The 57,671-nt window shown below is 42.7% G+C and carries 51 protein-coding genes and 5 tRNA genes (2 of these 56 cut by a window edge); 38 read left to right on the top strand and 18 right to left on the bottom strand.

Going from position 1 to position 57,671, the window contains the following annotated elements; genetic code table 11:
* The 3 genes from PY092_RS05150 to PY092_RS05140 form a co-directional block, all read right to left on the bottom strand.
* Nucleotides 1-477: the 5' portion of a PAS domain-containing protein gene (locus PY092_RS05150; RefSeq protein WP_275614782.1), read on the bottom strand. It extends 1,350 nt beyond the left edge of the window; the window shows 477 of its 1,827 coding nt (coding positions 1-477); the start codon lies at nt 475-477; its stop codon lies off the left edge, out of view.
* Between the two features lie 187 nt (nt 478-664).
* Nucleotides 665-1,120, bottom strand: coding sequence for a pantetheine-phosphate adenylyltransferase (gene coaD / locus PY092_RS05145; RefSeq protein WP_275614781.1), 456 nt, complete (start codon nt 1,118-1,120; stop codon nt 665-667).
* 33 nt (nt 1,121-1,153) lie between these two features.
* Nucleotides 1,154-2,128, bottom strand: coding sequence for a D-alanine--D-alanine ligase (locus tag PY092_RS05140; protein ID WP_275614780.1), 975 nt, complete (start codon nt 2,126-2,128; stop codon nt 1,154-1,156).
* Between the two features lie 79 nt (nt 2,129-2,207).
* On the opposite strand from PY092_RS05140, the gene PY092_RS05135 reads away from it, so the two are divergent.
* From PY092_RS05135 to PY092_RS05115, 5 genes are all read left to right on the top strand, one after another.
* Complete coding sequence (locus PY092_RS05135; protein ID WP_275614779.1) at nt 2,208-2,795, top strand: PASTA domain-containing protein; 588 nt, start codon at nt 2,208-2,210, stop codon at nt 2,793-2,795.
* Nucleotides 2,796-2,797: 2 nt separating this feature from the next.
* Nucleotides 2,798-3,829, top strand: a complete 1,032-nt coding sequence (locus tag PY092_RS05130) for an RluA family pseudouridine synthase (protein ID WP_275614778.1) — start codon at nt 2,798-2,800, stop codon at nt 3,827-3,829.
* A gap of 88 nt (nt 3,830-3,917) precedes the next feature.
* Nucleotides 3,918-4,679: a peroxide stress protein YaaA gene (gene yaaA / locus PY092_RS05125; protein WP_275614777.1), complete on the top strand. Its 762-nt coding sequence runs from the start codon at nt 3,918-3,920 to the stop codon at nt 4,677-4,679.
* 174 nt (nt 4,680-4,853) lie between these two features.
* Nucleotides 4,854-7,400 (top strand): phosphoenolpyruvate carboxylase, encoded by a 2,547-nt coding sequence (locus PY092_RS05120; RefSeq protein WP_275614776.1) that lies wholly within the window; start codon nt 4,854-4,856, stop codon nt 7,398-7,400.
* Nucleotides 7,401-7,514: 114 nt separating this feature from the next.
* Nucleotides 7,515-8,210, top strand: coding sequence for a uracil-DNA glycosylase family protein (locus PY092_RS05115; RefSeq protein WP_275614775.1), 696 nt, complete (start codon nt 7,515-7,517; stop codon nt 8,208-8,210).
* Here PY092_RS05115 and PY092_RS05110 read toward each other — a convergent pair.
* From PY092_RS05110 to PY092_RS05065, 10 genes are all read right to left on the bottom strand, one after another.
* Nucleotides 8,207-9,703 carry a M20/M25/M40 family metallo-hydrolase gene (locus PY092_RS05110; protein WP_275614774.1) on the bottom strand — a complete coding sequence of 499 codons (1,497 nt, stop codon included), beginning with the start codon at nt 9,701-9,703 and terminating at the stop codon, nt 8,207-8,209. The two genes, PY092_RS05115 and PY092_RS05110, sit on opposite strands and share 4 nt — an antisense overlap.
* A gap of 33 nt (nt 9,704-9,736) precedes the next feature.
* Complete coding sequence (gene trpA, locus PY092_RS05105; protein WP_275614773.1) at nt 9,737-10,498, bottom strand: tryptophan synthase subunit alpha; 762 nt, start codon at nt 10,496-10,498, stop codon at nt 9,737-9,739.
* Nucleotides 10,495-11,679, bottom strand: a complete 1,185-nt coding sequence (trpB, locus tag PY092_RS05100) for a tryptophan synthase subunit beta (RefSeq protein WP_275614772.1) — start codon at nt 11,677-11,679, stop codon at nt 10,495-10,497. Before trpB ends, trpA begins: the two co-directional genes overlap by 4 nt.
* 14 nt (nt 11,680-11,693) lie before the next feature.
* On the bottom strand, nt 11,694-12,344 hold the full coding sequence (locus tag PY092_RS05095; protein ID WP_275614771.1) for a phosphoribosylanthranilate isomerase: 651 nt from the start codon (nt 12,342-12,344) through the stop codon (nt 11,694-11,696).
* A 106-nt stretch (nt 12,345-12,450) separates the two neighbouring features.
* Nucleotides 12,451-13,236 carry an indole-3-glycerol phosphate synthase TrpC gene (trpC, locus tag PY092_RS05090; RefSeq protein WP_275614770.1) on the bottom strand — a complete coding sequence of 262 codons (786 nt, stop codon included), beginning with the start codon at nt 13,234-13,236 and terminating at the stop codon, nt 12,451-12,453.
* A gap of 53 nt (nt 13,237-13,289) precedes the next feature.
* The gene (locus tag PY092_RS05085) at nt 13,290-13,652 is read right to left on the bottom strand and encodes a four helix bundle protein (protein WP_275614769.1); all 363 of its coding nucleotides are present in this window, start codon (nt 13,650-13,652) and stop codon (nt 13,290-13,292) included.
* 60 nt (nt 13,653-13,712) lie between these two features.
* The gene (gene trpD, locus PY092_RS05080) at nt 13,713-14,705 is read right to left on the bottom strand and encodes an anthranilate phosphoribosyltransferase (RefSeq protein WP_275614768.1); all 993 of its coding nucleotides are present in this window, start codon (nt 14,703-14,705) and stop codon (nt 13,713-13,715) included.
* Nucleotides 14,706-14,788: 83 nt separating this feature from the next.
* Entirely contained in the window at nt 14,789-15,355 is a 567-nt protein-coding gene (locus PY092_RS05075; protein WP_275614767.1) for an anthranilate synthase component II, read from the bottom strand.
* 2 nt (nt 15,356-15,357) lie between these two features.
* Nucleotides 15,358-16,755: an anthranilate synthase component I family protein gene (locus tag PY092_RS05070; protein WP_275614766.1), complete on the bottom strand. Its 1,398-nt coding sequence runs from the start codon at nt 16,753-16,755 to the stop codon at nt 15,358-15,360.
* A gap of 40 nt (nt 16,756-16,795) precedes the next feature.
* Nucleotides 16,796-17,080: a GIY-YIG nuclease family protein gene (locus tag PY092_RS05065; protein WP_275614765.1), complete on the bottom strand. Its 285-nt coding sequence runs from the start codon at nt 17,078-17,080 to the stop codon at nt 16,796-16,798.
* Between the two features lie 313 nt (nt 17,081-17,393).
* On the opposite strand from PY092_RS05065, the gene PY092_RS05060 reads away from it, so the two are divergent.
* A complete protein-coding gene (locus tag PY092_RS05060) occupies nt 17,394-18,665 on the top strand; it encodes a DoxX family protein (protein ID WP_275614764.1) in 1,272 nt (423 codons plus the stop codon).
* Nucleotides 18,666-18,734: 69 nt separating this feature from the next.
* Here PY092_RS05060 and PY092_RS05055 read toward each other — a convergent pair whose 3' ends face one another.
* Genes PY092_RS05055 through PY092_RS05045 form a run of 3 tightly spaced genes read right to left on the bottom strand, consistent with a single transcriptional unit; the run spans nt 18,735 to nt 20,460 of the window.
* The gene (locus PY092_RS05055) at nt 18,735-19,307 is read right to left on the bottom strand and encodes a YceI family protein (RefSeq protein WP_275614763.1); all 573 of its coding nucleotides are present in this window, start codon (nt 19,305-19,307) and stop codon (nt 18,735-18,737) included.
* A gap of 42 nt (nt 19,308-19,349) precedes the next feature.
* On the bottom strand, nt 19,350-20,006 hold the full coding sequence (locus PY092_RS05050) for an NAD(P)H-dependent oxidoreductase (RefSeq protein ID WP_275614762.1): 657 nt from the start codon (nt 20,004-20,006) through the stop codon (nt 19,350-19,352).
* Nucleotides 20,007-20,013: 7 nt separating this feature from the next.
* The gene (locus PY092_RS05045) at nt 20,014-20,460 is read right to left on the bottom strand and encodes a MarR family winged helix-turn-helix transcriptional regulator (protein ID WP_275614761.1); all 447 of its coding nucleotides are present in this window, start codon (nt 20,458-20,460) and stop codon (nt 20,014-20,016) included.
* Between the two features lie 134 nt (nt 20,461-20,594).
* Here PY092_RS05045 and PY092_RS05040 point away from each other — a divergent pair, with 134 nt between their 5' ends.
* The 27 genes from PY092_RS05040 (at nt 20,595) to PY092_RS04910 (ending at nt 43,709) form a co-directional block, all read left to right on the top strand.
* Nucleotides 20,595-21,149 carry a TlpA disulfide reductase family protein gene (locus PY092_RS05040; RefSeq protein ID WP_275614760.1) on the top strand — a complete coding sequence of 185 codons (555 nt, stop codon included), beginning with the start codon at nt 20,595-20,597 and terminating at the stop codon, nt 21,147-21,149.
* Nucleotides 21,150-21,155: 6 nt separating this feature from the next.
* Complete coding sequence (locus PY092_RS05035; RefSeq protein WP_275614759.1) at nt 21,156-21,788, top strand: thioredoxin family protein; 633 nt, start codon at nt 21,156-21,158, stop codon at nt 21,786-21,788.
* An 83-nt stretch (nt 21,789-21,871) separates the two neighbouring features.
* Nucleotides 21,872-22,183, top strand: coding sequence for a rhodanese-like domain-containing protein (locus PY092_RS05030; RefSeq protein WP_275614758.1), 312 nt, complete (start codon nt 21,872-21,874; stop codon nt 22,181-22,183).
* A gap of 21 nt (nt 22,184-22,204) precedes the next feature.
* Nucleotides 22,205-23,485, top strand: coding sequence for a DUF2851 family protein (locus tag PY092_RS05025; protein WP_275614757.1), 1,281 nt, complete (start codon nt 22,205-22,207; stop codon nt 23,483-23,485).
* A gap of 8 nt (nt 23,486-23,493) precedes the next feature.
* On the top strand, nt 23,494-23,721 hold the full coding sequence (locus tag PY092_RS05020) for a PspC domain-containing protein (protein ID WP_100817497.1): 228 nt from the start codon (nt 23,494-23,496) through the stop codon (nt 23,719-23,721).
* A gap of 2 nt (nt 23,722-23,723) precedes the next feature.
* Nucleotides 23,724-24,731, top strand: coding sequence for a potassium channel family protein (locus tag PY092_RS05015; protein ID WP_275614756.1), 1,008 nt, complete (start codon nt 23,724-23,726; stop codon nt 24,729-24,731).
* Between the two features lie 83 nt (nt 24,732-24,814).
* Entirely contained in the window at nt 24,815-26,431 is a 1,617-nt protein-coding gene (locus PY092_RS05010; RefSeq protein ID WP_275615001.1) for an alanine/glycine:cation symporter family protein, read from the top strand.
* Between the two features lie 14 nt (nt 26,432-26,445).
* Complete coding sequence (locus tag PY092_RS05005; protein ID WP_275614755.1) at nt 26,446-27,300, top strand: ComEA family DNA-binding protein; 855 nt, start codon at nt 26,446-26,448, stop codon at nt 27,298-27,300.
* Between the two features lie 10 nt (nt 27,301-27,310).
* Entirely contained in the window at nt 27,311-28,480 is a 1,170-nt protein-coding gene (locus PY092_RS05000) for an acyl-CoA dehydrogenase family protein (protein WP_275614754.1), read from the top strand.
* A 92-nt stretch (nt 28,481-28,572) separates the two neighbouring features.
* Nucleotides 28,573-28,767 carry a 30S ribosomal protein S21 gene (gene rpsU / locus PY092_RS04995; protein WP_090299076.1) on the top strand — a complete coding sequence of 65 codons (195 nt, stop codon included), beginning with the start codon at nt 28,573-28,575 and terminating at the stop codon, nt 28,765-28,767.
* 97 nt (nt 28,768-28,864) lie between these two features.
* Nucleotides 28,865-29,755 (top strand): tyrosine-type recombinase/integrase, encoded by an 891-nt coding sequence (locus PY092_RS04990; protein WP_275614753.1) that lies wholly within the window; start codon nt 28,865-28,867, stop codon nt 29,753-29,755.
* A 55-nt stretch (nt 29,756-29,810) separates the two neighbouring features.
* The gene (gene hpf / locus PY092_RS04985) at nt 29,811-30,113 is read left to right on the top strand and encodes a ribosome hibernation-promoting factor, HPF/YfiA family (protein ID WP_275614752.1); all 303 of its coding nucleotides are present in this window, start codon (nt 29,811-29,813) and stop codon (nt 30,111-30,113) included.
* A gap of 103 nt (nt 30,114-30,216) precedes the next feature.
* Nucleotides 30,217-30,290 (top strand) — tRNA-Thr (locus tag PY092_RS04980).
* Nucleotides 30,291-30,314: 24 nt separating this feature from the next.
* A tRNA-Tyr gene (locus PY092_RS04975) sits at nt 30,315-30,397 on the top strand.
* A gap of 81 nt (nt 30,398-30,478) precedes the next feature.
* Nucleotides 30,479-30,551: transfer RNA gene (locus PY092_RS04970), tRNA-Gly, on the top strand.
* Nucleotides 30,552-30,640: 89 nt separating this feature from the next.
* A tRNA-Thr gene (locus PY092_RS04965) sits at nt 30,641-30,712 on the top strand.
* Between the two features lie 47 nt (nt 30,713-30,759).
* Nucleotides 30,760-31,947 (top strand): elongation factor Tu, encoded by a 1,188-nt coding sequence (gene tuf / locus PY092_RS04960; RefSeq protein ID WP_275614751.1) that lies wholly within the window; start codon nt 30,760-30,762, stop codon nt 31,945-31,947.
* Nucleotides 31,948-32,019: 72 nt separating this feature from the next.
* A tRNA-Trp gene (locus tag PY092_RS04955) sits at nt 32,020-32,092 on the top strand.
* Nucleotides 32,093-32,111: 19 nt separating this feature from the next.
* Nucleotides 32,112-32,300, top strand: a complete 189-nt coding sequence (secE, locus tag PY092_RS04950; RefSeq protein WP_127138518.1) for a preprotein translocase subunit SecE — start codon at nt 32,112-32,114, stop codon at nt 32,298-32,300.
* Between the two features lie 12 nt (nt 32,301-32,312).
* Nucleotides 32,313-32,864: a transcription termination/antitermination protein NusG gene (gene nusG / locus PY092_RS04945; RefSeq protein ID WP_014033479.1), complete on the top strand. Its 552-nt coding sequence runs from the start codon at nt 32,313-32,315 to the stop codon at nt 32,862-32,864.
* 67 nt (nt 32,865-32,931) lie between these two features.
* Nucleotides 32,932-33,369 (top strand): 50S ribosomal protein L11, encoded by a 438-nt coding sequence (rplK, locus tag PY092_RS04940; RefSeq protein WP_275614750.1) that lies wholly within the window; start codon nt 32,932-32,934, stop codon nt 33,367-33,369.
* 20 nt (nt 33,370-33,389) lie between these two features.
* Nucleotides 33,390-34,082 carry a 50S ribosomal protein L1 gene (gene rplA, locus PY092_RS04935; RefSeq protein ID WP_275614749.1) on the top strand — a complete coding sequence of 231 codons (693 nt, stop codon included), beginning with the start codon at nt 33,390-33,392 and terminating at the stop codon, nt 34,080-34,082.
* A 24-nt stretch (nt 34,083-34,106) separates the two neighbouring features.
* Nucleotides 34,107-34,625, top strand: coding sequence for a 50S ribosomal protein L10 (gene rplJ, locus PY092_RS04930; protein ID WP_100817508.1), 519 nt, complete (start codon nt 34,107-34,109; stop codon nt 34,623-34,625).
* Between the two features lie 55 nt (nt 34,626-34,680).
* Nucleotides 34,681-35,064, top strand: a complete 384-nt coding sequence (rplL, locus tag PY092_RS04925; protein ID WP_275614748.1) for a 50S ribosomal protein L7/L12 — start codon at nt 34,681-34,683, stop codon at nt 35,062-35,064.
* Nucleotides 35,065-35,191: 127 nt separating this feature from the next.
* Complete coding sequence (rpoB, locus tag PY092_RS04920) at nt 35,192-39,001, top strand: DNA-directed RNA polymerase subunit beta (protein ID WP_275614747.1); 3,810 nt, start codon at nt 35,192-35,194, stop codon at nt 38,999-39,001.
* 39 nt (nt 39,002-39,040) lie between these two features.
* Nucleotides 39,041-43,339 carry a DNA-directed RNA polymerase subunit beta' gene (gene rpoC / locus PY092_RS04915; protein WP_275614746.1) on the top strand — a complete coding sequence of 1,433 codons (4,299 nt, stop codon included), beginning with the start codon at nt 39,041-39,043 and terminating at the stop codon, nt 43,337-43,339.
* Nucleotides 43,340-43,397: 58 nt separating this feature from the next.
* Nucleotides 43,398-43,709: a DUF3467 domain-containing protein gene (locus PY092_RS04910; protein WP_275614745.1), complete on the top strand. Its 312-nt coding sequence runs from the start codon at nt 43,398-43,400 to the stop codon at nt 43,707-43,709.
* 27 nt (nt 43,710-43,736) lie between these two features.
* Here the strand turns inward: PY092_RS04910 and PY092_RS04905 are convergent, their stop codons facing one another.
* Nucleotides 43,737-44,168, bottom strand: coding sequence for a hypothetical protein (locus tag PY092_RS04905; RefSeq protein WP_275614744.1), 432 nt, complete (start codon nt 44,166-44,168; stop codon nt 43,737-43,739).
* Between the two features lie 108 nt (nt 44,169-44,276).
* Nucleotides 44,277-45,866, bottom strand: a complete 1,590-nt coding sequence (locus tag PY092_RS04900; RefSeq protein ID WP_275614743.1) for a peptide chain release factor 3 — start codon at nt 45,864-45,866, stop codon at nt 44,277-44,279.
* A 402-nt stretch (nt 45,867-46,268) separates the two neighbouring features.
* Here PY092_RS04900 and PY092_RS04895 point away from each other — a divergent pair, with 402 nt between their 5' ends.
* From PY092_RS04895 to PY092_RS04875, 5 genes are all read left to right on the top strand, one after another.
* Entirely contained in the window at nt 46,269-50,054 is a 3,786-nt protein-coding gene (locus PY092_RS04895; RefSeq protein ID WP_275614742.1) for a T9SS type B sorting domain-containing protein, read from the top strand.
* A gap of 13 nt (nt 50,055-50,067) precedes the next feature.
* Nucleotides 50,068-51,015, top strand: coding sequence for a PorP/SprF family type IX secretion system membrane protein (locus PY092_RS04890; protein WP_275614741.1), 948 nt, complete (start codon nt 50,068-50,070; stop codon nt 51,013-51,015).
* Between the two features lie 12 nt (nt 51,016-51,027).
* Nucleotides 51,028-52,977, top strand: a complete 1,950-nt coding sequence (locus PY092_RS04885) for an OmpA family protein (protein WP_275614740.1) — start codon at nt 51,028-51,030, stop codon at nt 52,975-52,977.
* Nucleotides 52,978-53,347: 370 nt separating this feature from the next.
* Nucleotides 53,348-57,235 (top strand): hypothetical protein, encoded by a 3,888-nt coding sequence (locus tag PY092_RS04880; protein WP_275614739.1) that lies wholly within the window; start codon nt 53,348-53,350, stop codon nt 57,233-57,235.
* Nucleotides 57,236-57,312: 77 nt separating this feature from the next.
* Nucleotides 57,313-57,671 carry the 5' end (the start) of a T9SS type B sorting domain-containing protein gene (locus PY092_RS04875; protein WP_275615000.1) on the top strand. Its footprint extends 1,615 nt past the window's final position, so only the first 359 of its 1,974 coding nucleotides appear in the window; its start codon is at nt 57,313-57,315; its stop codon lies beyond the right edge, outside the window.

The raw sequence follows: 57,671 nt of genomic DNA, 5'->3' as shown, positions 1-57,671 counted from the left end.
GATTCTTTTGGTTTCCTTGCACCACGTAAGCTTCTCGGTGTCTATTTCATATTCCCACCAACCTGTTTTGGATACCTCCATTTTGGTTTCCATGATGTTTTTCAACCAGTTGAGTTCCTCTTCTTTTTCAACTTCGGAAGTAATGTCATCGGTTTGGACAATGGTTCCGATAACATTCTCTTTTTCGTCGAACCAGGGGGCGAAATAACTTTTTAAATGACGGGTCTCGTTGTTGAGGGAGATTTCATGCCGTAGGTTGAACGATTTGGCTTCCTGTAGTTTTTCTATTAGATCTTCTACCTCTGGGAGCAAACTGAAAATTTGGGTCTTTTGTTTTTTGTTGATGGGAGGTAGTCCGAAGATTTCCAGCCAAGAACAAGAAGCATCCAATAGATTGCCTTCCTTGCAAAGAAGTGCCGTTGCTTTTGGCAACTGCTTCAGTAAATAAAATTGGTCAACTCTTTCAACTGCTTTCAAACCTTGGGGGAATATTTAAAAAGTTCTACCTCTAAGAAATTTCTGACCAAAGTATGGTTATTAGGTAATTTGCCAACTTTAATGTTGTGAAAACACTTATTAGTGTTGCGTCTAATGGTTTATGCTATGTTTGACAAATATCAATTTCAGAGAAATTACTTACATTGTGTTTTTGGCCCAATGTATTTTATTTGACCACAACAGTCTCTGGTACCAAACCTGTATAGTCCCCACCATTTCTAATAACATCCCGAACAATGGAAGAACTGATATAGGATTTGCCAGAAGAGGTCAACAGAAATACAGTTTCAATTTCGGAGAGCTTTCTGTTGGTATGGGCAATGGCTTTTTCGAACTCAAAATCCGCAGGATTGCGCAATCCTCTCAAAATAAAATTGGCATCTATCTTTTTACAAAAATCAACCGTCATCCCTTTGTAGGTGGTCACTTTGATTTTGGGCTCGTCCTTGAAGGCTTCTTCAATGAACTTAACCCGGTCTTCCAAAGAGAACATGTATTTTTTGTCCGCATTGATTCCTATGGCAATGACCAATTCATCAAACAGGGTGACCCCTCTTTTTATAATATCGTAGTGTCCTAAAGTGAGTGGGTCAAAAGAACCGGGGAACAATGCGCGTCTCATGTTGTGGAATAAAGTTTCTTAAAAATACGGTTTCTATCGCAAAGCTTCAACAATGGCACTATCAAAAAGCGCTTCGAGGGAAATTCCCGCGATTTTGGCTTGTTGAGGCAAAAGACTTTCTTCGGTGAGTCCCGGGGTTGTGTTTATTTCGAGGAGATGGGGCACATCGCCGATAAAAATAAATTCACTACGGGTATAGCCTTTCAATCCCAGGGTTCTGTAAATGAACTCGGCCGATTGTCTCACATTGGATTCCTGCTTTTCGGAGATTCTTGCCGGGGTTATCTCCTGTGATTTGCCCATGTATTTCGCCTCAAAGTCAAAAAAATCGTTTTCCGAAATAATTTCAGTGGCGGGAAGTACCGTCACTTCGTTGTTGAACGTGATCACACCAACGGAAACTTCGGTTCCATCCAAAAAGGATTCTATGATGATTTGGTTGTCCTCGGAAAATGCGTTTTCAATGGCGTCGCCCAAATCCTCTTTTTTGTGCACTTTGGAAACTCCATAGCTACTGCCCGCTCTATTGGCCTTCACAAAACACGGAAGGCCCACTTTGTCCACAATGGCATCTTCATCCACCGATTGGCCCTTGTTCAAATAGTAGGAGGTGGCACAAGGCACGCCATAGGGTTTCAAGGTGCTCAGCAAGTCTCGTTTGTTAAAGGTCAATGCGGCTTCGTAATGGTTGCAGGAGGTTTGTGGAATGCCCAAAAGTTCAAAATAGGCCTGCATCAATCCATCTTCTCCGGGAGTGCCGTGTATGGCATTGAAAACACAATCAAAATGAATTTTTTCAGTATCGATGGTTATGCTGAAATCGGATTTGTCCACGGAATGTTCCTGATTGTCTTCATCCAAATAAAACCATCTGTCCTTTGTGATGACAATACGATAGGCATTGTACTTTTTTCTATCTAAATACTTGTGAACCACGTTCCCGCTTTTTATGGAAATATGGTGTTCGCTGGAGTAGCCGCCCATGATGATGGCAATGTTCTTTTTCATTGACTTGTAAAATATCGCAGAGCCAAAGTAAAGAAAAAAGGGTTGGCTTTCCTATATTTGTTCCGATAAGGTGAACTGCATGAAAAATTTTTTCAAGTTTTTAAAAAGTAAGACATTTTTGATCCAGCTTGGATTGGCTGCTGTTGCCGTGTTGGTTTTGGTTTTCGTTACACTGCAATGGCTAAAGAGTACGACCAACCATGGTGAATTTGTTGAGGTGCCCGATTTTTCAAAAATGTCGGTTTCGGAAATGCGGTCGGCAGTTGAGGAAGCTGGGTTGAGGTATCAGGTGTTGGATTCATCAGAATATAATCCCGACTACCCACGTTTCTCCATATTGGAACAAAATCCTCCTGCGGGCAATAAGGTCAAGTCCAATCGTAAAATTTATTTCACGGTAAACCCATCAGGTTATAAAAAGGTAAGTGTGCCGGATATCATTCAGGTTACTCGCCGCAATGCAGAATCTATGCTCAGAGCTGTGGGATTGGATGTGGAACGTGTTACTTACAAGGATGAGTTGGGCAAGGACATGGTCTATAATATGAAGCATAAAGGGAAATACATAAAACCCGGCGACCGATTGCCAAAAACCTCCAAGATCGAGCTTATCTGTGGCAACGGGACCATCCCCGGAAGTGCGCGGGTACAGGCAGATTCCAACTAAGTATGGATACTTCGGAAAATCAGGACGAGCTTTCTCAGGAAGATCTCTATGAGCATCATGGTTTTGTGGCCTCCAAAGGTCAGGAACCGTTGCGTGTGGATAAATTCTTGATGAACTTTATCGAGAACGCTACACGGAACAAAATCCAACAGGCAGCCAAGAAAGGACATATTTGGGTAAATGGCTCCATTGTAAAGCAAAATTACAAGGTAAAGGCCGGCGATGAGGTAAAGGTGATGTTCGAGCACCCACCCTACGAGTTCCTGCTGACCCCCGAAGATATTCCATTGGATATCGTCTATGAAGACGATGTACTTTTGGTAGTGAACAAACCTGCAGGCATGGTGGTCCACCCGGGACATGGGAATTACTCGGGAACCTTGATCAATGCATTGGTCTATCATTTTGAAAATTTGCCCAATAATAGTTCGGACAGACCGGGATTGGTACACCGTATCGATAAAGACACTTCGGGTTTATTGGTGGTTGCCAAAACGGAGACGGCCATGACACATTTGGCCCAGCAATTTTTTGATAAGACCAGTGAGCGGGAATATGTAGCCTTGGTTTGGGGCAATGTGGAAGATGATGAGGGGACCATAGAAGGGCATATTGCCCGGAACCCCAAGAACCGTTTGCAGATGATGGTGTTTCCAGAAGGAGATGAAGGGAAAGAAGCCGTTACCCATTACAAGGTATTGGAGCGTTTTGGATACGTTACTTTGATTTCATGCAAACTGGAAACAGGCAGGACCCATCAGATTCGGGTGCACATGAAATACATAGGGCATACCTTGTTCAACGATGAGCGCTACGGTGGCGATAAGATTTTAAAGGGGACCACTTTTACCAAATACAAGCAATTTGTGGAAAATACCTTTAAAGTATTGCCCAGACAAGCACTACATGCCAAAACCCTTGGTTTTGAACATCCTGTTACGGGCGAGTTTATGCGATTTGATTCCGAACTGCCCGAGGATATGGTAAACGGAATCGAAAAATGGCGAGGCTATGCCAAGCATCACGAATCATAGTTTTCTTCAATCCCAAGATTGAAAACACCATTGGAATCCCCTTCCAAAAAAGTAAAAACCTCGTTATTTTTACAAAAAATAGAACAAGATGAAAATTGTGATTTCTCCTGCAAAGTCGCTCGATTATGATACGGCTTTGCCTACATCAAAATATAGTCAGCCCCAATTTTTGGAACAAGCGGAAAAACTGAATTCCGTCCTAAAAAAGAAAAAGCCCAAGGCTTTGTCGGAGCTCATGTCCATTTCTGATAAACTGGCCGATTTAAATTGGGAACGCAATCAACAATTTGAGTTGCCATTTACTGCGGCCAATGCGAGACCCGCTATTTATGCATTCAATGGTGATGTGTACCAAGGTTTGGATGCCTACACCATTCCAGAGGATAAATTGGACCGCTTGCAGGATACCTTGCGAATTTTGTCGGGCCTGTACGGTATCTTGAAGCCTTTGGACCTGATGCAGCCCTACCGTTTGGAAATGGGAACGCAACTGAAAGTGGGCCGTAAAAAGAACCTGTACGAGTTTTGGAAAGACCAGATTACGGAATCTTTGAACAGTGAACTAAAGGATGACGAATTATTCGTGAACTTGGCGAGTAACGAATACTTTAGTGCCGTGGATGACAAGAACCTTAAAGTTCCAGTCATTGCCCCGGTCTTCAAGGATTGGAAAAACGATAAGTTAAAGGTCATTAGTTTTTTTGCTAAAAAAGCACGTGGTTCCATGGTCCGTTATATCTTGGATACGGGAGCGGAAACCTTGGACGATATCAAGAATTTTGACTACGACGGATATCTCTACAGCGAAGAGCACACGGTAAAGAAAAACGAACCTGTGTTCATTCGCTAAAAAACTTTGGTAAAATCCGAAGTAATCTTTAAGTTATAAACGACAAGGCATGTTGTTACGATTGAAGTGCACATGCCTTAAATTGTGATACGCTTAAATTTAACCCAGAGGTTACACATTATTCACGACCTTTGAGTGTTTGACTATTTTTTAACACCAACATAAAACAGATACATGCAGCAGACCAAACGGTTAGAAGAGTTTAAAAAATCGGTAACCAATAAGTTCAACATCTATAACAGCCTTTTCCTCAGCTTGCCCTACAAGAACGTGGAAAATGTGGGGATTCTCATTCCCCTCTTGCTCGATCAATGTGAGAAAGGGCTAAAGGCTGGCAAAGAACCCCAAGAGATTTTGGAGGTGTTCTTTTCCAATTTTGTGGATATTCAGGATGAACGGGAACGATTGGACTTTATGTTCCGTATCATTCAGTACGTAGAGCGCCAAGTGGTGCTGTACGATAGTGTAGAGGATTCCGCATTTCCAAAGCTGCAGGAATACAGTAGTTCGTTGACCATCAAGGATTATTTTGAGTTGGTGAACCGTACCAAAAATTGGGACAAGGTATCCAAAAAATTGTCCACCTTCAGTGCACGAATAGTTTTAACGGCACATCCAACGCAGTTCTATACCCCTGCGGTCTTGGATATCATTGCAGAGTTACGTTCGCTTATCGATGAAGATAGAATCCATGATATTGATGTGACCCTTCAACAGTTGGGTTTGACATCATTGATCAATGCGAAGAAGCCGACACCTTTGGATGAGGCTAAAAACATTATCTATATTCTTCGTAATACCTATTATGATGCTGTTGGGGAATTGTATCAGTATGTAAAAAGCAACATTCGAGATGATAAGTTTGAGAACTACAACCTGATGAAACTCGGATTTTGGCCAGGTGGTGACCGTGATGGAAATCCGTTTGTCACGGCCGATATTACCAAGCAAGTAGCCGATGAGTTAAGGCTTACCCTGATGAAGTGCTACTACAATGAATTAAAGAACCTTCGCAAAAAGCTGACTTTTAAGAGCATGCAGGGTGAACTTAACGAATTGAGTGGTAAATTGTATAAGGCCATGTTCGACCCCAACGCACTCATTTCCTATGAGGGAATCATAGGGCATTTGAATGTCGTAAGGGAACAATTGGTAGAGCATTATCATGAATTGTACTTGGATGAATTAGATCGGTTCATTGATAAGGTCCACATCTTCAAAACACATTTTGCCACTTTGGACATTCGCCAAGACCACAGCAAGCATTTGTTAGTTGTGGAGACCGTGCTGAAAAAGCAGGGCATCATCAAGGAAAGCATTGATGAGATTAAAGAAAAAGAATTGGTCAAGTTGTTGCTTGAGAAAGATTTCAACCTCGATCCAAAGGATTTTGATGATGATATTGTAAAGGATACCATTGTCAATATCCAAAACCTGAAAGCAATTCAAGAGAAGAACGGCGAAGATGGGTGTAACCGCTACATCATCAGTAACTCAGAAGATATTTTTGCCGTATTGTTCGTGTTCGGATTGTTCAGATGGTGCGGATGGGACGAGAAGGAAATCACATTCGATATTGTTCCATTGTTTGAGACCATGAAAGGCATGGAGGCTTCTGAAGAAGTGATGCAGACCTTGTTCGACATCCCAAAATACAGGCAGCACCTGGAGCGAAGAAGGGATATCCACACCATAATGCTCGGTTTCTCCGATGGTACCAAGGATGGAGGTTATTTAAAGGCCAACTGGTCCATCTTAAAGACCAAGGAAACGCTGAGCAAAGTCTGTAAGAAAAACGGAGTCAGCGCCATTTTCTTTGATGGTAGGGGGGGGCCACCAGCAAGGGGAGGAGGTAAGACCCACAAGTTCTACGCTGCCCAGACCAAGGATGTGGCCAATCACGAGATCCAACTTACCATCCAAGGGCAGACCATTACCAGTACCTATGGTACCAAAGAACAGTTCATACACAATTCCGAGCAGTTGCTCACTGCGGGGCTCAGCAACAACCTTTTTGGTAAGGAACACACTATTTCCGCTGCTCAGCGTAAGTTGATTGAGGAGCTCTCCGAACTGAGCTTTGAGAAATACGATGCCCTAAAGCAACACGGGAAATTTATTCCGTACTTGGAAAACAGGAGTACCCTAAAATATTACACCAAGGCCAATATTGGAAGTAGACCCGGAAAGCGTGGCAATAAAAAGCAGTTGACACTATCCGACCTACGTGCCATTTCCTTTGTGGGTTCATGGAGCCAGTTAAAACAAAACGTTCCAGGTTATTTCGGATTGGGGTCCGCCATTCAGCAATTGAAAGAGGAAGGACGATTGAACGAAGTGAAGAAACTCTACAAAGAAGTTCCCTTCTTCAAAGCTTTGATGCTGAACAGTATGATGTCCTTGGCCAAGTCCAATTTCGATTTGACCAGTTATATGAAAGAAGATGCCGAGTTTGGCGATTTCTGGAACATACTACATGATGAATTCCAGTTGTCCAAAAAGATGCTCTTGCAGATTTCAGGACTCAAAATTCTGATGGAGGACGAAGCCGTTTCAAGGGAATCCGTGAAAATCAGGGAAAAGATTGTGTTGCCATTGTTGGTAATACAGCAAAACGCCCTGTACCATATCACACAAAACTCGGAATACAAAGAACTGTACGAGAAGATTGTGACCCGTTCGCTTTATGGCAACATCAATGCGAGTAGGAACTCAGCATAGTGCTTGATTTCTTTTTAGGATATTACAAGTTTAATAGTAGCAATCAGTATGGTGCAGAATCCATAGCATCATACTGATTGTTTATTTTTACCCATATACAGTATACTTTTAGTTTTGAGCAAACAACCATTCAAGCACACCCACCCTTATGCGCCCTTTTTATTACCCGAGGCCACTAAATTGATAGTTGGAACCTTGCCTCCACCACGATTTACCACGGGAGAATTAAAGCCGCAAGATGTGGATTTCTGCTATGGGAGTTGTAACGGTCAGCTTTGGCCCATTCTTGATAGAATATTTGATTTGGGTTTAAAATATGAGACTACGCAAGAGGCAGTTGAGCAACGAAAAAAGTTTCTTGTCAAGCATAAAATAGGAGTTTGCGATATAGTTGAAAGTGCCGAAAGAGAAAAAATCGACGCCTCCGATTTGGGTATGCAAAATGTAGTCCTTCGCGATTTGGTGGGTTACTTGAAAAAATACCCGAATATCAAAACATTATTGTTCACTGGCGGAAATAGTAAAAATGGCCCGGAATACTTCTTTCGGAGACAGTTGAAGGAACACGGTCTAAAATTGAGAGTTGTCTCCAATGAAGTGCCTCGGATCCATCATTTAGAATTGCCACTTGATTCTAATTTGTCATTTCGGGCGCAGTCGAGAACGATAAAAACCGTTTCCCTGACCGCCCCTTCAGGCGCCGCCAATCGTGCAGTTGGAAGTTTGCAAGCCTATAAAGACCTTAAAAGTAAAAAACCTGATTTCAATACACTTGATTTCAGGGTAAAGCAGTATAGGGAGTTTTTTTAATTCATTACAGAAGATAGAATCCCATAAAATGCCTTAATCCCATAAGCCAACTGACCAATTTTTACATTTTCGTTGGGACTATGTTGATTGTTGTCTGGATTTACCACGGGAACGATAAAAGCAGGGATTTTCAGTTCGTTGATAAAAGGAGAAATAGGTACGGTGCCGCCCATGGTACGGATTTGAATTACTTCTTTACCAAAGCTTTGGCTTAAGGTTTTCACAATAAACTTACCGTACGGATTATCCAAGTCTGTGCGGAAAGCATCGGTTACACTGCCTTCTTCCACGGTTATGATTTTGTCAAATTGCATACGCTCCTCTTTGGAAGGTACATGATCCAATACTTTGTATCCCTGTTTGGTAATATGATCTTTGACCAATTGTTTCAACCGGTTGCCATCGCTTTCCATGACCAACCTCAAGTCCAGCTCGGCCGTGGCGCTTTCCGGAACAATGGTTCGAGCCTTGTTACCCACCCAACCAGAGCTCAATCCGCGAATATTGAGGGAAGGATATTGCAAGGCCTCCTGATAAAAACCACCTACTTTTTCAGCTGTTTTAAACTGAAGCTTTTCTGCAATAGCCTCGTCGCTATCGGGAACGCTTTTTAAAATGGAGTCGGTTTTTTCATCAATGGAAATACCATCATAATAGCCAGGAATGGTCACTTTGCCATCGGAATCTTTCATGGTTGCCAGCAATTGTGCCAACTGGAACCCAGGGTTCGGGGCATAATTGCCATAATGTCCACTATGTTGCGGTTTTATGGGGCCGTAGGTGGTCAGGGTCAAGGTAGTGATGCCACGACATCCATAAACAACGGTTGGATTTTCAGAAGCATGTACCGGGCCGTCCACGATTATTAAAAAGTCTGATTCCAAAAGTTCCCGATATTGTTTTACTGCGGCAGGTAGGGGATTACTGCCCTTTTCCTCTTCACTGTCCAAAATAACCTTGATGTTAAACGGAAGTTCCTTGCCATCCTTCTTCAAGAGGTCCACGGCGTTCAAGAGCATTACGATGGGCGATTTGTCATCTGAAGTGGAACGTCCGAACAAACGCCAATCGTAATTGATGTCATCGTCCATTTCATCAAAAGAAACCGTTTCAAACCCATCTCCTTTTGGGGCTTTCAAAACCACTTGGTAAGGATTCGACTGATTCCATTTGGATGGGTCTACGGACTGCCCATCAAAATGCATATAAATAAGTATGGTAGGTTTTTCATCGGTCATGGGCATTGCCGCAAAAAACAAGGGAAGTCCCTCTGTATCCAAAACGGCAGTGTTAAAACCCCTATCGACAAATTTACGCTTGAGCCACATGATATTTCGGTCAATATCGGCCGCATCCAGCGCATCATTGGGAATGGCGACAAATTCCCGAATTTCATTGATGGCATCTGCCACTTGTGATTTTATAGCAACATCATCTTGTGCGAAAAGGGAAAAACCAAGGAATAGGGAACCAAGGAAGAGCATTTTTTTCATGAAACAAATCGTCTTGATTTTAAAAGTTGAAATTTAACGAATTTGCTTCACAAAGTCACTAATGTCATCCACTCCATTTGCTGTTAAATATTTAATGAATGCTGAACCAATGATAGCTCCTTTCGCTTTTTGTGTCGCTTGCCCAAAAGTTTCTGCATTACTGATGCCGAAACCGACAATTTGGGGGTTGTTCAACCCCATGCTGGCAATACGGTTGAAATAGTCGGATTGTTCACTGCCGAACCCCTGTTTGGCCCCTGTGGTACTGGCCGAACTTACCATGTAAATAAATCCTTCAGACGCTTCGTCTATGGCTTTGATGCGTTCGTCACTTGTTTGAGGAGTGATTAGGAAAACATTGATCAGTCCATGTTTTTTAAAAATGCCCTCATACTCCTCTTTGTACACATCCAATGGCAGGTCGGGAAGAATCAGTCCGTCAATCCCGATTTCTTCGCATTGGGCACAAAATTCTTCCACACCATATTGTAGCACTGGATTAAAATACCCCATCAAAATAAGGGGAATCGATACCGTTTTTCGAATATCTTTCAGTTGATCAAAGAGCAAAGCGGTGTTCATTCCATTTTTAAGTGCTGCCGTGGAACTTTCTTGGATGGTGGGTCCGTCCGCCAAGGGGTCACTGAACGGCAAACCTATCTCGATGAGGTCCACACCGTTTTTTTCCAAATCTTGGATGATTTTTACAGTGTCACCCAAATTGGGGTAACCTGCTGAAAAATATATGGAGAGGATTTTTTTGTCCTCCTGTAGTTTTTGTTTGATTCTGTTCATAACTTGAAATAATCAATATAGTTCTGTAAATCTTTGTCCCCACGACCGGATAGATTCACTACCACAATATCATCGGGATTGAACTTGCGGTCCTCAAAAATGGCCAGTGCATGGGACGATTCAATAGCGGGAATGATACCCTCTAATTTACAAAGCTCCAATCCTGCCTTCATAGCATCATCATCGGTAATGGAAATGAACTCTCCACGACCCGAAGTATACAAGTGGGCGTGCATGGGGCCGACTCCAGGGTAATCCAATCCTGCTGAAATGGAGTAGGGCTCGGTTATTTGTCCATCTTGTGTTTGCATCAACAAGGTTTTACTGCCGTGAATAATACCTACTTTGCCCAAGGCCGATGTGGCGGCACTTTTACCGGAATCAATTCCTTTTCCGGCCGCCTCAACGGCAATGATACCCACTTCGGGAACATCCAAGTAATGATAAAATGCTCCAGCAGCATTACTTCCACCTCCCACACAGGCCACCACATAATTTGGGTTTTCCCTGCCTTCTTTTTCTTGGAGCTGGTTTTTCATCTCTTCTGAGATTACGGATTGGAAACGGGCCACCATATCCGGATAAGGGTGCGGCCCTACTACGGAACCAATAATGTAATGTGTGTCCACAGGATTGTTGATCCAGTCGCGAATCGCTTCGTTTGTCGCATCTTTTAAGGTTTTACTGCCCGATGTGGCTGGTCTAACCTCGGCTCCCAACATTTTCATACGGGCCACGTTCGGTGCTTGGCGTGCAATATCGATTTCCCCCATGTACACCACACATTGGATCCCCATCAAAGCGCAAACGGTTGCTGTCGCCACCCCGTGCTGACCTGCACCTGTTTCAGCGATGATCCTGTTTTTGCCCAATCTTTTGGCCATTAGAATTTGTCCGATGGTATTATTGACCTTGTGTGCTCCCGTATGACAGAGATCTTCCCGTTTCAGGTAGATTTTCGTATTGTATTTTTCGGATAGGCGCTTTGCAAAATAAAGAGGTGTTGGCCTACCAACGTAATCCTTCAACAATTGATGGAACTCTTCTTTGAAAGAAGGTTCTTCCATGATGCCGAGGTAGTTTTGACGAAGCTCCTCGCAATTGGGATACAGCATCTCCGGGATAAAAGCTCCCCCGAACTCGCCGTAGTATCCCCGTTCATCAGCATGATAGCTTTTCATTGGTGTCTTATTTTTTAGTTGCGAACGCTCTTCAGCGATTCGATAAATACTTTTATGTCATCTATGTTTTTTAGGCCTGGGGCCGTCTCAAATTTACTGTTCACGTCAATGGCAAAACAATTTTCGGAAGCGGGACTGTTTAAGAAGCTCTGTAATTTTTCCTTGGAATCCAATCCAATGCCACCGCTTAAAAAGTAAGGTTTGTCGGATGGATATTGTTTCAAAATGGACCAGTCAAAGGTATAACCATTACCTCCAGGGAGTTTTCCCTTGGTGTCGAAAAGAAAAAAATCACAGGCCGCCTCAAAATCATTCAATACATCAAAATCAAAATCATCCTTGATGGAAAATACTTTGATGATTTCTAGATTTTTCGACTGTACTCGAAATGACAGAAATCTTTCTTTTAGTTCATGGCAGTATTCAGCACTTTCTTTTCCATGGAGTTGTACGGCATCCAATTGATAATGGCCTATTTTTTCCAAGACCTCTTCCAAAGGTGCGTCCACAAAAACCCCTACTTTTTTGATGGAACTGGGCAATGCTGGAATCTCTCCCGAAAAGTAACGGGAGGAAGGTTCCCAGAAGATAAAACCCAAATAATCGGGTTGCAATGCTGCCACCTCTTCTGGATTATGGTTCATGCCGCAAATCTTTAGTTTCATAGTTAATGTCTTGTCAGGTCGAGTGTTTTTGAAACTTGTTTCAAAATGTATCGAGACCACTTATTTCACGATACGATTCACCAAAAGTTAATCACTCGAAATAACGTTATGCAATTATTTTATCAATAAATCTTTTGGCGCTCTCGCCGGGTTCGTTGGTCTTCATAAAATTCTCCCCGATCAAAAAGCCTTGATAATCGAATTCCTTTAGCTCACGAATGGCCTCTACGGAACTGATACCACTTTCGGAAACCTTGACAAAATCATCTGGAATTTTTTTTGATAAGGTTTTGCTGATGTCCAAATCGACCTCAAAGGATTTAAGATTCCTGTTGTTCACGCCCAACATATCCAAACTGGGCATGATGGATTTTTCGAGTTCCTCTTCGTTGTGTACTTCCAACAGTACATCCAGTCCCAAACTTTTGGCCAATTCGGAAAATTTCTTGATTTCCTCTCTCGATAAAATTGCCGCAATCAATAAAATGACATCGGCACCATACGCTTTGGCTTCCACAATCTGATATTCATCTATGATGAACTCCTTTCGTAAAATGGGAATGTTGGTTGATGCCCTTGCAAGGACCAAATCATCCAGTGAACCACCAAAATATTTGCCATCGGTCAGCACGGACATGCCTGAGGCACTAGCATCGGTATACCCCTTGGCCACGTCCTGAACACTCAAGCTTTGGTTGATAACGGATTTGGATGGGGAACGGCGTTTATGCTCTGCAATAATGCCGGAATTGCTTTTGCGCAATACTTCTGCCAAAGAGATAGAGGTACGCTCCATCATTACCGAAGCCTCCAATTGTGGAAGGGTAATGAGCGATTTTTTCAAATCGACTTCTTTGCGCTTATCAGCTACTATTTTATCTAGTATGTTCATATTTGATTTGAAAGCCCGAAGTCGGTAGTCCGAAGTCGGTAGATTCTTTGTAATTATTTGATGTTTTTTCTGAAAGCGACCAACATGTTCATTAAATGGAATGCTTCATTATAAAGCTCTTCAAAGGTTTCGCTTGGAATATAATCTCTTCTATTCGCTTTGTGTAAGCAGGTAACAACTTCGCTTAAAGATCTAATTGCATAACCAATGAATTTTTTAAATTCGGGATTTGTTTGTCCGGTAGAACCTTCCGAAATATTTAATGCTATTGAATCCACAGCCCGTCTTATTTGTGAGCTGAGATTGTAGATTTCATTTTTTGGGAAGAGTTTCGTTATATCATTTATGGTTTCTCCAAAATCCATGGCCTTTTGCCAGACAATTATCTTTTCAAACTTGAATTTTGACGCTCTCATTACTGTTGATTTATTTCTAGTCTCATTAAACTCCGGACTTCTGACTTCGGACTCCTTACATTATTTAGATAAAGATTGCAATTTCCTTAAGGCTTCCAGTCCTTTGCCACCAAACAACGACTCTTTTGCTTTTTCAAAACCTTCTTTTGGCGTGGTGCCTTCCACCGTGGCAATGGCGATCCCTGCATTGGCACAGACTACATTGTTCTGGGCATCGGTTCCTTTGCCTTGCAGGATATTCATGAAAATTTGAGCGGACTCCGCCACATCTTCACCTCCTTTGATTTCCTCTTGCGAAACTTTTTCCACGCCAAAATCAGCTGGTTTCAACATGGCTTCGGTGTGGTTCGATATGGTTTTGGTGTCGCCCGTCAAAGAGATTTCATCATATCCGTCCAGGGCATTTAGAATGGTAAATTTCTTGTCCGTATTCTGATACAGATAACCATACATTCTGGCCAACTCCAAATTAAATACTCCCACCATCTGGTTTTTAGGAAATGCGGGATTTACCATAGGTCCCAACATATTGAAAAATGTTTTCACGGCCAACTCTCTCCGGATGGGGGCCACATTTTTCATGGCAGGGTGGAACAAGGGTGCGTGCAATACACAAATACCTGCTTCCTCGATGGTTTTCTTTAGGAAATCTGCATCATTACTAAATTTGATTCCTAAAAATTCCATGACGTTGCTACTTCCACATTTTGAGGATACTCCGTAGTTGCCATGTTTGGTCACATATATTCCTGCACCTGCCGTCACAAAAGACGCCAGTGTCGAGATATTAAAGGTGTCCTTGCCGTCCCCACCAGTTCCACAAAGGTCGATAGGGTCGTATTCGGCGAGGTCAACGGCCAAACAGAGCTCTAAAAGGGCATCGCGAAAGCCTTCAAGTTCTTCAATGGCCACACTCCGCATCATATAGACAGTCAAAAAAGCTGCGATTTGCGAAGTGTTGTAATCTCCCTTGGCAATGTTTACCAATATTTGTTTGGCTTCTTCCTTTGGAAGGATCTCGTGATTGATGAGTTTATTTAAAGTCTCTTTCATTGTTCTTGTTTGTCATTCCTGCAAAGGCAGGAATCTATTTGTTGTTATTTTGGATTCCCACCTGCGCAGGAATGACATATACATTAGGTGTTTAACCAATTTTTGAGCATTTGCTTTCCTTCGGGTGTCAATACGGATTCTGGATGGAATTGCACTGCCGTAACATCGTATTCCTTATGTCGAAGTGACATTACTTGTCCGTTTTCATCCACCGCTGTGGTCTCCAATACCTTCGGTAAATTGGGGTCGACTACCCAAGAATGGTATCGACCCACCTGAAGCGTTTTGGGCATACCTTGATAAATGGGGTCATCCTTCGTCACGGTTATGGTGGTATCCACCCCGTGATATACTTGGTCTAAATTGATTAAGGTACCTCCGAACACTTCTCCAATGGCCTGTAGCCCCAGGCACACTCCAAAAATGCGTTTGGTGGGCGCATAGGTCTTGATGATTTCCTTTAAAAGTCCTGCTTCATCGGGGATTCCCGGTCCTGGGGAAAGCACGATGTATTCAAACGGTTCGACTTCGTCCAAGGTAAGCTGGTCGTTCCGTTTTACGGTTACTTCGCAATCCAAATCTTCCAGATAGTGTACCAAGTTGTAGGTAAAGCTATCGTAGTTGTCTATCATTAAAATCTTTCTTCCCATGCTTAGATTGTTTCGGCTATTTCCAGCGCTTTGGTCAATGCGCCCAATTTATTGTAGGTCTCTTGGAGTTCGTCATCAGGATTGGAGGCGGCTACCAATCCTGCCCCTGCTTGGTAATACAGTTCGTGGTCCTTGCTTAAAAAAGTTCGGATCATGATGGCATGGTTAAAGTTACCTTCAAAATCCATAAACCCGATGGCACCACCATAATAGGAACGGCTTGTTTTCTCATATTTTTCAATGAGTTGCATGGCCATGTGTTTGGGTGCTCCACTCAAAGTCCCTGCGGGAAAGGTGTCGGCCACCACTTTCATGGTAGTGCTGTCCTTTTTCTTTTGTCCCGTTACTTTGGAAACCAAGTGGATTACGTGCGAGAAATATTGTACCTCTCGATACGTATCCACATTAACCGTATTGCCATTACGGCTTAGATCGTTTCTTGCAAGATCAACGAGCATCACGTGCTCGCTGTTCTCTTTTTCGTCCTGCGCCAATTTTTTGGCCAGTTCGGCATCCTTTTCATCGTTTCCGGTACGTTTGTAGGTCCCGGCTATGGGATGAATCTCCGCTTTGCCATCTTTTACGATCAGTTGGGCCTCTGGCGAGCTTCCGAAGATTTTAAAATCCCCATAATCAAAATAGAACAGGTAAGGGGAGGGGTTGATGGAGCGAAGTGCTCGGTACACATTGAACTCGTCTCCCTTGAATTTTTGTTTAAACCTTCTGGAAAGCACCAATTGGAACACATCGCCACGCTGACAATGTTTTTTTGCCAAGGCAACTTGTTCTTTGTAGTCTTCGTCCTTTAGGTTGGATTCTGGTTCTCCTTCTTTATTGAAATTGTAAGAGGAAAAGGTACGGACGTTGAAAAGCTGCTCCATTTCATCCACATTGCTTTCGGAGTCGTAACAATGTGCGAACAAATAGGCTTCATTCTTAAAATGATTGATGGCAATGATGTTCTGGTACACCGCATAATAAATGTCGGGAATATTGGCGGAATCATCCTTTTTGGAAATCTCCACGTCCTCAAAATAACGAACGGCATCGTATGCCATATACCCGAACAATCCGTTGTAAATGAACTTAAAACCATTTTGTGTGGTCTTGAATTGTTTTCCAAAGTTGTGAATCATTTCGGTAACATCGGTATCCGGAGTGATCTCGGTTACTTTCTTGGATCCATCTGGAAAACGTTGTGTAATGGTTTCGTTCTCCACTTTAATGGATGCAATAGGGTTGCAACAGATGTATGAAAAACTGTTGTCGTTGGCGTGGTAGTCGCTACTTTCCAAAAGAATGCTGTTGGGGAACTTGTCCCTGATCTTTAGGTAAACGCTCACGGGGGTAATGGTATCCGCGAGGATTTTTTTGTAATGTGTGGTTAATGTATACTCCATTTTCATTTCTATTTCCACTGAGGTGGAAAGCTATTTTTGGTTAATCAAAGAAATAGGTTAAATCCTTCCAATCTGGGTTGAAATCATTTATCAGATTTATTTTCCAGCTCCTATTCCATTTTTTTAATTGTTTCTCTCTACGAATGGCTGGCATTGGGAAATTGAATTTTTCATAATAGACCAATGTTTTAAGATTGTATCTACTTGCAAATTTGCTCCCGACACCTTTTTTGTGCCTGTACATTCTCTTTTTTAAATCGTTTGTATAGCCTATATATATGGTTCCCATTTTCTTGTTTGATATGATATAGACATAAAAACTCATTTTTCAACTTTTAGGATTTCCGCCTTCACGGAAATTAGAACTAAAGTCTTAAAAAAAGAAAAAGGCCTGTCGTGATGACAAGCCTTTTATATGGTTATAATGGGGACTTAGCTCACGACGTTTGACGTAAGTTTATCCACCACCAGTTATTTGCTCTAAATAATTTCATTGCATCAAATATAGGGAGGAATTTTTAACTCAGCAATACCCTTTTGTTTTAAAATGAGAATTCATTAGTATGAAATTAAACTAAAAAGTTAGTTGATGTCTGGTTTTGTTTATTTTTGAGAGAACACTCAAAACCTAATAGACTATGAATACCTTAACCAAAGCCCTAAATAGGTTTATTGTCATTTATTTTTTAATCTACATATTTCCATTTCCATCGGATTATATTCCATTTGTGGGAAAGTATGTGGCCAATACCGTTCAAAATTTTTGGGATTGGATATTGCCTATTGTTTATGAAGATGTTCTAGGTTTTGAAGATAAATTGGTATTGGAACCTACTGGAAGTGGTGATCGTACCGTTGACTATTTGTTTTTGATGGTGAACTTTTTACTTGCCATAATTGTCACCGTTGGAAGTTTGTTCTTTTCCCTTGAAGAAAACAAGGAAAAGAAAATCTTTACCTATTTTATAGTGACATTACGTTATTTTTTGGCTTTTACTATGTTCACCTATGGTTTTGCCAAAATGTTTTACTTGCAATTTAGTCAACTTAGCTTATATAGTTTAGAGCAAACTTTTGGCAATTCATCCCCTATGGGAATTTTGTGGCGATTTATGGGGTATTCTGAACCCTATACGGTGTTTACGGGCATACTGGAGGTTTTGGGAGGCATATTTCTGATTTGGAGGAGGACTAAAGTCCTTGGAGCTATTATGTGTTTTGGAATAATGTTGAACGTCTTTGTATTGAATCTTTCCTATGATGTGCCTGTAAAATTGTTTTCATTTCATTTGACCCTTATGAGTTTGGTGATTTTAATGCCTGATTATAAAAATCTGATGAAGTTCTTTTTAAAGAACAGTCCATCAGAACCCATTACCCATCAACCTTACTTTAAAGTAAAAAGAAATGAGATTATACGGCTGACTGTGAAGTTTCTATTGGTTGGCTTTGTATTGTTCAATGGAGTAAAATCAAGTTTACAACGACAAAAAGAGTATGGCAAACGCGCTCCAGAACATAATCTGTATGGTGTTTATGAGGTGCATCATTTTATTAAAAATGGAGATACATTATCATCCAATGATCCTATGCCATTATTGGGATATCCCCAAAAATGGAAAAAGCTATTGATTGATAAAAGGGATAGTAGAATTATTTTGATGGATGATGAACAAAGGGCCATGAAGCATGAACTGGATACCATTTCCAAAAGGTTTAGTATGACCAGTCACTTGGATGAGAGTTTAAAATATGAATTCAACTATAAGCAAAAAGGAAACTGGCTTTATTTGAATTCAGAACAAGGAAAGGATTCTTTAATAGTTAATCTTTTAAGAAAGAAGCGGGAAGATTTTTACCTGGAAAGTCGAGGATTTCATTGGATTAATGATTATCCAATGAATCGGTGATGGCATTAAATAAAAAATCCCGTCCAAGAATTGCTCGGACGGGATTTTCACACACTAAATAGGAGTTGATCACATCTGTAGATCAACTACCAAATCAAACTCATCATAGATCAATTTGTCCTTGGCGGTGCCAATTATTCCAGATCCGTATTTTACGTCATACTTGGTTCTGTCAACTTTCAATGTAGCAGTTGCTTTGTCTCCATAAACGGAAACCTCAAAAGTCACAGGCTCGGTGGTACCTTTAATGGTAAGGTCACCGGTCACGTCGTAAGAGTTTTTTCCAGTTGATTTCACTTTAGTGAAAACCAATTTGGCAGTAGGATTATTGGCCGTACCAAAAAAGTCATCTGACTTCAGGTGGCCGTCCAATTTCCCTTTATAGTCACCTTCCAAATCAGTTGTGTTGATACTTGTCATGTCCACAACAAACTCACCGCCAACCAATTTTTCACCATCAAATTCCAAAGCTCCTGACTCAAGGCTGATAGTTCCTGTGTGGGAACCTCCAACTTTGTAACCTTTCCAGGTAACGGTACTTTCGGAAGTTTTTACTTCTTTGGTTTCTTTTTTAATTGGGTTGGCTATTGCAGAAGCGCCAAAAAGGGTAACCAATGCCAAACTTAAAATTGTCTTTTTCATGATTGTTTTAATTTCTGTTTTTAAATGTTAAGGGTTCAATAATTATATAAGAGTGAATAATTCTTCTTTTGATTTACGGACCTTGGGCAAGTGCTGGGTGGCATCTTCCTCGGAACGGTAACCCACGGCCAATACGACGACTGCATTTAGGTCTCTGTCATTAAGTCCAAGAATCTCGTTGTACTTGTCTGATTCAAAACCTTCCATGGGGCAGGTGTCGATTTTTAGTTCTGCCGCAGCCTGTAATGTATTTCCCAAAGCGATATATGCTTGTCTTGCGGTCCAATTGCTTTTGGTTTCCAAAGGAAGATCGATAAGTTTGGACTTCATAAAGTCGGAATATCCTTTAAGTCCATCCATTGGAATATCCCTGGTCTTACTTACGTTAGATACGAAATCATCCACTAATTCCTCACCGTAGTTGGTTTTATTGGCAAACACGATGATTTGAGAAGCGTCCTCAATTTGGTATTGGTCCCAAGATGCGGGTCTTAGTTGTTCCTTTACCTTTTGGTCGGAAACAACCAATACTTCATAAGGTTGCAATCCGTAAGAGGAAGCGCTCAAACGGATGGCTTCCAAAAGTGTATCCAAGTCTTCCTCGGAAATTTTCTTGCTTGCATCGAACTTTTTGGTGGCATAGCGCCATGTCCTGTTATCGATTACGTTGCTTGTGCTATTTTCTGTTGCTGTGCTCATATTATATCTAAAATTTATCTAGTAGGGTATTTAATTGTTCCAGTTCTTTATTGTCGAAGTTTTTAAAAATCACTTTGTGGACACCGGACAAAGCCTCGTCCATTTGCTCCAAGGTCTTTAGACCTGTGTCGGTAATAACTATTTCCACCTTACGTCTATTGGATGGGCATACGGTTCTGTTCACAAAACCCTTTGCCAGAAGCTTGTCCACTAATCGAGTGGTATTGCTCATTTTGGTTACCATGCGTTCATTTAGTGTGGAAAGGTTGGCAGGTTTACCTTTCTGCCCTCTTAAAATGCGCAGCACATTGAATTGTTGCATGGAAACCTCAAAAGGTTTAAGGGCGCTGGTCATAATTTCATTGATCTTATTGTTGACCAACTCCATATGAATTGCCGTTCTGGGCTCCAAAGGAATTTTTTTAGTGGTTTTTATAATCTCTTCAACATTCATGTACAAACAATATTTGTATATACAAATGTATGATGATTTTTGACAATCATCCAAATTTTTGATAGATAAATTTTTGTTAAAGAGAGGGGAAAGAGGTTCTCCTTATGTATTTTTAAAGATGTAAAAGACAGATAATGAACAAGTTATTGACTTTAGGATTGATGATTTCCATTATTATGGGCTGTGCTGAAGAGAAGAAGCAAAAAAAGGTAGAGGCTGAAACCGCTGATAACGAATTGGTTGTGCAGAAAGACAATACCAACACAGATGTTGCCTTTCCCATTTATGATTTTGATGGTTTTGAGCCCATGCTCCATAAAGATGATGGCAAAACCTATGTGGTCAACTTTTGGGCCACTTGGTGCAAACCCTGTATTGAGGAAATGCCCCATTTTGAAAGAATCCATTCGGAACAAAAGAATAACAATGTTGAAGTGATATTGGTCAGTTTGGATATGCCCAATATGTGGAAGACCCGATTGGAACCTTTTGTGGAGAACAAAAACATACAGGCCGAGGTGGTGATACTGGACGACCCCAAACAAAACGATTGGATACCAAAGGTATCCGAAGAATGGGGTGGAGGTATTCCCGCTACCTTAATATATAATAAGGATAAACGAACTTTTTACGAACGTGGTTTCACGTACGAAGAACTGAACAACGAGTTATATAAATTCATAAACTAATCGACTATGAAAAAGAGAAGGATTTTAGGAGGGTCTGCATTGCTTTTGATTTTTGTGGCAGCATTTGCCATGGGATTCAAGGTGGAGACCGAACATAATTTGGACAAAGGATACCAAGTTGGCGATAAAGCCGCCGATTTTTCCTTGAAGAATGTGGATGGGGCCATGGTGTCGCTATCGGATTTTGATGGTGCCAGAGGTTTTTTGGTCATATTTACCTGCAATACCTGCCCTTATGCGCAGGCTTATGAGGATAGAATCATTGCGTTGGATGCCAAATACAAACCACAAGGCGTTCCCGTAATTGCCATCAACCCGAACGACCCCAGTGTCAAGCCGGGGGACGGTTTCGCAAAAATGAAGGAGCGTGCAGCCGAAAAAGGGTTCATTTTCCCTTATTTGTTCGATGAGGGCCAAAAAGTATATCCGAAATATGGGGCCACTCGTACACCACACGTTTTCTTGTTGGAAAAAACGGCAACAGGAAACATGGTAAAATATATCGGTGCTATCGACGACAACTATCAAGATGCATCACAGGTGGATGAAACTTTTGTGGAAAATGCCGTGGATGCCATGCTGGCAGGTAATGAAATCAATCCGAAGACGACAAAAGCCATTGGTTGTGGCATAAAATAAGCCGATAATAAAAATAAAACCAGAAGAGAAATCCGGAGTAACGCTTCGGATTTTTATTTTTGTAGCAATCTAAATTGAAAAAAATGTCAGATCTATCACAAGAAGAATGGGCGGAGCAACTGGAAAAAGATGACAACGCCTTTATTTTGGATGTACGTACCCCCGAAGAAGTGGAAGAAGGATATATTCCAGGGTCAACGAACATCGATATTTATTTGGGACAGGAATTTATGGACGAATTGGAAAAATTGGACAAGTCCAAAAACTATTATGTCTACTGCCGGTCGGGAAACCGTAGCGGACAGGCCTGTGCCATTATGAACAGTCTTGGAATTGAAAACGCTTACAATCTGGAAGGTGGCTTTATGAACTGGGACGGCGAAGTAGCAGAGTAGATCTCCATTTATCCCAAATCAATGCGAGAAGACCTACTTTATTTTATTTGGAGGCATAATAAGCTTCCGACCGAACAGTTGTGCACGGGCAATGGGGAGCCTATTGTGATTAAGGCACCGGGAACCCAAAACAGGTTGGCCGGTCCCGATTTTTTCAACGCCAAAGTTGAAATCGACGGACAGCTCTGGGCAGGTAATGTGGAGATGCACCTTAAATCTTCGGATTGGTATGTGCATCATCACGAAACAGATGAAAATTATGACAATGTCATTCTCCATGTGGTATGGGAGGATGACATTGCTGTTTTTAGGAAGGACGGCTCCCAAATACCCACTTTGGAAGTCAAGCAATATGTGGCAGACCAACTTTTGAATGGTTATCAAAACCTGATGAACAATTCGCGCACAAAGTTTATCAGCTGCGAGAAAGATGTGAGGCAGGTGGATTCCTTTGTGATGGAAAATTGGTTGCATCGATTGTACATTGAACGCCTAGAGCATAAATCCAAATTGATATGGGAACTTTTGGACGCCTCCAAGAATGATTGGGAAGCGGTGCTTTTTATGCTTTTGGCCAAGAATTTTGGTTCCAAGGTCAATGGCCCATACTTTATGGAGCGGGCACGACAATTGGATTTTTCCATAGTGAGGAAAACAACCAACGAGCCCTTGCAATTGGAAGCTTTGCTTTTTGGTCACTTTGGACTTTTACAAGTGGATGACTGCATCGATTCGTATTATTTGCAACTCAAAAAAGAATACGGTTATCTGCAGCGTAAGTTTGATTTGGACATACCGTCATCGAAACCGGAGTTCTTCGGATTGCGACCGATGAATTTTCCAACTATTCGGATTTCGCAATTGGTCAATTTATATGCGGGAAGTCACAACTTCTTTTCCAAATTAATGGATTTGAACACGCTGGAAGGTATTTATCAGTCCTTCGAGATTTGTGCAGGTCCGTATTGGGAAGAGCATTATACCTTTGGAAAGGTCTCCAAAAAGAGAATGAAAAAATTATCCAAAAGGTTTATCGACCTGATAGTCATTAATACGTTGGTGCCACTTAAATTCTGCTATGCAAAGCATTTGGGCAGGGACTGGAATGAAGATTTGATCACGCTGGTTTCAGCATTGGGGAAGGAGGATAATTCCGTCATCAAAAATTTTGATAAAATAGGTTTAAAGGCCCAAAATGCATTGGAAAGTCAGGCAAAACTGGAGCTATTTACCAATTACTGTTCTCAAAATAAATGCATGCAATGCGCCATTGGTACGCAATTATTGAATAGAAATACATAATTTTAACCATGTCTTTATTTTACAATACGCTTTATTACTTTCAAAAAAGGGGTTTTGAGGTCTGTGGACGCATAGCGGAACGACTTGGGATTCGTGCCCGGGTGGTGCGTACCAGTTTTATCTATTTGACCTTTGTTACCTTGGGTTTCGGTTTCGCGCTGTACCTCTTTATCGCGTTCTGGCTTCGGATTAAAGACTTGATCTATACCAAAAGAACCTCCGTATTTGACCTCTGAACATGATTAGATTGATGCGTTCCAAAATAGTATTGGCACTTTCCTTAATGGTCGTGGTGCTTTTGTTTGGGGTGGTCGGTTATAAAATGTTGTCGGACTTTACCTGGATAGAGGCCATTTACATGACCATTATCACAGTGACCACGGTGGGTTTTTCTGAGGTAAGGCCCTTGGACGCCAATGCAAAGATTTTTACCGTATTTTTAATCGTTACCAGTGTGTTCATCTTCGGTTTCGCCATTTCCGTGGTTTCCGAGTACATTTTAGGAAGAAACTCATTGGAACTGCTAAAAAAGAAAAAAGTGAAGAAACAAATAGATAGTCTTTCCAATCATGTTGTGGTTTGCGGATTTGGTAGAAATGGAATGCAGGCCGCCGAAAAATTGATTGCTTACAAAAAGCCTTTTGTGGTCATTGAAAAGGACAGGGAGATCATAGAAAGGCATGAGGAAGAAGTCTTGTTTGTGGAAGGCGATGCCAATGAGGATGAAGTACTGCTCCAAGCGGGCATAGATAGGGCGCAGTATCTGATCACGGCCGTACCGGACGATTCGGCCAACCTTTTTATTGTTCTTTCAGCAAGGCAACTCAATAAAAATCTTTTCATTATAAGTAGGGCATCGCAGGTAACCTCGATAAAAAAGCTGCAATTTGCGGGTGCGAACAAAGTGATCATGCCCGACAAGATAGGGGGCGATCACATGGCATCTTTGGTGGTCATGCCAGATTTGATCACCTTTTTGGACCAATTGTCCATAGAAGGGGAGCATACCACGAATTTAGAGGAAGTCAGTATAGAGGACTTTACCAATCAAATGGATTGCCATTCCCTTCGCGATTTGGATTTACGTAGAAAAACGGGCTGTACCATTATAGGTTACATAGATCCTAACGGCAAATATATCATCAACCCGGAAGCAGATATGGTTCTACAGCCCAAAAGTAAAGTTATTGTGTTGGGTAGGCCAGAGCAGATACGTAAGCTGAACCAAATGTTTCAGATAGGCTAGTTTAACACGCATTAATTTTTTTGCGAAGAAATTTTTTAGGATATTGGGCCTTTACAAAAAACTAACATAACCAAAACAATATGATGAAGTATAGACTTCTTTCCATTTTAAGTTTAATGTTACCGGCACTTTCTTTTGCTCAGGAAAGTACATCAGAAAAAATTGATGCGGTTTTTTCCAGATACACAAGCTGGTTTGTTGATGCTATTTTCTACGAGATCCCTTTTTCGGAACAGTTCCAGATACCTTGGGTGCTTCTTGTATTGGTAGGAGGTGCATTGTACTTTACCATTTATTTTAAGCTCATCAACTTTACGGGTTTTTGGACTGCGATAAAAGTGGTCCAAGGGAAGTATGAGGATATAGAAAAGCACGGTGTGGACCATTTATATGGGGATTCTGCGGAAGAGCACGATTTGCCGGATACGATTAGGGATGAATCTGCCCATGGAGAGGTTTCCCACTTTCAAGCCCTTACTGCTGCACTTTCCGCCACTGTTGGGTTGGGGAACATTGCCGGTGTGGCGGTAGCCTTGTCCATTGGTGGTCCCGGAGCGACTTTTTGGATGATCTTGGCCGGACTTTTGGGTATGGCATCAAAATTTGCAGAATGTACCTTGGGTGTTAAGTATAGGGACGTAGGTGAGGATGGTACCGTTTATGGTGGTCCTATGTACTACTTGACCAAAGGTCTTAAAGAAAAAAATGCCAAGGGATTAGGTAAAGTACTTGCTGTACTATTTGCGATTTTCGTAATTGGAGGTTCCTTTGGTGGTGGAAATATGTTCCAGGCCAATCAGGCGGCCGCCCAGTTCGTGGAGTTGTTCAGTCTTGAAAACGACAACGCTGGATTGTATTTTGGTATTGTAATGGCCGTATTGGTGGCCATCGTGATTATCGGGGGTATCAAAAGGATTGCATCCGTTACGGAAAAAATTGTACCCTTTATGGCCGGTATATATGTATTGGCGGCCCTGATTATTTTGGGTGCCAACTTTTCGTCCATCGATGATGCTTTCGGTTTGATTTTCGAAGGAGCCTTTTCAGGACTTGGAATCGCAGGTGGACTTATCGGTGTAATGATCCAAGGTATTCGTAGGGGGGCGTTCTCCAACGAAGCAGGTGTGGGTTCAGCAGCCATTGCCCACTCCGCTGTACGCACCAAGTATCCTGCGAGTGAGGGTATTGTTGCCCTTTTGGAGCCTTTTGTGGATACCGTTGTAATTTGTACCATGACCGCTTTGGTAATCATCATTACCAACTATGAAGTAGGTTTCTTGCAGTATGGTACCGAAATCACGGAGGGTGTTGAGATTACGGCGACCGCTTTTGATTCTGTTATTCCCCACTTCTCGGTAGTATTGACCATTGCGGTAATATTGTTCGCATTCTCCACTATGATTTCTTGGTCTTACTACGGAATGCAGGGATGGATGTACCTTTTTGGAAAAAGCAGAACAAGCGACCTAGCGTACAAAATCTTGTTCTTGTTCTTTGTGATCGTTGGAGCTTCCATTAGCCTTGGTTCCGTGATCGACTTCTCGGATGCCATGATTTTTGCGATGGTTGTACCTAATATTATAGGTGTTGTTTTATTGACTCCAGTGGTTCGAAAAGAATTGAACAAATACATGAATGCCATCAATAAAAAAGAAGATGCGCTGGAAGATGGTGCGGAAGACTTGGTGGATAAAATGTAAAAGCCATAGCTAAGATGAAATTCAAATCCCACTTCAGGTTCAATAAGCAGGAACGAAGTGGGATTTTCTTTTTATTGCTGATGGTGGTCGTGCTTCAAGGCGGGTATTATTATGTAAAGGCAAATCCATCAAAAAGTGAAACCAACTTTGCTCTCAATGCTTCGGAACAACATAGGATTGATAGCCTAAAGACTTACCAGTCTGAAGGAGTTCCAAAAATGTATCCCTTCAACCCAAATTATATTACCGATTACAAAGGCTATGCCTTGGGATTATCCACAACGGAATTGGACCGGTTGTTTGCTCTTAGAAAGCAAGGCAAGTTTGTTAATTCGCCAGAGGAGTTCCAAACCGTTACCCGAATATCAGACTCGTTGCTGAACGAAATCTCTCCGTATTTTAAGTTTCCAGATTGGGTAAAGAACAATCAAACTCCAGCGAAGAAAGAATCAAGTGTCAAGAAAGCACCTACGATTAAGGACCTGAACTCAGCCACGGCTGAAGACCTGAAATCCGTTTATGGCATCGGCGAGACCTTGTCCCAAAGAATCGTGAAGTTCAGGGATAGGTTGGGAGGTTTTTTGGTGAACGAGCAATTGTATGATGTTTATGGGTTAAAGCCCGAAGTTGTTGAAAAAGCTTTGCTTCAGTTTCAAGTAAAGGAAGTTCCGTCCGTTAATAAAATCAATGTCAACAAAGTGGGAGTGGAGGAGTTATCTAGATTAATCTACATAAACAAGTCGTTGGCCTTCAATATTATTGAATATAGGGATAAAAATGGTTTATTTGCATCGTTACAGGAGTTGAGTCAAGTGGATCAATTTCCTACAGAAAAACTAGACAGAATAGCTTTATATTTGTCTTTATAAAATAGGTGCTATGAACGAAATGTACTTCACGGAAGAGCATAATTTATTCCGCGAAAGTTTGAAGGATTTTTTACAGAAGGAAGTTGTTCCCCATATTGAGGAATGGGAGGAATCCGGTAAGATTGATAAAGCTATATGGACCAAGTTTGGGGAAATGGGCTTTTTTGGCCTGATGACCCCAGAAGCATATTCTGGTTTGGGCCTGGACCTTTTTTATACCGTTATTTTTCTAGAGGAATTACAGAAAATAAATTCTGGCGGTTTTGCCGCGGCCATGTGGGCGCACCAGTACCTGGCAATGACTTATCTGAACAGATTGGCCAATAACGATCAGAAAAAGACTTATCTGGAGCCCAGCGTGCTTGGGAATAAAATCGGTTGTTTGGGAGTGTCCGAGCCTTTTGGTGGTAGTGATGTTGCGGCCATGCGGACTACGGCCGAAAAGAAAGGCGATGTTTATATCGTAAACGGTTCCAAAACGTTCATTACCAATGGGGTTTACGGCGACTATATCATCCTTGCTGCCAAAACGGATAAAGATGCTGGCCATAAGGGAATCAGTATGTTTATTATGGACAGGAATGCTGAGGGTGTTTCCGCAAGCAAGCTGAATAAATTGGGCTGGCGTGCCTCCGATACGGCGGAACTGGCTTTTGACAATGTGGAGGTTCCCGCAGCTAACTTATTGGGAGAGGAAAATGCTGGATTTGCCTATATCATGGAAGCTTTTTCTTTGGAGCGCTTGGTAATGGGTGTCAATGCCCATGCAAGAGCTGAATTTGCATTGGACTATGCATTGCAATACATGTCCGAACGTGAGGCGTTTGGCAAATCCATAGATCAGTTTCAGGCTCTCCGACATCGATTGGTCGATCTATATTCGGACATGCTGTTGTGCAAACAATACAATTATTCCACAGTAGCGCAAATGGAGAAAGGTGTCTATGTGGTCAAAGAAGCGACTATTTCCAAACTTAAATCCACAAAAATGGCTGATGAGGTCATTTATAATTGTCTGCAGTTTTTGGGCGGCTACGGGTATATTGAGGATTATCCCATGGCACGCTTGAGCAGGGATAGTAGGTTGGGACCCATCGGAGGGGGTACTTCGGAAATCCTAAAGGAAATCCTGGCAAAGATCATCGTGGACAAAAAGGAGTACAAAAAGCACTCTGTGTAGTCTTTCATCAAAAAAATGAAATATTTCTTTACCCATTGAATATCATTCGTATATTTGCACACCAAAATTTTAAAGAAAGGAGGTTGTAGCCCATGTTAATTATACCAGTAAAAGAAGGAGAAAACATCGATAGAGCTTTGAAGCGTTTCAAACGTAAGTTCGACAGAACAGGTACCATGCGTCAATTGAGATCAAGACAGCAGTTTACCAAACCTTCTGTGGAGCGTAGAGCGCAAATTCAAAAAGCACAATACATTCAAGGCCTAAGAGACCAAGAAGAAGTATAGGGCTACCGCTTTTACAAAATATATCAATCCCGTTCCAATATTGGAGCGGGATTTTTCGTTTTATATCCATACGCATCCTAATTGCTACCTTTGATATATGTCCGTATCAGCTTTTATATCCTATTTAAGGTTGGAGAAAAATTACTCCGAACATACCATAAAGGCTTATGAAAAGGACATTGAAATCTTTGCAGACTTCTGTAGGGAGCACCATGGGGAGTCCAATATTGCAACGGTTTCCTATCCGTTGATCAGAAACTGGATAGTGGCCCTTTCCGATGAAGGTTTGTCCAACAGGACGATCAACAGGAAAATATCCTCGCTCCAAGCTTATTATAAATTTTTATTGAAGGTAGGTGATGTTGCCATTTCGCCATTGGTAAAACATAGAGCACTAAAGACCCAAAAGAAAGTGGAGGTGTCTTTTTCCGAGATGGAAATGGAAGCTATATTGTCCGAAATCCCCTTTGATGATGATTTTGAGGGCGAGCGCGATAAGCTCATTGTGGAGCTCTTATACACGACGGGTATGCGAAGGGCGGAATTGGTCAATTTAAAAGTGTCGGATGTTGATCTAACAGGGCAAGTGTTAAAAGTGTTGGGCAAAAGGAACAAAGAACGAATCCTGCCCTTGTTGCCATCCACCGTAGAGCAGATCAAGAATTATTTGAAGAAGCGTTCAGAACTTGATGACCAGGTTGAATCTCCTTATTTGTTATTGACCAAAGAAGGTCTTAAAATTTATGAAACACTTGTTTATCGAACTATAAATAAGTATTTTAGTTTGGTGTCCCCGAAGGTAAAAAAGAGTCCACATATACTCAGGCATACCTTTGCAACCCACTTGCTGAACAGGGGCGCGGATTTAAACTCCGTAAAGGAATTATTGGGTCATTCGAGTTTGGCATCCACGCAGGTGTACACGCACAATAGTATTGCTGAACTGAAAAAGGTACATCAAAAGGCCCATCCAAGAAACAAGAAATGAAAATTCTTGTATTGTTTAACTTCACTGTCACAGACAGTACTAAAAACTTCGTCTTATGAAAGTAAACGCACAATCGGTAAATTTTACAGCTGATGGTAAACTCATCGACTTCGTCCAAAAACGAATGGACAAGTTGGAATTGTTCTACGACAAGGTCATCGAATCGGATGTATATTTAAAAGTGGAAAACACAAGTGCTAAAGAAAATAAGATCGTGGAAATCATGGTGTTTGTCCCCCGGGATAAATTCATGGTAAAAAAACAATGTAAGTCATTTGAAGAGGCTGTGGATTCGGCCTGTAGTTCCCTGGAAAGACAATTGGTGAAAAAAAAGGAAAAATTAAGGGCAAAAGCTTGATGAAATTTTTTTCAAATTTGTTTTGAATAAAAAAATAAATATCTATACATTTGCAGTCCGTTAGAAATAGCGGGCTTTTTTAGTGAATAAAAAGCGGTGAAATGCCGATATAGCTCAGCTGGCTAGAGCAGCTGATTTGTAATCAGCAGGTCGTGGGTTCGAGTCCCTCTATCGGCTCGTTAAGATACTGAAAAATAAGGCGGGGGGATACTCAAGCGGCCAACGAGGACAGACTGTAAATCTGTTGGTTTTTACCTTCGCAGGTTCGAATCCTGCTCCCCCCACAAAGATTGTTCGGCGGAACAATTGGGAAAGAAGGTTTTTTGAAATAATGGAATCTTTGGATGTGAATCCAGAAAAAAAATGCGGGAGTAGCTCAGTTGGTAGAGCGTCAGCCTTCCAAGCTGAATGTCGCCGGTTCGAACCCGGTCTCCCGCTCTAAACTTGAAACTTGGTTTCAAGAAAAAGGTTGAAGTTTTGACGAGCTAGACTTGTAACTTTCAAACTCTAAACCTGATAACCCATAGGCCGGTGTAGCTCAGGGGTAGAGCGTTTCCTTGGTAAGGAAGAGGTCACGGGTTCAAATCCCGTCATTGGCTCAAAACGATTTGTACACTAATATAAACTAAGATTAAAATTATTTAAAATGGCAAAGGAAACTTTTGATCGTTCCAAACCGCACTTAAATATTGGTACCATTGGACACGTGGATCACGGTAAAACTACATTGACCGCTGCTATTACCACTGTATTGGCCAACGCAGGTTTGTCTGAAACAAGAAGCTTTGATTCAATTGACAACGCTCCTGAAGAAAAAGAAAGAGGTATTACAATCAACACTTCACACGTTGAGTACCAAACAGCAAACCGTCACTACGCACACGTTGACTGTCCTGGTCACGCGGATTACGTAAAGAACATGGTTACTGGTGCTGCTCAGATGGACGGTGCTATCTTGGTTGTTGCTGCAACGGATGGTCCAATGCCGCAAACTCGTGAGCACATCCTTTTGGGACGTCAGGTTGGTATTCCACGTATCGTTGTTTTCTTGAACAAAGTTGACATGGTGGATGATGAAGAACTATTGGAGCTTGTTGAGATGGAAGTAAGGGAATTGCTTTCTTTCTACGAGTACGATGGTGACAATGGTCCTGTTATCGCTGGTTCTGCACTTGGTGCTTTGAACGGTGAGCAAAAATGGGTTGACACTGTTATGGAGTTGATGGAAGCTGTTGATTCTTGGATTGAGGAGCCAACTCGTGAAGTTGATAAAGACTTCCTTATGCCAATCGAAGATGTATTCACTATTACTGGTCGTGGTACCGTTGCTACCGGTCGTATCGAAACTGGTGTTGCCAACACAGGTGACGCTGTTGATATCATTGGTATGGGTGCTGAGAAGTTGTCTTCTACCATTACTGGTGTTGAGATGTTCCGTAAGATTTTGGATAGAGGTGAAGCTGGTGATAACGTAGGTCTTCTTTTGAGAGGTATCGAGAAATCCGATATTAAAAGAGGTATGGTAATCTGTAAGCCAGGTTCTGTTAAGCCACACGCTAAATTCAAAGCTGAGGTATATATCTTGAAAAAAGAAGAAGGTGGACGTCACACTCCATTCCACAACAACTACCGTCCTCAGTTCTACTTGAGAACAACTGACGTTACTGGTAACATTAACTTGCCTGACGGTGTTGAAATGGTAATGCCAGGTGATAACTTGACAATTACTGTGGATTTGATTCAGCCTGTAGCTTGTAGCGTAGGTCTACGTTTCGCTATCCGTGAGGGTGGTAGAACAGTAGGTGCCGGTCAGGTTACTGAGATTCTAGATTAAGATTCAAATTATTATAAAATTGCACTCAAGGGTGTTCCGATTTTCTCGGGATACCTTTCAGTGTAATTATAAACGGGTGTAGCTCAGTTGGTAGAGCACTGGTCTCCAAAACCAGGTGTCGGGAGTTCGAGTCTCTCCTCCCGTGCAAGTAAAATACAAATAATATGGTCACTTACATAAAGGAATCATTCGAAGAGCTTAAGAACAATGTTACTTGGTTGGAAAGGAGCAAAGCTTCCAATCTTATGGTGATCGTTGCTGTGTTTTCCATCTTGTTTGCCTTGGCAACATGGGGTGTGGATTCCTTGTTCAGTAATTTGATCACATTGTATTTTGAAAAATTAATAGGATAAAGATCGGTCGATATGTCTGAGGTTCTGGAGAAAAAATGGTATGTAGTTAGAGCGGTCAGTGGTCAAGAGAACAAGATCAAGGGCTATATTGAAAGCGAGGTGGAGCGTGCAGGTTTTGGCGACTATCTCGAAGAAGTTCTAGTGCCTACCGAAAAAGTTGTTCAGATCAGGAATGGAAAGAAAATCAACAAAGAGCGTGTTTACTTTCCAGGATATATCATGATAAAGGCCAATCTTGGAGGAGAAATGGTGCACATCATTCGTTCCATTACCAATGTGATTGGTTTCTTGGGCGAAGTGAAAGGTGGCGATCCCATTCCATTGAGGAAATCCGAAGTGAACCGTATGTTGGGGAAAGTGGACGAATTGGCTGTCAATACAGATAATGTTGCTATTCCATTTGTGTTGGGTGAAACGGTTAAGGTTATTGATGGACCTTTCAATGGATTCAATGGAACCGTTGAAAAAATCAATGAAGAAAAGCGTAAGCTGGAGGTAATGGTAAAGATTTTCGGAAGAAAGACACCATTGGAACTCAGCTATATGCAAGTAGAAAAAGTATAACAAGAGCTGTTACATATATAAAGCTGTGTTGCTTCCAATTGACACACTTTAAATTTAATTAGAAACAATGGCAAAAGAAGTAGATAAGGTAGTTAAATTACAAGTTAGGGGAGGTGCTGCGAACCCATCGCCACCGGTTGGACCCGCCTTAGGTGCTGCTGGTGTTAACATCATGGAGTTCTGTAAGCAGTTTAATGCTCGTACACAGGACAAACAAGGTAAGGTTTTACCTGTTGTTATCACCGTTTACAAAGACAAATCTTTCGAGTTTGTTGTAAAAACACCACCTGCGGCAGTTCAATTGATGGAAGCGGCTAAGATTAAAAAAGGATCGGGAGAACCTAACAGGGTTAAGAATGGTTCAGTAACCTGGGATCAAGTAAAAGCGATCGCCGAAGACAAAATGGCGGATCTTAATGCCTTTACCGTGGAATCTGCAATGAGTATGGTTGCGGGTACTGCGAGATCAATGGGTCTGAAAATAGCAGGACCAAGACCTTTTTAAAATCTGAAAGCAATTAAGAAATGGCAAGATTGACTAAAAAGCAAAAAGAAGCCCAGGCCAAGATAGACAAGAACAAACTCTATTCCTTGGAAGAGGCATCAGCTTTAGTAAAAGAAATAACCAATGTAAAATTTGACGCTTCCATTGATTTGGCAGTTCGTTTGGGTGTAGATCCAAGAAAAGCAAATCAAATGGTACGTGGCGTTGTTACCCTTCCACACGGAACAGGTAAAGACGTAAAAGTTTTGGCATTGGTGACTCCGGACAAAGAAGCAGAAGCTAAAGAAGCCGGTGCGGACTTTGTAGGATTGGACGAATATTTGGAGAAAATCAAAGGCGGTTGGACCGATGTTGATGTGATCATCACTATGCCAAGCGTTATGGGTAAACTAGGTCCATTAGGTAGAATTTTGGGTCCTAGAGGTTTAATGCCCAATCCAAAAACCGGAACAGTGACTATGGATGTTGCCAAGGCAGTATCCGATGTTAAGGCCGGTAAGATCGACTTTAAAGTGGACAAAACAGGTATTGTGCACGCTGCAATAGGAAAAGCTTCTTTCTCTGCGGACAAAATCGCAGGGAATGCAAGGGAATTGATTGATACCTTGATCAAAATGAAGCCATCCGCTGCAAAAGGTGTGTACATGAAAAGTATCTATCTGTCCAGTACTATGAGTCCTAGTGTTCAATTAGATCCAAAAGCAGTTCAATAGACTGGTAGTTCAATTTTTTTAACTATGACAAGAGAAGAAAAAGCAACAGTAATAGAAGACTTGACTGCACAGTTGGCTGATAATCCAAACATTTACTTGGCGGATATATCAGGATTGAATGCCGTGGACACCTCTAATTTAAGAAGAGCGTGTTTCAAGGCGAACATTAAGCTTGCGGTCGTTAAGAACACCTTGCTTGCAAAAGCAATGGAAGCCTCTGATAAGGAATTCGGTGAACTTCCCGAAGTATTGAAAGGCAACACATCATTGATGTTGTCCGAAACAGGGAACGCACCTGCGAAACTTATCAAGAACTTTAGAAAGAAATCAGAAAAGCCCGTATTGAAAGGTGCCTTTATCGAAGAGGCAGTTTACATCGGGGATGAAAACCTTGACGCACTTGTTAACATCAAGTCCAAAGAGGAAGTTATCGGGGATATCATTGGATTGTTGCAATCGCCAGCCAAGAATGTTATTTCTGGACTTAAGTCCGGAGGCGGTAAATTGGCAGGTATCCTTAAAACGCTTTCTGAGAAAGAATAATTCGCGCACAATAAACTAAGTATATTTTTAAAAATTTTTATTAAACGATAGAAAAATGGCAGATTTAAAAGATTTTGCAGAACAGTTGGTAAACCTTACGGTAAAAGAGGTAAATGAGTTGGCCGACATTTTAAAAGAAGAATATGGTATTGAGCCTGCTGCTGCTGCAGTAGCCGTTGCTGGTGGCGCTGCTGCTGGTGGAGGTGATGGTGAAGCTGCTGAGGAAAAATCAGAATTTGATGTAATCCTTACAGCTGCTGGTGGTTCTAAATTGGCAGTCGTAAAATTGGTTAAGGAATTGACCGGTCTTGGACTAAAAGACGCTAAAGAAATCGTTGACAGCGCACCAAAAGCTGTTAAAGAAGGCGTTGCTAAAGATGAAGCAGAAGGTATCAAAAAATCATTGGAAGAAGCAGGAGCAGAAGTTGAGCTTAAATAATCGCTTTTCCCATAAGAACTTGGTTAAGGTCTTTCCATTTTTGGTTAGACCTTAGCCTATTTATATGAGGAGTGTATAAAGCCGTACACGAACCCACTTAGTATTCACGATCAAAATTTGTCCATAGATGTTCACAAACACTATTGAAAGAGTTAATTTCGCATCCGCTAAGAACATACCGGAATACCCGGATTTCTTGGACATTCAGATAAAATCGTTCCAAGACTTTTTCCAGCTTGAAACTAAATCTGACGAAAGAGGAAACGAAGGTCTCTACAACACCTTCATGGAGAATTTTCCAATCACAGATACCAGAAACCAGTTTGTACTTGAGTTTTTGGATTACTTCATAGATCCACCAAGATATTCCATTCAAGAATGTATCGAACGTGGACTTACCTATAGCGTACCACTTAAGGCACGTTTAAAGCTATATTGTACCGATCCGGAGCACGAAGATTTCGAAACTATCGTTCAGGATGTGTATTTGGGTACCATCCCTTACATGACTCCTAGTGGGACCTTTGTAATCAACGGGGCGGAACGTGTTGTAGTATCCCAGTTGCACAGATCTCCAGGGGTTTTCTTTGGACAGTCTTTCCACGCAAATGGAACAAAACTATATTCAGCCAGGGTAATTCCTTTCAAAGGATCTTGGATTGAATTCGCTACCGATATCAACTCGGTGATGTATGCCTATATCGATAGGAAGAAAAAATTACCGGTAACCACTTTGTTCCGTGCCATTGGCTTTGAAAGGGACAAGGATATTTTGGAAATCTTCGACCTTTCGGAAGAAGTAAAAGTTTCCAAATCCGGACTTAAAAAAGTATTGGGCCGTAAATTGGCCGCAAGGGTGTTGAACACATGGCATGAGGATTTCGTGGACGAGGATACAGGAGAAGTGGTTTCCATCGAAAGAAACGAGATTGTACTTGATCGTGATACCGTTTTGGAAAAGGAGCACATCGATGAGATCATTGATGCCGACGTGAAGACCATTTTGCTTCACAAGGAGAACAATGCACAATCCGATTACGCCATTATCCACAACACTTTGCAAAAAGACCCTACCAACTCTGAAAAAGAAGCGGTAGAGCATATCTATAGACAATTGCGTAATGCCGAGCCGCCAGATGAAGAGACAGCTCGTGGTATCATCGATAAATTGTTCTTCTCCGACCAACGTTACAACTTAGGTGAGGTAGGTCGATACAGAATGAACAAGAAGTTGGGCTTGGATATCGGAATGGACAAACAAGTGTTGACAAAGGAAGATATCATTACCATCATCAAGTATTTGATCGAGTTGATCAACTCCAAAGCGGAGATTGATGATATTGATCACTTGTCCAACCGTCGTGTAAGAACCGTAGGTGAGCAATTGTCCTCACAGTTCGGTGTAGGTTTGGCACGTATGGCACGTACCATCCGTGAGCGTATGAACGTACGTGACAACGAGGTGTTTACTCCGATTGATTTGATCAACGCGAAGACATTGTCTTCTGTGATCAACTCTTTCTTTGGAACCAACCAGTTGTCCCAGTTCATGGACCAGACCAACCCGTTGGCAGAGATTACACACAAAAGAAGATTGTCCGCACTTGGACCAGGAGGTCTTTCTCGTGAAAGAGCAGGTTTCGAGGTGCGTGACGTTCACTATACACACTACGGAAGGTTGTGTCCTATCGAGACACCTGAAGGACCGAACATTGGTTTGATTTCTTCATTGTCCGTATTTGCCAAGGTGAACAATATGGGCTTCTTGGAAACTCCTTATCGTAAAGTAGAAGATGGAAAAGTAGATACGAAAAACCATATCTACCTAAGTGCAGAGGAAGAAGAAGGAATGAAGATTGCCCAAGCCAACATTCCATTGGCAGAAGATGGTACAATTGAAAGGGAAAAGGTAATTGCCCGTGAAGAAGGTGATTTCCCGGTAGTGGATCCAACAGAGGTAAAGTACACCGACGTTGCACCGAATCAGATTGCTTCCATTTCCGCATCCTTGATCCCTTTCTTGGAGCACGATGATGCGAACCGTGCCTTGATGGGATCGAACATGATGCGTCAAGCTGTTCCATTGTTGAGACCGGATTCTCCAATCGTAGGTACAGGTTTGGAAAGACAAGTTGCCACGGATTCCCGAGTATTGATCAATGCAGAAGGAGATGGAGTTGTGGAATATGTGGATTCACAGAAAATCACAATAAAATATACAAGGACCGACGAAGAGCGCTTGGTAAGCTTTGACGATGATGCAAAAACTTACCAATTGGTGAAGTTTAGAAAAACAAACCAAGGGACCAGCATCAACTTGAAGCCAATCGTAAGAAAAGGCGACAAGGTGAAAAAAGGTCAGGTACTTTGTGAAGGTTATGCTACCGAAAAAGGTGAATTGGCCTTGGGTAGAAACATGAAGGTTGCTTTTATGCCTTGGAAAGGATACAACTTTGAGGATGCGATCGTGATTTCTGAAAAAGTTGTTCGTGAGGATATCTTTACCTCTATCCACGTGGATGAGTATTCCTTGGAAGTAAGGGATACCAAATTGGGTGCTGAGGAATTGACAAACGATATTCCGAACGTATCCGAAGAAGCAACAAAGGATTTGGACGAGTACGGTATGATCCGTATCGGTGCCGAAGTGAAGCCTGGAGATATTTTGATCGGTAAGATTACTCCAAAAGGAGAGTCTGATCCAACTCCGGAAGAAAAACTGTTGCGTGCCATCTTTGGTGATAAAGCAGGTGACGTTAAAGATGCTTCCTTAAAAGCTTCTCCATCATTGAGAGGTGTGGTAATCGATAAGAAATTGTTCTCCCGTTCCATCAAGGACAAGAGAAAACGTTCTGAAGATAAAGAGGCCATCGCTAGATTGGAGATGGACTACGAGGTGAAGTTCCAACAACTTAAGGATGAATTGATCGAGAAATTGTTCAGTTTGATCAGCGGAAAAACATCACAAGGGGTAATCAACGATTTGGGTGAGGAAGTACTTCCAAAAGGAAAGAAATACACCATTAAAATGTTGAACGCCGTTGACGATTTCGCTCACTTGGTTGGAGGAAGCTGGACAACAGATGATGCAACCAATGCATTGGTCGCAGACTTGTTGCACAACTATAAAATCAAGTTGAACGATATTCAAGGTAACCTTAGAAGGGACAAGTTTACCATCTCTGTAGGAGATGAACTTCCTGCTGGTATCATGAAGTTGGCCAAAGTTTACATCGCTAAAAAGCGTAAGCTTAAAGTTGGTGATAAAATGGCAGGTCGTCACGGTAACAAAGGTATTGTTGCCCGTATCGTTCGTCAAGAGGATATGCCATTCTTGGAAGATGGAACCCCAGTGGACATAGTATTGAACCCACTAGGTGTACCATCAAGGATGAACATTGGTCAGATTTATGAAACCGTATTGGGTTGGGCCGGACAAAAATTGGGTCAGAAATATGCGACCCCGATTTTCGATGGTGCATCCTTGGATGAGATCAATAAGCTTACCGATGAAGCAGGTGTGCCGAGATTCGGACATACCTACCTATATGACGGAGGAACAGGTCAGCGTTTCGACCAACGTGCAACCGTTGGTGTCATCTACATGTTGAAACTAGGACACATGGTGGAAGACAAGATGCACGCTAGATCTATCGGACCATACTCATTGATCACACAGCAACCATTGGGTGGTAAGGCTCAGTTTGGTGGTCAGCGTTTTGGAGAGATGGAGGTTTGGGCACTCGAGGCCTACGGCGCATCATCCACCCTTAGGGAAATATTGACCGTTAAGTCGGATGATGTTATCGGAAGGGCCAAGACCTATGAGACCATCGTAAAAGGTGAGACCATGCCAGAACCTGGGTTACCAGAATCTTTCAACGTATTGATGCATGAACTTAAAGGTTTGGGCTTGGATATCCGTTTGGAAGAGTAGAACACTATATTACATTAATTATATCATCACCATATTGTTATGGCTAGAATAAAAGATAATAACGCACAAAAAAGGTTCAACAAAATTTCCATCGGACTGGCCTCTCCGGAGTCAATCTTGGCCGAGTCCCGTGGCGAGGTGTTGAAGCCTGAAACCATTAACTATAGAACGCACAAACCAGAGCGTGATGGATTGTTCTGCGAGCGTATTTTTGGTCCTGTGAAGGATTACGAATGTGCCTGTGGTAAATACAAGAGAATCCGTTACCGTGGAATCGTTTGTGACCGTTGTGGTGTTGAAGTGACGGAGAAAAAAGTACGTAGAGACCGTGTGGGACACATTAACCTTGTGGTTCCCGTAGCGCACATCTGGTACTTCCGTTCGCTGCCAAACAAAATAGGATACCTTTTGGGATTACCTTCCAAAAAATTGGACATGATCATATACTACGAAAGGTATGTGGTTATCCAGCCAGGTATCGCCAAAGGTCCAGAAGGTGAGGAAATCAATAAAATGGATTTCTTGACCGAGGAAGAATACTTGAACATTTTGGAAACGCTCCCAACCGAGAACCAATACTTGGAGGATAACGATCCAAATAAGTTCATCGCCAAAATGGGTGCCGAGTGTTTGATCGAGATATTGTCCAGAATCGATTTGGAACAATTGTCCTACGAACTACGTCACAAGGCGAACACAGAAACATCCAAGCAACGTAAGACCGAGGCCTTGAAACGTCTTCAGGTAGTTGAAGCTTTGCGTGAATCACAGAACAACAGGGAGAACAATCCTGAGTGGATGATCATGAAAGTGATTCCAGTGATTCCACCTGAATTGCGTCCATTGGTGCCGTTGGATGGTGGTCGTTTCGCAACTTCCGATTTGAACGATCTGTACCGTAGGGTAATTATCCGTAACAACCGTTTGAAGCGTTTGATGGAAATCAAGGCCCCAGAGGTGATCTTGAGGAACGAAAAACGTATGCTTCAAGAAGCGGTGGATTCCCTTTTCGATAACACAAGAAAGGCATCTGCGGTAAAAACAGAATCAAACAGGCCATTGAAATCCCTTTCTGATTCCTTGAAAGGTAAGCAAGGTCGATTCCGTCAAAACTTGTTGGGTAAACGTGTGGATTACTCCGCTCGTTCCGTAATCGTCGTTGGACCGGAATTGAAATTGTACGAATGTGGTCTTCCTAAAGATATGGCGGCCGAGCTTTACAAGCCATTCATCATCCGTAAGTTGATCGAGAGAGGTATTGTAAAGACAGTTAAATCTGCGAAAAAGATTATAGACAAGAAAGAGCCCGTGGTTTGGGATATTCTTGAAAATGTCCTTAAAGGACATCCTGTATTGTTGAACCGTGCCCCCACATTGCACAGATTGGGTATCCAAGCGTTCCAGCCTAAACTTATTGAAGGTAAGGCGATTCGTTTGCACCCATTGGCATGTACCGCATTTAACGCGGATTTTGATGGGGATCAGATGGCAGTTCACTTGCCATTGGGGCCAGAGGCTATTTTGGAAGCTCAATTATTGATGTTGGCTTCACAGAATATCCTTAACCCAGCCAACGGTTCTCCGATTACCGTACCATCCCAGGATATGGTTTTGGGATTGTACTATATGACCAAGCATAAAAAATCCACACCAGAAGAGCCTGTATTGGGTGAAGGGTTGACCTTCTATTCTTCTGAAGAAGTGGAAATCGCCTTTAACGAGAAAAAAGTTTCGCTTAACGCCGGAATCAAGGTAAGGGCAAAAGACTTTAATGAAGAAGGCGAGTTGGTCTATCAAATCATCGAAACCACTGTAGGTCGTGTATTGTTCAATACTCAAGTGCCGGAAAAAGCGGGATTCATCAATCAGGTATTGAACAAGAAAGCCCTTAGAAATATTATTGGGGACATTCTTGCAGTGACCGATGTTCCCACAACTGCCGACTTCTTGGATAATATTAAGGCCATGGGATACGATTTTGCCTTTAAAGGTGGTCTATCCTTTAGTTTGGGTGATATTATCATTCCTGCGGAAAAGCAAGATATGATCGGTGAGGCCAACGAGCAGGTCGATGGTATTATGATGAACTATAACATGGGTCTTATCACCAACAACGAGCGATATAACCAGGTTATTGATGTTTGGACCTCCACCAATGCGATGTTGACCGAGTTGGCGATGAAGCGAATCCGTGAGGACAAGCAAGGATTCAACTCTGTGTATATGATGTTGGATTCCGGAGCAAGGGGTTCCAAAGAGCAGATTCGTCAGTTGACCGGTATGCGTGGTTTGATGGCCAAGCCTAAAAAATCCACTGCAGGAGGTGGGGAAATTATCGAAAACCCGATTCTTTCGAACTTTAAGGAAGGATTGTCGATTTTGGAATACTTTATCTCTACCCACGGTGCACGTAAGGGTCTTGCGGATACCGCTTTGAAAACGGCGGATGCTGGTTACTTGACCAGGCGTTTGGTGGATGTTTCACAAGACGTGATCGTGAACAGCGAAGATTGTGGAACCTTGAGAGGTATCGAGGTGGAACCATTGAAGAAAAACGAGGAGATTGTTGAAACCTTGGGAGAAAGAATCTTGGGCAGGGTATCGTTGCACGATGTGTACAACCCATTGACCGAGGAACTTATCCTTGAAGCAGGCCAAGAAATCAATGAAGCCGATGTGAAAAAGGTGGAAGCAGCTCCAATCGAAAAGATAGAAGTAAGATCTCCATTGACATGTGAGGCTCCACAAGGAATCTGTGCCAAGTGTTACGGTAGAAACCTTGCGACAAACAAAATGGTGCAACGAGGAGAAGCTGTAGGTGTAGTTGCTGCACAATCCATTGGAGAACCTGGTACACAGTTGACATTGCGTACCTTCCACGTGGGTGGTATTGCAGGTAACATTTCAGAGGAGAATAAGTTGGAGTCCAAGTTTGATGGTGTTGCGGAGATTGAAGACTTAAGACTTGTAACAGGGGAAAACAGTGAAGGGGGTAAAACCAACATTGTGATTTCTAGGACATCCGAGGTCAAGATCACTGATCCAAAAACAGGAATTACCCTAAGTACAAACAATATTCCTTACGGTTCTCAATTGTTCATCAAGAACGGAGAGAAGATTACCAAAGGAACCGTGATTTGTGAATGGGACCCATATAATGGTGTGATCGTTTCAGAGTTCTCTGGTCAGATTGCTTACGAAAATCTTGAGCAAGGGGTTACTTACCAAGTTGAGATTGACGAACAGACCGGTTTCCAGGAGAAAGTAATTTCCGAGACCAGAAACAAAAAGTTGATTCCAACCTTGTTGATCAAGGATGGTAAAGGTGAGACTTTACGTTCATATAACTTGCCAGTTGGATCCCACTTGATGGTTGATGATGGAGAGAAGGTGAAAGAAGGTAAGACTTTGGTGAAAATCCCACGTAAATCTGCCAAGGCAGGGGATATTACCGGTGGTCTTCCAAGGGTGACCGAGCTGTTTGAAGCACGTAACCCATCCAACCCAGCAGTTGTTTCCGAGATTGACGGTGTGGTATCCTTCGGTAAGATCAAGCGTGGTAACCGTGAGATTATCATTGAGTCCAAGACAGGCGATATCAAAAAGTACTTGGTTAAATTGTCCAACCAGATTTTGGTTCAGGAGAATGACTATGTACGTGCAGGTATGCCATTGTCGGATGGTTCCATTACACCAGAAGACATATTGGCCATCAAAGGACCATCCGCAGTACAACAGTATTTGGTAAACGAAGTGCAAGAAGTTTACCGTTTGCAAGGTGTGAAAATCAACGACAAGCACTTTGAGGTTGTTGTGAGACAAATGATGCGTAAAGTAAAAATCCAAGATCCAGGAGATACGATTTTCCTAGAGAACCAATTGGCGCACAAAGATGACTTTATCAATGAGAACGATGAGATTTTCGGTAAAAAAGTCGTTGAGGATGCCGGTGATTCAGAAAGGTTGAAACCAGGACAGATTTTGACGGTACGTGAGCTAAGGGATGAGAACTCGATTCTTAGAAGAGAGGACAAGACCTTGGTGACCGCAAGGGATGCTGTGGCAGCAACTGCTACGCCAATCCTGCAAGGTATCACAAGAGCATCGTTGCAGACGAAGTCGTTTATCTCGGCTGCATCGTTCCAGGAAACCACCAAAGTATTGAACGAAGCTGCTGTAAGCGGTAAAGTGGATTCCTTGGAAGGATTGAAGGAAAATGTAATTGTAGGACATAAGATTCCGGCCGGTACAGGTATGAGGGATTATGACAGTATCATTGTAGGATCCAAAGAGGAGTACGATGAGATCATGGCCCGAAAAGAGGAATTCAAATTCTAAATAAAACAAACCCTGGCCTTTAGGCCAGGGTTTTTCTTTTAAGACAAGTAATAATAATATGGCTGAAGAAAAGAAAAAACAAAAACAGATCAATATAGAGTTGGATGAGAAGATAGCAGAGGGAACCTATTCCAATCTGGCCATCATCAACCACTCCGTATCAGAGTTTGTCGTGGACTTCATTAGCCTGATGCCGGGTGCGCCAAAGGCAAAAGTGAAGAGCAGAATCATTTTGACGCCTCAACATGCCAAGAAGCTGTTAAAGGCATTGAATGATAACGTAAGCCGATTTGAGAAGACCCACGGAACAATTCAAGATTATGAACAACCAGCGATTCCATTGAATTTTGGACCCACTGGAGAAGCATAAAAAAAGCCCCGATTTCGGGGCTTTTTTTTACTTCAACCAACCTTTCTCAATTCCCTTTTTCGAGAAGAAAATCAGGTAAATACCTATAATGATTACAATTACTGGCATGGTGTAGGTGGATGGCCCAAAAGCTTCCACGGCATTGGAGATGAACAGCCAATGGATGAACTGTGCCGCTGCGGTGATCAAGGAGATGATAAAAAGTGGCTTGGCCCATTTTTTACGTATTAAAAGACCGATACATGCGAGCGTACCGGAAAAAACAGCAATGGCAAAAGCTGCAGTTGCCCAAGCAGGGATTCCTTCAAAAGCTTCTCGCTGGGCTTGATCCATACTTTCCAAAAGGGCTACTTGGTTAAAAGCCTGATTGAGATAGTTCATTACCCCGATTAAATTCCATAGAAGAGCGATAACACTCACCACCCAGAACCAGGTTGGCGGTTTAACTGAAGTCGTCATAATATCTTTATTTAATTGGTTACATCAATCAATGTACAAAAAAAAGAGATATGAAAGTTGCAATCAATTCATGGCCAGAGATGTATGCGGGACAATTTAAATTGGGCTTCACTCAAATTCCGAAGTATAGTGCAACTTTACCGAAGGATACTTTTGTTGTGTCATTTGAAGTGAAAATGGGGAATCCGCCAAAAACACCAGCTGTCCTTTTTTATCTGTGGCCAAGAACTTTTGCTTTACTCGTTTAAATTCCTGAAACTCCTCGTTTTTCTCATCTTCGGGCTCCACCCAGCACGCTTTGTGTACAGGGAAGTTCTCGTAAGTGCATTTTGCCCCATACTCATGTTCCAATCGATATTGAATCACTTCATACTGTAATGCCCCAACCGTACCGATTACCTTTCTACCATTCATTTCCAAAGTGAACAATTGAGCGACACCTTCGTCCATTAGCTGATCGATACCTTTATACAATTGCTTGGCTTTCATAGGATCGGCATTGTTAATGTACCTAAAATGCTCAGGGGAAAAACTGGGTATGCCTTTATAGTGCAATTCCTCTCCACTGGTCAATGTATCCCCAATCTTGAAGTTTCCGGTATCGTGAAGCCCCACGATGTCACCTGGATATGAAATATCGACAATTTCTTTTTTTTCGGCAAAAAATGCATTGGGACTTGAAAATTTCAGCTTTTTTCCTTGTCTTACATGCAGATAAGGTGTGTTTCTTTCAAACGTGCCGGAAACGATCTTGATAAAAGCCAAACGATCTCGGTGTTTGGGATCCATGTTGGCGTGTATCTTGAAAACAAAGCCGGAAAAATCCTTTTCACCTGCTTTTACCAATCGCTCTTCCGCTTTTTTGGGTCGTGGAGAGGGGGCGATGTTCACAAAGCAATCCAATAGTTCTCGAACACCAAAATTATTCAGGGCTGAACCGAAGAACACGGGCTGTAGCTCGCCCTTCAAATAGGCTTCTTTATCAAAATCGGGGTAAACTCCTTCAACAAGTTCCAGATTGCCACGTAATTCTTCGGCGGCATCCGTTCCAATGATTTTTTCAAGTTCGGGATTGTCCAAGTTGTCAAAGGCAATGGTCTCTTCGATGTTCTTCTTGCTATTTCCGCTAAACAGGTTGATGTTCTTCTCGTAGATATTATAAATCCCCTTGAAATCGTATCCCATCCCAATGGGGAAGCTCAAAGGAGTTACTGTCAACCCCAATTTTTGCTCCACCTCGTCCAAAAGGTCAAAAGCATCTTTACCCTCACGGTCCAATTTATTGATGAAGACGATCATGGGGATATTTCGCATCCGGCAGACTTCCACCAGCTTTTCGGTCTGTTCCTCCACACCTTTGGCCACATCGATAACAACGATGACGCTATCAACCGCGGTCAAGGTACGGAAAGTATCCTCGGCAAAGTCCTTGTGCCCGGGAGTATCCAGAATATTGATTTTTTTGTCCCTGTAGATAAAGGCCAAAACGGAAGTAGCTACGGAAATTCCCCTTTGACGCTCAATCTCCATAAAGTCACTAGTCGCTGATTTTTTGATTTTATTGCTCTTTACAGCACCTGCTTCCTGGATGGCACCGCCGAATAGCAGTAATTTTTCGGTCAAGGTTGTTTTACCGGCATCAGGGTGGGATATGATACCAAAAGTTCTTCGTTTCGCTATTTCCTTTTCAAATTCCATCAACAAAAATTTCGGCAAAAATAGGGGATTTAAATCTTTTGTCACTCATTTTTAGGACGATTCGGGATTGTTAATATAATTGGAAAAAATAAAGGGGGCAAGACTCGCCTAAACCAAAAAAGAAGGGTATTTTTCAGCCGTTTTAAAATCATTGGCCATTCCACTGATGTGATATCCATTTGTGAAACAGGTAGATGAGGTAACTAATGATAAGGAAACTGCCTTTTATCGATTAAAATAGGAGGTAAATGACAAATAGGTTAATTATGTGACCAATTTGTATCGATGTGTGTCGAAAGGACCAGAGATATTAAAAACAACTAAGAAAACCCCAATTTTCTTACAATTACGAACGAGAACCACTTTACGCCATGGTGATTAGTTGACCAAAACTTATCATTTATGGAGAAGATTACTTTCTTGAATTTTAAGAAGGGCATTTTGGTAATGTTACTTCTATTTTTAGGATTTCCAATATACCCTGCTATTGTTTCAGCGATCGGCCCTGGTACCGTTATCCTTGGGGCATATTCCGGTAATACCGATTCTGATGGAGATGGAATTCCCGATAGTATCGATATCGATAGCGATAACGATGGCATATTGGATGTGGCCGAGGATGCAAATATAGACGGGGACAATAATCCGGCTACCAATCCTACCGATACGGATGGGGACGGCATCCCGAATTATTTGGATCTGGATTCTGATGGAGATGGTTTGTTGGACAACTACGAAGCACAGAACTATGCTTCTTTTCAGTTACCTTCTGGAGAGGATACAGATGGAAATGGTTTGGATGATGCATACGAGGATTTCCCTGGAGCGGGCAATGGATTGTCCCCCATAGATACGGATAGTGATAATATTCCCGATTATTTGGATCTGGATTCCGATAATGATGGGATACTCGATCAAAACGAATCCAGTGTGGTAAGTACCGATTTTGATTGCACTACCGTGCCGAGATTGAATTTTGGAATGGAACCTGTATTGGAATCGGGCACTGCGCTTTCCGAAGGAGCGGTTTATCGTTATCAAGGAGTTGAAGAAGGTCTGGATGCATTGGTTACCATTGAAAAAGTGGTTAATGGTGAGATTTTATACTTTGATCAGAACGAGACCGATGCAGAGTATTTCAAACCAGAGATTTATTTTACAACCACGTCTCAGGAAAGAAGGCCCTATGTGGACTTCAGAATCTCTTTTGTGGAAGATGGAACGACAACTCCAGTGGTTCTTGAAGAGTTAAGTGCCAATTTTATCGATGTTGATGGAAATAGTCAATATCAAGAATATAATAGATTCAACACACCAGCAAGTTATACCCTTGATGCGGATAATGAAATCACGGTGCAGAACACTACGGGCGGCTTTTTGGTCAATGGTGGTATGCAGGAATATACAGGTATCTCCAATGAGCATCCTTCAGTAAATGTTGCAGTGGAATACATTGATATTGATTCGTTTGTGTTCCGTTTTGGAATCCAAGCCGCTGAAGATGATAATTTTAGGACGAATATTGCCAGACAAGCTGGTATTCAATTTACCTGTTTGGATAATTTCATAGACCCACAAACAGTGAATTTCAGTGAGGACATAGATAGTGATGAAGACGGATATCCAGATAGATTGGACATTGATAGTGATGATGATGGAATACCGGACAATGTGGAAGCACAGCCAACTTTTGAGTATGTTTTGCCATCTGGAGAAGACCTGAATGGAAATGGTTTGGACGATGCCTACGAAAATGGTGAAACAATGGGACTTTCATTGGAGGATACAGACGCCGATGGAACTCCAGATTATTTGGATGACGATAGTGACAATGATTGGGTGCCCGACAATAACGAAGGGAACGATTTCAATTTTGATGGAATCCCGGATTGGACCTACACGGGCACGGATACTGATGGGGATGGACTTGATGATGGTTATGAAGGCAGCGATGTGAACGATGGATTTGATGTGAATGATGAAATCGAAAATCCTGCGACCGACCTTCCGGACAGAGATGGCGAAGATGATGTGAATTATCGTGATATAGACGATGACGGCGATGGTATTGATACTCCCGATGAAGACGCAGATGGAGATGGTGACCCCACCAATGATGATACCGATGAAGATGGAACGCCCGACTATTTGGATCCAGATGATGATACCGATACGGATGGTGACGGAGTAACGGATGATGACGAAGAAGAAGATGGAACGGACCCTACCGACCCATGTGATTTTATAGAAGAACACATTACCCAACCACAAACAGGCGATTATCTTACTGCCGATTGTGATGGGGATGGCGTTACCAACGAAGATGAGAAAGAGGACGGTACAGATCCATTTGATCCATGTGATTATAATCCCGATAGCATAACCTTGACACAAACAGGGGATTACCTAGCAGCGGATTGCGATGGAGATGGCGTTACAAACGGCGATGAAAAAGAGGATGGAACCGACCCTTGGGACGCATGTGATTTTGTATTGGATAGCCAAACGGTTGATCCTTCGTCCACATGGAACACTTCTGACTGTGATGGTGATGGTGTAACCAATCAGGACGAGAAAAATGACGGCACCGACCCATTGGATCCATGTGATTACAATCCGGAAAGTGTAACTCTGCCGCCATCCGCCGATTGGAAAGCACTAGATTGTGATGGTGATGGCAATCCTAATGAAACAGACCCAGACCCATTGGTGGCCACCGCCAATGATGATTATGGATCGACCCCAGCATTGACTGAAGTAGCATTGAATATTTTGGAGAATGATGACTTTCTCCCCAATAATGATACAAACAACGTAGGCGAGACGAATTTGTCAAGGATAGGGGGTAATGCAGAAGGTACACTTGCCTTTGATACCGAGAGTGGTTTTGTGAGCTATACACCAACCCTTTCAGAGTCCAGTTCAACTGTGACCATAGAATACCAGGTTTGTAATGTTTTACTGGACCCCAGTGTTTGTGCAACTGCGACCATTTTCATAGAAGTAGGGTCAAACGCATTGGATGCCGTTGATGATTCGTACGTTGCCGAAACAGGAGATGATGGAGTGATAACAGATAGCAATGTGTTGACAAATGATACGTACAATGGTGAAGCCGTAACCCTTGCAGATGTGATTTTGACTTCCACACCGACGGATGCGCTGATCATTAACGAAGATGGAAGCGTCAGTGTTGTGGAAGGTACCGAAGCAGGCACCTATACCATCGACTATACTATTTGCGACATCATGGATGTGGACAATTGTGATACGGCTACGGTAACTGTAGAAGTAACACAAGGGATGGGCAATGTAATTGATGCCGTTGAGGATACCTATACGGCAACTGTGGGTGATGATGGAGCAATAACAGATAGCAATGTGCTGACAAATGATACGTACAATGGTGAAGCCGTAACCCTTGCAGATGTCATTTTGACTTCCACACCGACCGATGCGCTGATCATCAACGAAGATGGAAGTGTCAGTGTTGTGGAAGGTACCGAAGCGGGTACGTATACCATCAGTTATACCATTTGCGACATCATGGATGTGGATAATTGTGATAGTGCCACTGTAACCGTTGAGGTAATGCAGGGGGCGGATAATGTAATCGATGCCGTGGATGATAATTATAATTCAGGCACAGCCGGGGGAGTGATTGCAAATAGCAACGTGTTATTAAATGACACCTTGGATGGGGAAATGGTAACATTGAGCGATGTCATTTTGACGTCGGCCCCAACAAATGAACTCATTGTTAGCGAAGATGGGAGCGTAACAGTAACACCAGAAACAGCACCTGGCACATATACCATTGAATATACCATCTGCGAAGCAGATAATCCTGACAATTGTGATACAGCTACGGTAACAGTTATAGTGGAAGCCATTGAGGTAAACCAAATGTTGACACCCAATGGGGATTTGAAAAATGACTTTTTATATATCCGTGGTCTGGAATATGTTAAATCAAGTACAATAAAAATATTCAACCGATGGGGAACCTTGGTGTTCGAAGGAAACAACTACAATAATGTGAACAATGTTTTCGATGGACGTGTGAGAGGTAAAACTGCACTTAGTGTAAACGATTACCTTCCTGCGGGAATCTATTATTACATATTCAATTATGAAACGGAGCAAGGAAGTTTCACGGACTCGGAATACATTTATTTGAGTAGATAACAATATGGATAGCATGATAAAAAAGCATATAATAACTACGTTATTGTTCATTGGGATTATATCCATGGGAGCCATGGCCCAGCAAGATGCCCAGTACACGCAGTACATGTACAATACATTGAGTGTTAACCCCGCTTATGCAGGCTCAAGGGGGCAACTTAGTTTTGCGGGGCTCTACCGTTCGCAATGGGTGGGGTTGGATGGTGCTCCCGAAACATTCACTTTGAATCTGCATTCTCCTATACGTAACAGTCGGTTGGGGTACGGAGTCTCCATTGTCAATGACAATATAGGGGATGGTGTGGTACAGGAAACCTATCTGGATGCCGTGATATCATATACCATTGATGTTTCCATGGATGCCAAATTATCCTTTGGATTGAAAGCTGGAGGGAACATGCTGAGTCTGGACTTCAACGGACTAAGGAATTTTGACGAAGAAGTCATCGATCAAAATAATATCGATAATAAGTTCACACCTAATTTCGGACTAGGGATTTACTATCACACCGATAAATTCTATGCAGGGCTTTCGGCACCAAACGTGTTGGAATCAGAGTACTTTGATAATGACAATTCTGATGATGGAGTTAACTTTCTATCTGCCGAACGCATGAATATCTACCTGATTACAGGCTATGTTTTCGATATTGGGGCGGATCTTCAATTTAAACCTGCTTTGCTTACAAAAGCCGTAAGTGGGGCGCCTTTGCAAGTAGACCTTTCAGCAAGCTTCCTGTTCGCCAATAAATTCAGTTTTGGTGCGGCATATCGTTGGGATGCTGCTGTAAGTGGCTTGGTGGGCTTTCAGGTGACGGACCAGATTATGCTGGGATTGGCCTACGATCGTGAAGTAACAGAATTGGGAGGGACACAGTTCAACGATGGGTCCTTTGAAGTTTTTCTGAGATTGGAATTGTTGAAATCCTTCCAAAGAACCATATCACCAAGATTCTTTTAATAATAGGTAAATATGCTGAAAAGAATACTCATATTATTGATCATCGTTTGTGGAGGTCTTGTTAGAGTAACCGCACAACAGGACAGTATTCCCGATAAGCAGATAGCAAGGGTCATGGAAAGAGCGGACGAGCGCTACAACCAGTATTCCTTTAGTCCCGCTATCGACATTTACAAGAAAGTTTTGGACAAAGGATATAGCTCTCCCGATCTGCTAAAACGACTAGGGAATTCATACTATTTCAATGCCAAATACCAAGAGGCGGCTGAAACTTATAAGAAACTGGAAGCTACTTATCCCGATGAAATGTCCGTGGAGGATATGTTCCGATATGCACAGAGTTTGAAATCCATGGGAAATTATGATGAGGCAGAAAAGTTGATGAACGATTTTAGGGAAATGACTTCGGCCATGGTGGATTTTGATGAAGATTATATGGCCAAAATAGAGGAAAACTCTGGCCGTTACAACATAAAAACATTCCCCTATAACAGTAAATACTCTGATTTTGCCGCTGCATACTACGAAAAGGGTCTCATTTTTGCCTCCGATCGTGATACGGGCAATTTTGCACGCTATAGGCACACATGGAACGCACGCGACTTTTTGGACCTTTACAAAGTGAATGCCGATAGTATATCCAATGACAAAGTGGTAAAGCTCGAAGGAGATGTCAATACCCGTTTGCACGAGTCAACCTCCGTGGTAACCAAAGATGGGTCGACCATGTACTTTACCCGCAACAACTTTTTCGATGGTAGAAAGAAAAAGGATGAGGAGGGCATCATTCGATTAAAAATATACAGTGCCGAAAAAATTGATGGCGGTTGGGGAAACATAACGGAACTTCCCTTTAATAGTGATTCCTATTCGGTGGCCCACCCCATGTTGAGCCCAGATGGCAAGAAGCTTTATTTTGTTTCCGACATGCCTGGAAGTTTAGGGGAGTCAGATATTTTCGTGACCGAGATTATTGGGGATGGAACTTACGGGCCCATTCAAAACTTGGGAAGCAACATCAATACTATGGCGAGGGAAACATTCCCGTTCATTACCAAGGACGGAGTACTTTATTTCTCTTCGGACGGTCATCAAGGATTGGGAGGATTGGATGTTTTTGCAACGAAAATTGCGTATAACGACTATTCCCAACCCGTGGTCAATGTAGGTAAGCCCGTGAATACACCAAATGACGACTTTTCGTTTATTTTTGATTCCGATGAAAAAACTGGCTACTTTTCATCCAACAGGGATGGTGGAATGGGAGATGATGATATTTATGGGTTTGTGGAAACCGAGCCGTTGACCTTGGACTGCATTCAAGAAGTGACAGGAACCGTTCGAGACCGTATTTCCAATGAAGTTCTAGCAGGAGCGACCGTGAAGATCATCGATGAGGAAAACAATGAAATCTCATCTACTATCACCGATTCCGATGGCAACTACATACTCATGTTGGATTGCTCTAAAGGAAATTTTGTTAGGGCCTCCAGAGACGGATATGTCCCTGCTGAAGAATATTTGCCCATTTCTGATGGTAAACCGCGTATCGTGGACTTCTATTTGGAACGTGATGTGGTAACAGGTGGTTTTGGGGACGATTTGGCGAAACTATTGCAGTTGAGTACAATTTATTTCGATTTGAACAAGTACAACATTAGGCCAGATGCTGAGATAGAGATTCAAAAAGTCATTGTGGCCATGGAGAAATACCCAAGTTTGAAGATCAAGGTAAACTCCCATACAGATAGTCGTGGTATTGATGCCTACAACCTTTGGTTGTCTCAAAAAAGGGCAGAATCCACAGTGGATTATATGATATCCAAGGGAATTTCTGCTGATAGACTCCAAGGAGAAGGATTTGGAGAAACTCGATTGGTAAACGATTGTGTGAATGGGGTATCATGTTCCGAGGAACAACATCAATTGAACAGAAGATCTGAATTCATCATATTTGAATAAGGATTGGTTAAGGATAAATATTGGAACGGCCCTTTTACGGGCCGTTTTTTTATTGCACATTCATTGGCAACTACCTGTTTCGGGACGTATCACATGTAAGATTCAACCTACGAAAGTTACCGTTAAAAATAGCCTAATCGACGAACCGTCTTAAAAAAATCGTAAAAAAATAAGGGACAGACCTCAAGATTTGTGGACTATACAGTTCTATTTTATTGGTTCACAACAATTATTTTCCACCCCTAAAAGTGAGGGTAATTTTGTATTCGGTTGAAAATTCGGTGTATTGAATCACCACTGAATTGGAAAATCGAAAGTCAAGAAATCAACAGAATTACAGCTAATACAATCTTTATTTAACAGTAACCTCATGAAAAAGAGCATTCTAGCCCTACTATTTCTATTTTTTACAGGAATTGCCTTTTCTCAAACTACAGTGACCCTTCAGGACCAATGCAATTGCGAGGTGCTCAAAGGAACAGATGTTTCCAGTGCGGGTGCGGTCACACCAGTCGGTGCAGATTTGGGAGATATTTATGTGAACACCAGTACAGGAACCATATATTTCTGGGATGGTGATTCATGGGAGTTTACAGCCTCCGATAATCAGCAGTTAACTGGTTTTACTTTTGATGATACTACAAATATCTTGTCACTTTCTTTGGAAGATGGAGGAAATGTAAATGTTGATTTAAGTAGTTTGAAAGATGTCCTTACGGACTCAAATACGACCATAACCTCATTTGATATTGATGGTACAAATACCAATTTGGTCATAACTGATTCTGAAGCCAATTCTTATGCTGTGGCATTGGCAGATTTGGCAGCTTTGATTGATACCAATACCCAATTGACCGATGCCGAGGTGGCAACAGCGGTGAACAACGAGTTCCCTAACCTTGACACCGATGCAACGGACGATTTCTCGGGCGACTTCAATGATTTGGCCAATATTCCCGCTAATCTTGATGTTGACAGCACTGATGATTTTTCAGGCGACTTCAACGATTTGACGAACCTTCCCGCCAACTTGGATGTGGATTCCACGGATGACTTCGACGGACAGTGGAGCAGCTTGACGGGGGTTCCCGCCGGATTCGCGGATGACATCGACAACGATACCCAATTGACCGATGCCGAGGTGGCAACAGCGGTGAACAACGAGTTCCCGAACCTTGACACCGATGCAACGGATGATTTCTCAGGGGACTTCAACGATTTGACGAACCTTCCCGCCAACTTGGATGTGGATTCCACGGATGACTTCGACGGACAGTGGAGCAGCTTGACGGGGGTTCCCGCCGGATTCGCGGATGACATCGACAACGATACCCAATTGACCGATGCCGAGGTGGCAACAGCGGTGAACAACGAGTTCCCGAACCTTGACACCGATGCAACGGATGATTTCTCAGGGGACTTTAACGACCTGACCAATTTGCCAGCCAACTTGGATGTGGATTCCACGGATGACTTCGACGGACAGTGGAGCAGCTTGACGGGGGTTCCCGCCGGATTCGCGGATGACATCGACAACGACACCCAATTGACCGATGCCGAGGTGGCAACAGCAGTGAACAACGAGTTCCCGAACCTTGACACCGATGCAACGGATGATTTTTCAGGCGACTTCAACGATTTGACGAACCTTCCCGCCAACTTGGATGTGGATTCCACGGATGACTTCGACGGACAGTGGAGCAGCTTGACGGGGGTTCCCGCCGGATTCGCGGATGACATCGACAACGATACCCAATTGACCGATGCCGAGGTGGCAACAGCGGTGAACAACGAGTTCCCGAACCTTGACACCGATGCAACGGATGATTTCTCAGGGGACTTTAACGACCTGACCAATTTGCCAGCCAACTTGGATGTGGATTCCACGGATGACTTCGACGGACAGTGGAGCAGCTTGACGGGGGTTCCCGCCGGCTTTGCGGATGACATCGACAACGATACCCAATTGACCGATGCCGAGGTGGCAACAGCAGTGAACAACGAGTTCCCGAACCTTGACACCGATGCAACGGATGATTTCTCGGGCGACTTCAACGATTTGACGAACCTTCCCGCCAACTTGGATGTGGATTCCACGGATGACTTCGACGGACAGTGGAGCAGCTTGACGGGGGTTCCCGCCGGCTTTGCGGATGACATCGACAACGATACCCAATTGACCGATGCCGAGGTGGCAACAGCAGTGAACAACGAGTTCCCGAACCTTGACACCGATGCAACGGATGATTTCTCGGGCGACTTCAACGATTTGACGAACCTTCCCGCCAACTTGGATGTGGATTCCACGGATGACTTCGACGGACAGTGGAGCAGCTTGACGGGGGTTCCCGCCGGCTTTGCGGATGACATCGACAACGATACCCAATTGACCGATGCCGAGGTGGCAACAGCGGTGAACAACGAGTTCCCTAACCTTGACACCGATGCAACGGACGATTTCTCGGGCGACTTCAATGATTTGGCCAATATTCCCGCTAATCTTGATGTTGACAGCACTGACGATTTTTCAGGCGACTTCAACGATCTGGCCAACTTGCCAGCCAACTTGGATGTGGATTCCACGGATGACTTCGACGGACAGTGGAGCAGTTTGACTGGGGTTCCCGCCGGATTCGCGGATGACATCGACAACGATACCCAATTGACCGATGCCGAGGTGGCAACAGCGGTGAACAACGAGTTCCCGAACCTTGACACCGATGCAACGGATGATTTCTCGGGCGACTTCAACGATTTGACAAACTTGCCAGCCAACTTGGATGTGGATTCCACGGATGACTTCGACGGACAGTGGAGCAGCTTGACGGGGGTTCCCGCCGGATTCGCGGATGACATCGACAACGACACCCAATTGACCGATGCCGAGGTGGCAACGGCAGTGAACAATGAGTTCCCGAACCTTGACACCGATGCAACGGATGATTTCTCGGGCGACTTCAATGATTTGGCCAATATTCCGGCCAATCTTGATGTTGACAGCACTGATGATTTTTCAGGAGACTTCAACGATTTGACGAACCTTCCCGCCAACTTGGATGTGGATTCCACGGATGACTTCGACGGACAGTGGAGCAGCTTGACTGGGGTTCCCGCCGGTTTTGCGGATGACATCGACAACGACACCCAATTGACCGATGCCGAGGTGGCAACAGCGGTGAACAACGAGTTCCCGAACCTTGACACCGATGCAACGGACGATTTCTCGGGCGACTTCAATGATTTGGCCAATATTCCCGCTAATCTTGATGTTGACAGCACTGACGATTTTTCAGGCGACTTCAACGATCTGGCCAACTTGCCAGCCAACTTGGATGTGGATTCCACGGATGACTTCGACGGACAGTGGAGCAGTTTGACTGGGGTTCCCGCCGGATTCGCGGATGACATCGACAACGATACCCAATTGACCGATGCCGAGGTGGCAACAGCGGTGAACAATGAGTTCCCTAACCTTGACACCGATGCAACGGATGATTTCTCAGGAGACTTCAACGATTTGACAAACTTGCCAGCCAACTTGGATGTGGATTCCACGGATGACTTCGACGGACAGTGGAGCAGTTTGACTGGGGTTCCCGCCGGATTCGCGGATGACATCGACAACGACACCCAATTGACCGATGCCGAGGTGGCAACGGCAGTGAACAATGAGTTCCCGAACCTTGACACCGATGCAACGGATGATTTCTCGGGCGACTTCAATGATTTGACGAACCTTCCCGCCAACTTGGATGTGGATTCCACGGATGACTTCGACGGACAGTGGAGCAGCTTGACGGGGGTTCCCGCCGGCTTTGCGGATGACATCGACAACGATGACCAAACCGCTTCAGAAGTGGATTCAGATACTCCTGTTGATGTTGATGGTGATGGGAATACAGAAGCTACGGTAGAAGATGTAATTCAAGCTATTGCTCCAATTACATCCAAAGCTGCAAGAGTGTTTTACCCACCTTCCATAGCCATTGATGCTTCCTCCAACGGTACTTTTAACCTTGACCTTTATCAAGAGTATATCAATCAATATGGATCGCCCACGGTAGGGAGTACAGGTGCACCTGGAGCAATTCCAACGTATAGCCGAACGGAGTTGTACTACTATGTTACCTATGCAGATCCCACAGTTTTCGATACAGGAAGCATGACAATAGATGCAAATGGTAATTTGAATTATACAGTTCAAGCGCAACCTGCCGATTACAATGCATTGATCAATGTGGTGTTTGTGGTAAAATAATAATGATCAAAGACGTATCGATTTTGAAATCAAACACCTCATATAAATCTTTACTCATAGGATTGTTCATTTTCTTTATGGGGATGAGCTTTGCAAGTGCCCAGTTTTTGTTGCAAGCACCTAACACTGGTGATGAGCACAATTACCAATGGTACGAAGCATCAGACACGGGAACCATTTTGGGAACAGATTCATTTTACGAAGCTACCCGACCTGGTGTTTATTTTGCTACTTATGATGGTACACTATGTGGCTCCAATGCAACAGGCTATTTTATTTTAACCGATTGCGAAGCTCCAAATAATGAGGTGATTTTGGATATTTCGGCCAGTGTTCCTTCTGGGGCCACCGTAAGTTGGAGCCCAGCGTTGAGCGGTGACCAAACAAGACCGACAGTAACAAGTACACAGACCGTGATGCGGTATGTTGCTACCAT

The sequence above is a fragment of the Flagellimonas yonaguniensis genome (assembly GCF_029193885.1).
Lineage (GTDB): Bacteria > Bacteroidota > Bacteroidia > Flavobacteriales > Flavobacteriaceae > Flagellimonas > Flagellimonas yonaguniensis.
The sequence above is the reverse complement of the archived record's forward strand: the minus strand, read 5'-3'. Positions and strand labels throughout refer to the sequence as shown.

What these genes read in the sequence shown, in the direction of transcription:
- PY092_RS05000 (WP_275614754.1), top strand. Translation starts at nt 27,311, where the DNA reads ATGAACGAAATGTACTTCACGGAAGAGCATAATTTATTCCGCGAAAGT.
- trpA (WP_275614773.1), bottom strand. Translation starts at nt 10,498, where the DNA reads ATGAACAGAATCAAACAAAAACTACAGGAGGACAAAAAAATCCTCTCC.
- yaaA (WP_275614777.1), top strand. Translation starts at nt 3,918, where the DNA reads ATGAAAATTGTGATTTCTCCTGCAAAGTCGCTCGATTATGATACGGCT.
- coaD (WP_275614781.1), bottom strand. Translation starts at nt 1,120, where the DNA reads ATGAGACGCGCATTGTTCCCCGGTTCTTTTGACCCACTCACTTTAGGA.
- rplA (WP_275614749.1), top strand. Translation starts at nt 33,390, where the DNA reads ATGGCAAGATTGACTAAAAAGCAAAAAGAAGCCCAGGCCAAGATAGAC.
- trpC (WP_275614770.1), bottom strand. Translation starts at nt 13,236, where the DNA reads ATGAACATACTAGATAAAATAGTAGCTGATAAGCGCAAAGAAGTCGAT.
- PY092_RS05085 (WP_275614769.1), bottom strand. Translation starts at nt 13,652, where the DNA reads ATGAGAGCGTCAAAATTCAAGTTTGAAAAGATAATTGTCTGGCAAAAG.
- PY092_RS04910 (WP_275614745.1), top strand. Translation starts at nt 43,398, where the DNA reads ATGGCTGAAGAAAAGAAAAAACAAAAACAGATCAATATAGAGTTGGAT.
- PY092_RS04990 (WP_275614753.1), top strand. Translation starts at nt 28,865, where the DNA reads ATGTCCGTATCAGCTTTTATATCCTATTTAAGGTTGGAGAAAAATTAC.
- PY092_RS05045 (WP_275614761.1), bottom strand. Translation starts at nt 20,460, where the DNA reads ATGAATGTTGAAGAGATTATAAAAACCACTAAAAAAATTCCTTTGGAG.
- rpoB (WP_275614747.1), top strand. Translation starts at nt 35,192, where the DNA reads ATGTTCACAAACACTATTGAAAGAGTTAATTTCGCATCCGCTAAGAAC.
- rpsU (WP_090299076.1), top strand. Translation starts at nt 28,573, where the DNA reads ATGTTAATTATACCAGTAAAAGAAGGAGAAAACATCGATAGAGCTTTG.
- PY092_RS05120 (WP_275614776.1), top strand. Translation starts at nt 4,854, where the DNA reads ATGCAGCAGACCAAACGGTTAGAAGAGTTTAAAAAATCGGTAACCAAT.
- PY092_RS05010 (WP_275615001.1), top strand. Translation starts at nt 24,815, where the DNA reads ATGAAGTATAGACTTCTTTCCATTTTAAGTTTAATGTTACCGGCACTT.
- PY092_RS05075 (WP_275614767.1), bottom strand. Translation starts at nt 15,355, where the DNA reads ATGGGAAGAAAGATTTTAATGATAGACAACTACGATAGCTTTACCTAC.
- tuf (WP_275614751.1), top strand. Translation starts at nt 30,760, where the DNA reads ATGGCAAAGGAAACTTTTGATCGTTCCAAACCGCACTTAAATATTGGT.
- PY092_RS05035 (WP_275614759.1), top strand. Translation starts at nt 21,156, where the DNA reads ATGAAAAAGAGAAGGATTTTAGGAGGGTCTGCATTGCTTTTGATTTTT.
- trpD (WP_275614768.1), bottom strand. Translation starts at nt 14,705, where the DNA reads ATGAAAGAGACTTTAAATAAACTCATCAATCACGAGATCCTTCCAAAG.
- PY092_RS05005 (WP_275614755.1), top strand. Translation starts at nt 26,446, where the DNA reads ATGAAATTCAAATCCCACTTCAGGTTCAATAAGCAGGAACGAAGTGGG.
- PY092_RS05130 (WP_275614778.1), top strand. Translation starts at nt 2,798, where the DNA reads ATGGATACTTCGGAAAATCAGGACGAGCTTTCTCAGGAAGATCTCTAT.
- PY092_RS05020 (WP_100817497.1), top strand. Translation starts at nt 23,494, where the DNA reads ATGTCTTTATTTTACAATACGCTTTATTACTTTCAAAAAAGGGGTTTT.
- PY092_RS05055 (WP_275614763.1), bottom strand. Translation starts at nt 19,307, where the DNA reads ATGAAAAAGACAATTTTAAGTTTGGCATTGGTTACCCTTTTTGGCGCT.
- PY092_RS05025 (WP_275614757.1), top strand. Translation starts at nt 22,205, where the DNA reads ATGCGAGAAGACCTACTTTATTTTATTTGGAGGCATAATAAGCTTCCG.
- rpoC (WP_275614746.1), top strand. Translation starts at nt 39,041, where the DNA reads ATGGCTAGAATAAAAGATAATAACGCACAAAAAAGGTTCAACAAAATT.
- trpB (WP_275614772.1), bottom strand. Translation starts at nt 11,679, where the DNA reads ATGAAAAGCTATCATGCTGATGAACGGGGATACTACGGCGAGTTCGGG.
- PY092_RS05040 (WP_275614760.1), top strand. Translation starts at nt 20,595, where the DNA reads ATGAACAAGTTATTGACTTTAGGATTGATGATTTCCATTATTATGGGC.
- PY092_RS05030 (WP_275614758.1), top strand. Translation starts at nt 21,872, where the DNA reads ATGTCAGATCTATCACAAGAAGAATGGGCGGAGCAACTGGAAAAAGAT.
- rplL (WP_275614748.1), top strand. Translation starts at nt 34,681, where the DNA reads ATGGCAGATTTAAAAGATTTTGCAGAACAGTTGGTAAACCTTACGGTA.
- rplJ (WP_100817508.1), top strand. Translation starts at nt 34,107, where the DNA reads ATGACAAGAGAAGAAAAAGCAACAGTAATAGAAGACTTGACTGCACAG.
- PY092_RS05095 (WP_275614771.1), bottom strand. Translation starts at nt 12,344, where the DNA reads ATGAAACTAAAGATTTGCGGCATGAACCATAATCCAGAAGAGGTGGCA.
- hpf (WP_275614752.1), top strand. Translation starts at nt 29,811, where the DNA reads ATGAAAGTAAACGCACAATCGGTAAATTTTACAGCTGATGGTAAACTC.
- PY092_RS05060 (WP_275614764.1), top strand. Translation starts at nt 17,394, where the DNA reads ATGAATACCTTAACCAAAGCCCTAAATAGGTTTATTGTCATTTATTTT.
- PY092_RS04905 (WP_275614744.1), bottom strand. Translation starts at nt 44,168, where the DNA reads ATGACGACTTCAGTTAAACCGCCAACCTGGTTCTGGGTGGTGAGTGTT.
- PY092_RS05110 (WP_275614774.1), bottom strand. Translation starts at nt 9,703, where the DNA reads ATGAAAAAAATGCTCTTCCTTGGTTCCCTATTCCTTGGTTTTTCCCTT.
- PY092_RS04900 (WP_275614743.1), bottom strand. Translation starts at nt 45,866, where the DNA reads ATGGAATTTGAAAAGGAAATAGCGAAACGAAGAACTTTTGGTATCATA.
- PY092_RS05070 (WP_275614766.1), bottom strand. Translation starts at nt 16,755, where the DNA reads ATGGAGTATACATTAACCACACATTACAAAAAAATCCTCGCGGATACC.
- PY092_RS05065 (WP_275614765.1), bottom strand. Translation starts at nt 17,080, where the DNA reads ATGAGTTTTTATGTCTATATCATATCAAACAAGAAAATGGGAACCATA.
- nusG (WP_014033479.1), top strand. Translation starts at nt 32,313, where the DNA reads ATGTCTGAGGTTCTGGAGAAAAAATGGTATGTAGTTAGAGCGGTCAGT.
- PY092_RS04880 (WP_275614739.1), top strand. Translation starts at nt 53,348, where the DNA reads ATGAAAAAGAGCATTCTAGCCCTACTATTTCTATTTTTTACAGGAATT.
- PY092_RS04885 (WP_275614740.1), top strand. Translation starts at nt 51,028, where the DNA reads ATGCTGAAAAGAATACTCATATTATTGATCATCGTTTGTGGAGGTCTT.
- PY092_RS04890 (WP_275614741.1), top strand. Translation starts at nt 50,068, where the DNA reads ATGATAAAAAAGCATATAATAACTACGTTATTGTTCATTGGGATTATA.
- PY092_RS04895 (WP_275614742.1), top strand. Translation starts at nt 46,269, where the DNA reads ATGGAGAAGATTACTTTCTTGAATTTTAAGAAGGGCATTTTGGTAATG.
- secE (WP_127138518.1), top strand. Translation starts at nt 32,112, where the DNA reads ATGGTCACTTACATAAAGGAATCATTCGAAGAGCTTAAGAACAATGTT.
- rplK (WP_275614750.1), top strand. Translation starts at nt 32,932, where the DNA reads ATGGCAAAAGAAGTAGATAAGGTAGTTAAATTACAAGTTAGGGGAGGT.
- PY092_RS05015 (WP_275614756.1), top strand. Translation starts at nt 23,724, where the DNA reads ATGATTAGATTGATGCGTTCCAAAATAGTATTGGCACTTTCCTTAATG.
- PY092_RS05140 (WP_275614780.1), bottom strand. Translation starts at nt 2,128, where the DNA reads ATGAAAAAGAACATTGCCATCATCATGGGCGGCTACTCCAGCGAACAC.
- PY092_RS05050 (WP_275614762.1), bottom strand. Translation starts at nt 20,006, where the DNA reads ATGAGCACAGCAACAGAAAATAGCACAAGCAACGTAATCGATAACAGG.
- PY092_RS05135 (WP_275614779.1), top strand. Translation starts at nt 2,208, where the DNA reads ATGAAAAATTTTTTCAAGTTTTTAAAAAGTAAGACATTTTTGATCCAG.